Annotated in this window: 48 protein-coding genes and 1 pseudogene (1 of these 49 running past the window's edge); 10 read left to right on the top strand and 39 right to left on the bottom strand. The window is 41.6% G+C overall.

Annotated elements, in window-relative coordinates:
• The 5 genes from B2R65_RS06525 to prlC all read right to left on the bottom strand — a co-directional run.
• Nucleotides 1-597, bottom strand: partial view of a Mu transposase C-terminal domain-containing protein gene (locus B2R65_RS06525; protein WP_029772100.1) — the 5' portion only. It extends 1,245 nt beyond the left edge of the window; only the first 597 of its 1,842 coding nucleotides appear in the window; its start codon is at nucleotides 595-597; its stop codon lies off the left edge, out of view.
• Nucleotides 594-1,223 carry a TnsA endonuclease N-terminal domain-containing protein gene (locus tag B2R65_RS06520; RefSeq protein WP_029772101.1) on the bottom strand — a complete coding sequence of 210 codons (630 nt, stop codon included), beginning with the start codon at nucleotides 1,221-1,223 and terminating at the stop codon, nucleotides 594-596. The genes B2R65_RS06525 and B2R65_RS06520 overlap by 4 nt, the downstream gene beginning before the upstream one ends.
• Before the next feature lie 238 nt (nucleotides 1,224-1,461).
• Nucleotides 1,462-2,217: a class I SAM-dependent methyltransferase gene (locus B2R65_RS06515; RefSeq protein WP_286741719.1), complete on the bottom strand. Its 756-nt coding sequence runs from the start codon at nucleotides 2,215-2,217 to the stop codon at nucleotides 1,462-1,464.
• Nucleotides 2,218-2,267: 50 nt separating this feature from the next.
• On the bottom strand, nucleotides 2,268-3,449 hold the full coding sequence (locus tag B2R65_RS06510; RefSeq protein WP_286741718.1) for a response regulator: 1,182 nt from the start codon (nucleotides 3,447-3,449) through the stop codon (nucleotides 2,268-2,270).
• A 131-nt stretch (nucleotides 3,450-3,580) separates the two neighbouring features.
• A complete protein-coding gene (gene prlC, locus B2R65_RS06505) occupies nucleotides 3,581-5,632 on the bottom strand; it encodes an oligopeptidase A (RefSeq protein WP_286741717.1) in 2,052 nt (683 codons plus the stop codon).
• 226 nt (nucleotides 5,633-5,858) lie between these two features.
• On the opposite strand from prlC, the gene gorA reads away from it, so the two are divergent.
• The 3 genes from gorA (at nucleotide 5,859) to B2R65_RS06490 (ending at nucleotide 9,164) form a co-directional block, all read left to right on the top strand.
• A complete protein-coding gene (gene gorA / locus B2R65_RS06500) occupies nucleotides 5,859-7,220 on the top strand; it encodes a glutathione-disulfide reductase (protein ID WP_055254577.1) in 1,362 nt (453 codons plus the stop codon).
• A 313-nt stretch (nucleotides 7,221-7,533) separates the two neighbouring features.
• Complete coding sequence (locus tag B2R65_RS06495) at nucleotides 7,534-8,118, top strand: hypothetical protein (RefSeq protein WP_286741716.1); 585 nt, start codon at nucleotides 7,534-7,536, stop codon at nucleotides 8,116-8,118.
• Nucleotides 8,119-8,327: 209 nt separating this feature from the next.
• Entirely contained in the window at nucleotides 8,328-9,164 is an 837-nt protein-coding gene (locus B2R65_RS06490; RefSeq protein WP_055254579.1) for a mechanosensitive ion channel family protein, read from the top strand.
• 50 nt (nucleotides 9,165-9,214) lie between these two features.
• Here the strand turns inward: B2R65_RS06490 and tldD are convergent, their stop codons facing one another.
• From tldD to B2R65_RS06365, 25 genes are all read right to left on the bottom strand, one after another.
• A complete protein-coding gene (gene tldD, locus B2R65_RS06485) occupies nucleotides 9,215-10,654 on the bottom strand; it encodes a metalloprotease TldD (protein ID WP_286741715.1) in 1,440 nt (479 codons plus the stop codon).
• Nucleotides 10,651-11,478 (bottom strand): carbon-nitrogen hydrolase family protein, encoded by an 828-nt coding sequence (locus B2R65_RS06480; RefSeq protein ID WP_286741714.1) that lies wholly within the window; start codon nucleotides 11,476-11,478, stop codon nucleotides 10,651-10,653. Before B2R65_RS06480 ends, tldD begins: the two co-directional genes overlap by 4 nt.
• A complete protein-coding gene (locus B2R65_RS06475) occupies nucleotides 11,475-15,332 on the bottom strand; it encodes a YhdP family protein (RefSeq protein WP_286741713.1) in 3,858 nt (1,285 codons plus the stop codon). The genes B2R65_RS06480 and B2R65_RS06475 overlap by 4 nt, the downstream gene beginning before the upstream one ends.
• A complete protein-coding gene (gene rng / locus B2R65_RS06470; RefSeq protein ID WP_004585759.1) occupies nucleotides 15,332-16,804 on the bottom strand; it encodes a ribonuclease G in 1,473 nt (490 codons plus the stop codon). Before rng ends, B2R65_RS06475 begins: the two co-directional genes overlap by 1 nt.
• A 1-nt stretch (nucleotide 16,805) precedes the next feature.
• A complete protein-coding gene (locus tag B2R65_RS06465; protein ID WP_024032489.1) occupies nucleotides 16,806-17,375 on the bottom strand; it encodes a Maf family protein in 570 nt (189 codons plus the stop codon).
• Nucleotides 17,375-17,854, bottom strand: coding sequence for a rod shape-determining protein MreD (mreD, locus tag B2R65_RS06460; RefSeq protein ID WP_004585757.1), 480 nt, complete (start codon nucleotides 17,852-17,854; stop codon nucleotides 17,375-17,377). The genes B2R65_RS06465 and mreD overlap by 1 nt, the downstream gene beginning before the upstream one ends.
• A complete protein-coding gene (mreC, locus tag B2R65_RS06455; RefSeq protein ID WP_024032490.1) occupies nucleotides 17,847-18,689 on the bottom strand; it encodes a rod shape-determining protein MreC in 843 nt (280 codons plus the stop codon). The genes mreD and mreC overlap by 8 nt, the downstream gene beginning before the upstream one ends.
• Entirely contained in the window at nucleotides 18,689-19,732 is a 1,044-nt protein-coding gene (locus B2R65_RS06450) for a rod shape-determining protein (RefSeq protein ID WP_002958401.1), read from the bottom strand. The genes mreC and B2R65_RS06450 overlap by 1 nt, the downstream gene beginning before the upstream one ends.
• Before the next feature lie 136 nt (nucleotides 19,733-19,868).
• Nucleotides 19,869-21,908 carry an SUMF1/EgtB/PvdO family nonheme iron enzyme gene (locus B2R65_RS06445; protein ID WP_004585755.1) on the bottom strand — a complete coding sequence of 680 codons (2,040 nt, stop codon included), beginning with the start codon at nucleotides 21,906-21,908 and terminating at the stop codon, nucleotides 19,869-19,871.
• Between the two features lie 176 nt (nucleotides 21,909-22,084).
• The gene (locus B2R65_RS06440) at nucleotides 22,085-25,825 is read right to left on the bottom strand and encodes an H-type lectin domain-containing protein (RefSeq protein WP_286741712.1); all 3,741 of its coding nucleotides are present in this window, start codon (nucleotides 25,823-25,825) and stop codon (nucleotides 22,085-22,087) included.
• Entirely contained in the window at nucleotides 25,822-26,307 is a 486-nt protein-coding gene (locus tag B2R65_RS06435) for an agglutinin biogenesis protein MshP (protein WP_286741711.1), read from the bottom strand. Before B2R65_RS06435 ends, B2R65_RS06440 begins: the two co-directional genes overlap by 4 nt.
• Complete coding sequence (locus B2R65_RS06430) at nucleotides 26,297-27,136, bottom strand: PulJ/GspJ family protein (RefSeq protein WP_286741710.1); 840 nt, start codon at nucleotides 27,134-27,136, stop codon at nucleotides 26,297-26,299. The genes B2R65_RS06435 and B2R65_RS06430 overlap by 11 nt, the downstream gene beginning before the upstream one ends.
• A complete protein-coding gene (locus B2R65_RS06425) occupies nucleotides 27,136-27,678 on the bottom strand; it encodes a type IV pilus modification PilV family protein (protein ID WP_138577011.1) in 543 nt (180 codons plus the stop codon). The genes B2R65_RS06430 and B2R65_RS06425 overlap by 1 nt, the downstream gene beginning before the upstream one ends.
• The gene (locus B2R65_RS06420) at nucleotides 27,665-28,156 is read right to left on the bottom strand and encodes a type IV pilin protein (RefSeq protein WP_138577009.1); all 492 of its coding nucleotides are present in this window, start codon (nucleotides 28,154-28,156) and stop codon (nucleotides 27,665-27,667) included. Before B2R65_RS06420 ends, B2R65_RS06425 begins: the two co-directional genes overlap by 14 nt.
• Nucleotides 28,157-28,165: 9 nt before the next feature.
• Entirely contained in the window at nucleotides 28,166-28,711 is a 546-nt protein-coding gene (locus B2R65_RS06415) for a prepilin-type N-terminal cleavage/methylation domain-containing protein (protein ID WP_286741709.1), read from the bottom strand.
• Between the two features lie 22 nt (nucleotides 28,712-28,733).
• Nucleotides 28,734-29,318, bottom strand: coding sequence for an agglutinin biogenesis protein MshB (locus tag B2R65_RS06410; protein ID WP_286741708.1), 585 nt, complete (start codon nucleotides 29,316-29,318; stop codon nucleotides 28,734-28,736).
• Between the two features lie 5 nt (nucleotides 29,319-29,323).
• Nucleotides 29,324-30,541, bottom strand: coding sequence for a type II secretion system F family protein (locus B2R65_RS06405; RefSeq protein WP_248462171.1), 1,218 nt, complete (start codon nucleotides 30,539-30,541; stop codon nucleotides 29,324-29,326).
• A complete protein-coding gene (locus tag B2R65_RS06400; RefSeq protein ID WP_286741707.1) occupies nucleotides 30,528-32,255 on the bottom strand; it encodes a GspE/PulE family protein in 1,728 nt (575 codons plus the stop codon). The genes B2R65_RS06405 and B2R65_RS06400 overlap by 14 nt, the downstream gene beginning before the upstream one ends.
• Nucleotides 32,252-33,442, bottom strand: coding sequence for a tetratricopeptide repeat protein (locus B2R65_RS06395; RefSeq protein WP_286741706.1), 1,191 nt, complete (start codon nucleotides 33,440-33,442; stop codon nucleotides 32,252-32,254). Before B2R65_RS06395 ends, B2R65_RS06400 begins: the two co-directional genes overlap by 4 nt.
• The gene (locus B2R65_RS06390) at nucleotides 33,439-34,341 is read right to left on the bottom strand and encodes an ExeA family protein (RefSeq protein ID WP_286741705.1); all 903 of its coding nucleotides are present in this window, start codon (nucleotides 34,339-34,341) and stop codon (nucleotides 33,439-33,441) included. The genes B2R65_RS06395 and B2R65_RS06390 overlap by 4 nt, the downstream gene beginning before the upstream one ends.
• A gap of 2 nt (nucleotides 34,342-34,343) precedes the next feature.
• Nucleotides 34,344-36,002: a pilus (MSHA type) biogenesis protein MshL gene (mshL, locus tag B2R65_RS06385; RefSeq protein ID WP_286741704.1), complete on the bottom strand. Its 1,659-nt coding sequence runs from the start codon at nucleotides 36,000-36,002 to the stop codon at nucleotides 34,344-34,346.
• Entirely contained in the window at nucleotides 35,986-36,309 is a 324-nt protein-coding gene (locus B2R65_RS06380; protein WP_064386227.1) for a hypothetical protein, read from the bottom strand. The genes mshL and B2R65_RS06380 overlap by 17 nt, the downstream gene beginning before the upstream one ends.
• Nucleotides 36,287-36,967, bottom strand: coding sequence for an agglutinin biogenesis protein MshJ (locus B2R65_RS06375; protein ID WP_286741703.1), 681 nt, complete (start codon nucleotides 36,965-36,967; stop codon nucleotides 36,287-36,289). The genes B2R65_RS06380 and B2R65_RS06375 overlap by 23 nt, the downstream gene beginning before the upstream one ends.
• Nucleotides 36,964-37,509, bottom strand: a complete 546-nt coding sequence (locus B2R65_RS06370; RefSeq protein WP_286741702.1) for a PilN domain-containing protein — start codon at nucleotides 37,507-37,509, stop codon at nucleotides 36,964-36,966. The genes B2R65_RS06375 and B2R65_RS06370 overlap by 4 nt, the downstream gene beginning before the upstream one ends.
• A gap of 50 nt (nucleotides 37,510-37,559) precedes the next feature.
• Nucleotides 37,560-38,492, bottom strand: coding sequence for a hypothetical protein (locus B2R65_RS06365; RefSeq protein ID WP_054982911.1), 933 nt, complete (start codon nucleotides 38,490-38,492; stop codon nucleotides 37,560-37,562).
• 77 nt (nucleotides 38,493-38,569) lie between these two features.
• Between B2R65_RS06365 and B2R65_RS06360 the strand changes: the two genes are divergently transcribed.
• A complete protein-coding gene (locus B2R65_RS06360; RefSeq protein ID WP_286741701.1) occupies nucleotides 38,570-39,478 on the top strand; it encodes a 1-aminocyclopropane-1-carboxylate deaminase/D-cysteine desulfhydrase in 909 nt (302 codons plus the stop codon).
• Nucleotides 39,479-39,616: 138 nt separating this feature from the next.
• Here B2R65_RS06360 and B2R65_RS06355 read toward each other — a convergent pair whose 3' ends face one another.
• From B2R65_RS06355 to B2R65_RS06330, 6 genes are all read right to left on the bottom strand, one after another.
• A complete protein-coding gene (locus B2R65_RS06355) occupies nucleotides 39,617-41,290 on the bottom strand; it encodes an EAL domain-containing protein (protein WP_154944655.1) in 1,674 nt (557 codons plus the stop codon).
• Between the two features lie 145 nt (nucleotides 41,291-41,435).
• On the bottom strand, nucleotides 41,436-41,852 hold the full coding sequence (gene arsC, locus B2R65_RS06350) for an arsenate reductase (glutaredoxin) (RefSeq protein ID WP_054982914.1): 417 nt from the start codon (nucleotides 41,850-41,852) through the stop codon (nucleotides 41,436-41,438).
• A 9-nt stretch (nucleotides 41,853-41,861) separates the two neighbouring features.
• Nucleotides 41,862-42,878 (bottom strand): ACR3 family arsenite efflux transporter, encoded by a 1,017-nt coding sequence (arsB, locus tag B2R65_RS06345; RefSeq protein WP_286741700.1) that lies wholly within the window; start codon nucleotides 42,876-42,878, stop codon nucleotides 41,862-41,864.
• Between the two features lie 9 nt (nucleotides 42,879-42,887).
• Nucleotides 42,888-43,610 carry an arsenical resistance protein ArsH gene (arsH, locus tag B2R65_RS06340; protein WP_286741699.1) on the bottom strand — a complete coding sequence of 241 codons (723 nt, stop codon included), beginning with the start codon at nucleotides 43,608-43,610 and terminating at the stop codon, nucleotides 42,888-42,890.
• A 171-nt stretch (nucleotides 43,611-43,781) separates the two neighbouring features.
• On the bottom strand, nucleotides 43,782-46,508 hold the full coding sequence (locus tag B2R65_RS06335; protein WP_286741698.1) for a response regulator: 2,727 nt from the start codon (nucleotides 46,506-46,508) through the stop codon (nucleotides 43,782-43,784).
• A 170-nt stretch (nucleotides 46,509-46,678) separates the two neighbouring features.
• Complete coding sequence (locus tag B2R65_RS06330) at nucleotides 46,679-47,590, bottom strand: LysR family transcriptional regulator (protein WP_286741697.1); 912 nt, start codon at nucleotides 47,588-47,590, stop codon at nucleotides 46,679-46,681.
• Between the two features lie 138 nt (nucleotides 47,591-47,728).
• On the opposite strand from B2R65_RS06330, the gene B2R65_RS06325 reads away from it, so the two are divergent.
• The 4 genes from B2R65_RS06325 (at nucleotide 47,729) to B2R65_RS06310 (ending at nucleotide 51,129) form a co-directional block, all read left to right on the top strand.
• Complete coding sequence (locus B2R65_RS06325; RefSeq protein ID WP_286741696.1) at nucleotides 47,729-48,901, top strand: MFS transporter; 1,173 nt, start codon at nucleotides 47,729-47,731, stop codon at nucleotides 48,899-48,901.
• A 69-nt stretch (nucleotides 48,902-48,970) separates the two neighbouring features.
• The gene (locus tag B2R65_RS06320; RefSeq protein ID WP_286741695.1) at nucleotides 48,971-50,110 is read left to right on the top strand and encodes an MFS transporter; all 1,140 of its coding nucleotides are present in this window, start codon (nucleotides 48,971-48,973) and stop codon (nucleotides 50,108-50,110) included.
• Between the two features lie 11 nt (nucleotides 50,111-50,121).
• Entirely contained in the window at nucleotides 50,122-50,655 is a 534-nt protein-coding gene (locus B2R65_RS06315; protein WP_286741694.1) for a redoxin domain-containing protein, read from the top strand.
• Between the two features lie 63 nt (nucleotides 50,656-50,718).
• A complete protein-coding gene (locus tag B2R65_RS06310; protein ID WP_286741693.1) occupies nucleotides 50,719-51,129 on the top strand; it encodes a hypothetical protein in 411 nt (136 codons plus the stop codon).
• Between the two features lie 123 nt (nucleotides 51,130-51,252).
• Here the strand turns inward: B2R65_RS06310 and ssb are convergent, their stop codons facing one another.
• Nucleotides 51,253-51,957: a single-stranded DNA-binding protein gene (gene ssb, locus B2R65_RS06305; protein WP_024032519.1), complete on the bottom strand. Its 705-nt coding sequence runs from the start codon at nucleotides 51,955-51,957 to the stop codon at nucleotides 51,253-51,255.
• A gap of 20 nt (nucleotides 51,958-51,977) precedes the next feature.
• Nucleotides 51,978-53,345, bottom strand: a complete 1,368-nt coding sequence (locus B2R65_RS06300; protein WP_024032520.1) for an MFS transporter — start codon at nucleotides 53,343-53,345, stop codon at nucleotides 51,978-51,980.
• A 163-nt stretch (nucleotides 53,346-53,508) separates the two neighbouring features.
• Between B2R65_RS06300 and uvrA the strand changes: the two genes are divergently transcribed.
• Nucleotides 53,509-56,331, top strand: a complete 2,823-nt coding sequence (gene uvrA, locus B2R65_RS06295; protein ID WP_286741720.1) for an excinuclease ABC subunit UvrA — start codon at nucleotides 53,509-53,511, stop codon at nucleotides 56,329-56,331.
• Nucleotides 56,332-56,366: 35 nt separating this feature from the next.
• A complete protein-coding gene (locus B2R65_RS06290) occupies nucleotides 56,367-57,404 on the top strand; it encodes a hypothetical protein (RefSeq protein WP_029773080.1) in 1,038 nt (345 codons plus the stop codon).
• 101 nt (nucleotides 57,405-57,505) lie between these two features.
• On the opposite strand, the pseudogene B2R65_RS06285 reads toward B2R65_RS06290, so the two are convergent.
• A pseudogene (locus tag B2R65_RS06285) lies at nucleotides 57,506-57,671 on the bottom strand (tryptophan--tRNA ligase); the annotation flags it as partial.

Below are 57,671 nucleotides of genomic sequence, written 5' to 3'. Positions count from 1 at the left end.
TTGGTCTGCTTTAAATTTACCATGCCTTGCGACCGCGACCGCATATGGGGGTATTGCTTTGATTCTTTTATTAAACGCATTGTAGGATATTATTGGAATCTTGCCTTCGACAATACTCTCATTTTCAATAACAATAAGGTCTTTATAGTACTGATATGCAGTTGCTATAGTAGGTCTTTTAGCATCTAAAAATCGTTCTAATGCTTTATCAAAAAATTTATCATCCCCTTTTATACGGTTAGTTCTGTTTCCCATTTTGTGGTTTTTATCAGCAAGGGAGGCTATATCACCGTTGCTTTCGATATATTTTTTGCGCCAACGAGCAACAGTTCGCCAATTTGGCCGAACTACGTCACCTCCTTTAAAAAGCTCATCTAAAATAGGATCTAAATTTCGTTGGGTCCAGCCGCGTGAAAGTTTTTTATCTATAGTGCTAATTAGCTTATACCTTTGTAGTGCTTGGTTTTTAAAGGTATCTGAAAAGGTATCCAAATCACGCTGGATTAAGTTGGCATCATCTAATTTGACGTATTGTGTGGGCGTTTGTGGCTTTAATGGCACTAGTGATTCATCAAATTCATTAAAAAAGTCAGTCATGGTGTAGCCCATAATGTTGGATTATTAGTTAAATCATCACACCCTAGATCAGCCTTAACCAACCCTTTATGCATGAGCCCAAATAAAAAAGATCGTGTTTCACCAATTGGTATCCCAACCTGAGAGCTTATATCATTTAGCTTGATTACCCCTGATTTATGAATAAAACTGAGCAACTCTTTTTGAATGCCGCTGATACCATAAACACCTGAGTAGCGGTGTAATAACTTTAAGTTGTTTAATATTGGATTTACCCTAATTTGCCTATCAGTTACTAAAACAAGATCAATCCCCAATTTTAATGATGCAGCTCTTTTGGCAGCAAATTCAGCTCTAAATAGTGGAGAAGCAATTTTAGAATAGGGCTTATATTCGTGGTATTTTTGGGTTTTATCTGTATATGAAATCAGTGCATCTGGTGTGTAAGGTAAGCTTTTACCCATAAACTCATATTTAAAGCCTTCAGGCTGACTCCCAAAACTCTCTATCAAGTCGTTATATTCATGATGAAAACATGCATCAAACTCTAATGAGCTCTCACACATAACTACACTACTAACTTTAGTGCTCGCAAATTTAAATACATTTTTATTTGGAGATGGCTTTCTTAAGTTGCGTATATACATAAGTAAATTTTTATTATTTGAGTACACATACTATACAAATAAAAAGCCACTATGTCACACTATGGTTTAATTAATTCTTAAAGAATTGATTATAATGGAATTTATTTTTAGCATCATTTTTAATAAGGGGCTTTATGTCAGAGTATGACTTTAATTATGTCAAGGTATGGTTGTATTATGTCAAACTATGGTTGCAGCGACACTAGATCCTTAAAGCCGATCAACACGCTAAATACCGTTAAACCATGGCCGCTTTTACATACACATCAAAACGGTTCTTTTTTGTTTTAATTTGCATGCTGGGGGTTTGGTTGTTTAAAAATGGGGCGTAATCGGGGCGTTTAACTACCACACGCTTACTGGCAAGTGGGTAGGCGAATTCAAGTAAGTCATCGGCGTCGGTATCTGCGCCTACTAATGCCTTAAATACGCGCATTTCTTTTTTAACTAACGCTGATTTTTCTCGGTGTGGAAACATAGGATCTAAATACACTACATCGGGCATGCTCTCGCACTGCTCTAACAACGTGTGGCTTGAGCCAAAAACTAAGCTCATATTTTGCTGCATCCACGAACCAATCTCTGCATCTTCGTAAGCGCGTTTTAAGCCATCAAACAATAAAGCCGCTACCACAGGGTGGCGCTCATGCAGTATAACCTTACAACCAAGTGACGCTAGCACAAAGCCATCTCGGCCAAGCCCGGCGGTGGCATCAAGTACAACAGGGGTTGCGCCTTTATTTAACCCTACCGCTTTTGCGATTGATTGGCCTTTGCCGCCGCCAAACTTACGCCTGTGAGCAACTGCACCTGTTACAAAGTCTACGTTTATTGCGCCAAGTTTAGGCTCGTCGCTTTTTAAAAGGCTAAGGCCTTTATCGTCGTAATGCAGAGTAAAACCGCTACAACTTTGCGCCCATTGGGCTAAGTTAAAACGCGTTTCTAGCTCATTTAAATATGGGCGACACTCTTTAAAAGCACACTGAATAACCACTACACACTCCGACGAAAAATTTCAGCTGCAGTATAACAAGCGTTAAAGCACTAAAATAGCTCTATATCGCTTTGATGCGCAAGACTATGTGAGCTGGCCTCCTCTACTTTAGAGCGTAAGTTGCACAATAATTCGTTGCGGCTCTCGGTCACTTGTTTAAGCTGGTACTTTATAAACGCTAAATCACTATTTGCGGTTACTAGCAGCTGCATAGTTTCGTCTAATTGCGACATGTATAAAGTTAAATCAGCAGGATTGGCGTGTGCTTGCGTTTGCTTAATTGCACAGTTGAGTTCATGAAGCTGCTCTATAAACTGCCTTGTGTAGTCGTTTTGTACAACATTTTGGCTAGTAAGCTGCTTTACTATATCTTGCAAAGCAGTGCTAATTTGGGTGGCTTGTTCAAAGCTATTTTCGTTTCTTTCCATAGCAACGACCTTTTCGTTTGTCACTTCGAGTATGTGCGGGAATAAGTCTTTATAACGGCCGTATAAAGCACGATTATCAGCCGGCATATTTTTAATTAATAAAGATATTTTGGGGTAGTTAATAATGGTGCTGTTACCAATATCCACAAATCGACTGGCATTACGGTGCTGCTCTAAAAGCTCCTGCTCGAGCGGGCATACACCACTTTCTAAACTATAAAAATAGCTCCCCCCTTGATACCAAAACACAATAACCACGTCTAAATTAAACGGGCTAAAAAAGGCAAGCAAGTGCTCGCTTAATGACTGAAAGTTATGAGAGTGATAGCTTTGCCCCACAAACCTAACAATACGCCCCATATCCCCCGACTCCGCCAAGGCCATTGCGGCGGTATCTTGCGCTTTAGCTACATCAAATTTTAGCTTTTCACATTGCTGCCGGTACTCATAAAGCACTTTAATGCGTGCCATTAGCTCTTCGGTGTTGAAGGGTTTTATAATGTAGTCAGATGCGCCTACGCTGTAGCCTTTTACTCTATCGTTAAGCTCCACCTTAGAGGACAAAAACATAACGGGTATATCGTGTGTTGACTCATCTTCTTTTAGTGCTTGGCATACTTGGTAGCCGGATTTACCGGGCATTTCTATATCAAGTAAAATTATGTCGGGCGTGTGCTTTTTGGCTAGCTTAAGTCCTTGTTCGCCACCTTTAGCGTGAATAAGCTTACAAAAGCCCGCTAAAGCCTCTTCAATAATTCGATGAACATACAAATCGTCATCAATTGTTAGTACCAACTTTGCCATGCCCTAGTCCATTTTGCTGCGTATACACAAAGCATAGTACGGGAGGTTAAAATTACTAAAAACAATTGGCCAATATATTAAAAAACATAAAAAAAGCGCCATATAGGCGCTTTATAAGGTTAAGTAGTTGTTTATGCAGCTATACCACTGTGACGCAGTAGCGCATCAACATTTGGCTCGCGACCTCGGAACTTTTTAAATAACTCCATAGGTTCTTCACTGCCGCCTTTTTCTAAAATATTTTCTAAGAAGGCTTTACCTGTTTCGGCGTTAAAAATACCGTCTTCTTCAAATTTAGAAAATGCATCGGCAGAGAGTACTTCAGCCCATTTGTACGAGTAGTAACCGGCGCTGTAGCCACCTGCAAAAATATGACTAAAGCCATGTTGAAAACGATTAAACTCAGGCGGGTTAACCACCGACGTGCGGCTACGTACGTCGTTTAAAATCGCTTGAATTTGGCACTCTTGGTTTGCCTGATAGTCGTGGTGGATTCTAAAATCGAACAACGAAAACTCAATCTGACGCAGCATTTGCATGCCAGAATTATAGTTTTTAGCAGCCAGTAGCTTATCAAGTAGCTCTTTTGGTAATGACTCACCACTTTCAAAGTGGCCTGAAATAAAGCTCAGCGCTTCTTCATCGTAACACCAGTTTTCTAAAAATTGGCTTGGTAGCTCTACGGCATCCCATGCAACGCCGTTAATACCAGCAACAGGAGCAGCATCAACTTGGGTAAGCATGTGGTGTATACCATGGCCAAATTCGTGGAAAAGCGTGGTTACTTCGTCATGTGTAAATAGCGCCGGTTTGTCGCCTACCGCTTTATTAAAGTTACACACTAAGTATGCCACGGGTGTTTGCAATTCGCCGCTGGCGCGTACTTTACGCCCCATACAGTCATCCATCCACGCTCCGCCACGTTTGCGCTCGCGTGCATATAGATCAAGATAAAAACGACCGCGCAATGTGTTACTGCTATCAAAAATTTCAAAAAAGCGAACATCGCTGTGGTAGCTATCAAAGTCGCTTACTTCTTTTACCTTAATACCAAAAAGGCGGTTAACGGTTTCAAATAAACCGCTAAGTACTTTATCTGCAGGGAAATAAGGGCGCAGTACTTCATCTGAAATTGCGTATTTTTCTTGCTTGAGCTTTTCGCTGTAGTAACCAAAATCCCATGCTTGAAGCTCAGTAATACCATGGTGTTGCTCAGCATAGGCTTTTAGTTCTGCCACTTCTTGCTCTGCTTGAGGCTTAGACTTAGCGGCTAAATCTTCTAAAAAGGAGAAAACTTGCGCTGGCGACTCGGCCATTTTAGTTGCTAATGATTTTTCAGCGTAGTTATTAAACCCTAATAGCTGCGATAGCTCATGGCGTAGTGCAAGCTCTTCTTTCATAATGGCTGAGTTATCAAACTCACCCGCATTAGGGCCTTGATCTGAAGCGCGCGTACAAAATGCCGTGTAGGTTTCTTTGCGCAGTTCGCGGTCATCTGCATAGGTCATTACCGGTAAGTAAGACGGAAAATCAAGCGTAAATACCCAGCCGTCTAAACCTTTGCTTTTAGCTGTTTCGCTAGCAAGCGCTAATGCCGACTCTGGCAAGCCTGCCAATTGGCTTTCATCGGTAATGTGTTTATGCCATGCAAGCGTTGCATCCATTACGTTGTTACCAAATTTAGAGGCTAGTTCAGATAAACGCGTGCTAATTTCGCCGTAGCGCTTTTGATCTTCTGCTGATAATGCAATGCCTGAAAGTTTAAAATCACGTAGAGCGTTGGTGATGGTTTTTTGCTGCGCAGTGCTGAGTGTTTTAAATTCATCGCTGTTATAAAGTGCATTATACGCTTCGTACAAGCCTTGATGTTGCCCGACAAATGTTGAGTACTCAGATATAAGTGGTAAACATTGCTCGTAGGCTTCACGCAGCTCGTCGTTATTCATGACTGAATTAAGGTGCGATACCGGTGAAAACATACGCGAGAGTTTATCGTCGGCTTCTTCAAGGGGTAATACTAAATCGTTCCATGTAAACGAGCCTTTCGCTAACACGTCATCTATGGCTTTACGACATTGCTCTATACCGTGCTTTAGTGCCGGTACTACGTACTCTGGCTTTATTTTTGAAAACGGGGGTAAGCCTTCTAGGCCAATGAGTGGATTTGTTTGTGCTTCGCTCATGAATTTTCTCAATTTAATTGACTATGAATTTGAAGTTGGGGCAAAACGGTGAAATACAAGCCTCCATTAATGGGTCTAATATAGCTTAGGATGAAACTGATCGGCATAATAAACAATTTCGTTTGTTGTATTTATCAGCTTTTTAGCGCGCCGCGCTGGGTGACTTGCACTTAGCATATGCTATCATCGGCACATTATAGTTAAATATATTTTTTGAGGATAAAACATGGCTCAGCATTTTGATTACATTGCGATTGGTGGTGGTAGTGGCGGTATAGCCTCTGCTAACCGTGCGGCAATGCGTGGCGCTAAAGTAGCGCTTATCGAAGCAAAACACATGGGCGGCACCTGTGTTAATGTAGGCTGTGTGCCTAAAAAAGTAATGTGGCATGGCGCACAAGTTGCTGAAGCAATTAACTTATATGCACCTGATTACGGCTTTAACGTAGAAGTGAAAGACTTTAACTGGAGCAAACTCGTTGAGAGCCGCGAAGCGTACATTGGTCGCATTCATAAAGGATACGACAACGGTTTAGCGAACAATGGCGTAACCGTAATTAATGGTTTTGCTAAATTTGTTGATAGCAAAACCGTAGAAGTAAACGGCGAGCATTACACGGCTGATCATATTTTGATTGCAGTAGGTGGACGTCCGCATACTCCTAATATTCCAGGTGCTGAGTACGGTATAGACTCAAATGGCTTTTTTGAATTAACAGAGCAGCCAAAGCGAGTAGCGGTAATTGGCGCAGGCTACATTGCTGTAGAACTTGCCGGTGTACTGCATGGTTTAGGCACAGAAACTCATTTATTTGTACGTAGACACGCGCCGCTTCGTAATTTTGATACGCTACTGGTTGAAACCCTGGTAGAGATCATGAAAAAAGAAGGCCCAACACTGCATACCGAATGCTCGCCTAAAGAAATTGTTAAAGAAAGCGATGGTAGCTTAACCATTCATTTTGAAAATGGTTACAGCCAAAATGTTGACCAAGTAATTTGGGCTATTGGCCGCGAGCCAAGCACCGACGTAATTAACATTGCAGCAGCAGGGGTTGAACTAAATAGCTCTGGTTATGTAAAAGTAGATGAATATCAAAATACAAACGTACCTGGTATTTATGCTGTAGGCGATATTATTGAGCACGGTATAGAACTTACGCCTGTCGCTGTTAAAGCCGGCCGTACCCTATCAGAGCGTTTATTTAATAAAGACCTACCTGATGATTTAAAAATGGATTACAGCCTTGTACCTACTGTGGTATTTAGCCACCCACCTATTGGTACTATTGGTGAAACCGAGCAAGAAGCTATTGCTCGCCACGGCGAAGAAAACGTAAAAGTGTACAAGTCGGGCTTTGCCGCTATGTACACAGCCGTTACACAACACCGCCAACCGTGTGCAATGAAGCTTGTATGCGTAGGCCCTGAAGAAAAAGTAGTTGGCTTACACGGCATTGGTTTTGCCGTTGATGAAATGATTCAAGGCTTTGCGGTTGCTATGAAAATGGGCGCAACTAAAGCTGATTTTGATGCCGTTGTTGCTCTGCACCCTACAGGCTCAGAAGAGTTTGTGACGATGCGCTAGGCATATTCTGCTTATAACGTTAAAAGCCCTTACTATGTTTTAGTAAGGGCTTTTTTATGCTTAACGCATTTAACCCTAGACAGCACAACTAATTAACTCAACTTATTACAAAAAACACATCATAAATACATAAAATAAAAACATAACCCATTAATTTAACAGCAAAAAACTTAGGCCGATAAATATATAAAAAGTTTCTATAATGTTTTGGCTTTTAGCCATTTTTATAATTAAACTGCCGCGCATTGTTTTCTATTTGAGCTTTTATATGTTTTTACTGCGATCTTTTATTTACTTATTATGCTTAGCAGGTGTGGCTTTTTTAATTCAGCTTGAAGGTTTTGATTTACAGCAAAATGCACTTTACAGTGAAGAAACACTAACCGAACACATGCAAGATATTTTAACGTTTTTAAGTTGTATGCTGTTTTTCTACGCCTCACGTATTCACTCTGATCTTAAAATAGCCGCGCTGTTACTGGCTGCTTTGTCGGCTGCTATGTTTGTTAGAGAATTTGACACCTACCTAGATATGTATGTATTTGATGGCGCATGGCAAGCAATTGTATATACGCTGTTAGGGAGCGTACTACTTTACTTAAAAGCCCAACGAGGCTTTATTTACAGCTCGTTAAAAGCCTATTCGCAAACACCGAGCTATGGTATTTGCCTATCTGGCTTAGTGACCTTACTCGCTTTCTCGAGAATGATGGGCAAGGGCGAGTTTTGGCACTCAGTTATGGGAGAACAATACGTTCGGGTCGTTAAAAATATTATTGAGGAAGGCATAGAAACCCTAGGTTACACGCTTATTTTTATCGCTGCCATTGAGCTTGTATTGTTTTGCCAAAAACACGCTAAACACACGCAGGTCTCTATTACAGAGCAAACAGCCTAGCTGCTAAGTAATACCGGTTTAATTAAGTATTAGCCATTCTAGCGTACAAGATAAAGCGCTAACAGGGTTATAACGCTATTCAGCTATTGCTATAAATGGCTCATAACTTAATACAATTGGTATAAGTGATTTTATGTAGCTTAAATTTGCTAATTGGTTTGATTACTCAATATACTTAGCGTGCCTATTGCTACTCGTATTTGGAAGTTATGATTAAAGACATACTCATGCACCCTTTTTTAGTTTCTGTGCTCGTGCTTGCCATTGCATTTGTGCTTAAAGTACTGGTTGATAAACTAGCAAGAAACCGCGCAGAAAAAAAAGAAAAAGACATTCGTTACATCACTCATAACATTAAGCACTTTATTAATTTTGTTATGGTGTTGTCGCTGCTATTTGTGTGGTCGACCGAAATACAAAATTTTGCGCTGTCTATTGCTGCGTTTGCAGTGGCTATAGTGCTTGCAACTCGCGAGTTTATACAATGCGTTATTGGCTTTTTTTACCTAGTTACCACCCGCCCGTTTAGAGTAGGTGATTGGATACAAGTAGGTGACTATTTTGGCGAAGTAGCCGAAACAGACTGGGTAAAAACCACCATGCATGAAATAGACATGCACACTTATCAGTTTTCGCGCAAAACAATTTATATACCAAATAATAAGCTGATCACCAGCTCAATTAAAAACCTTAATTATGTAAAGCGCTTTGTTACTCATCATTTTACTATTGTACGCAGAGAGAGCTTTAACCCTTATGTTATTCATGACGAGTTAGTCAATCAGGCAAAGCTGTACTGCGAAGAGTTTCACGATGTAGCAACACGTTATAATTCGATGATAGAGCGTAAACTCGATGCAAAAATTTCAGGTCCGGCACCGGTTATTCACTTTGGTACTACGGAGCTTGGTGAGTTTAAAGCAAGCTTTACGCTATTTTGCCCAACCAACAAAGCACTTGAAATAGAGCATAAATTAACTGAGTGTTTTATGGCTTTGTGGTACGAACAGGCGAAGAAGAACAAAGAAGAGCAAAGCGAGGCGTAAACCTCGCATTGGTAACCTATAGAGCGCGAATTGCTTCGCGCTTTATTGTTTTATGCGGTGCCACCTACTGTAAGTTGGTCTATTTTAAGGCTTGGTTGACCTACCCCTACAGGAACGCTTTGGCCATCTTTACCGCAGACACCTACGCCTTTATCAAGGGCTAAATCGTTGCCTACCATAGAAATATGCTGCATCACCTCTGGGCCATTGCCAATCAGTGTTGCACCTTTAATTGGCTGGGTAATTTTACCGTTTTCAATTAAATACGCCTCTGATGCGCTAAATACAAACTTACCTGAAGTAATATCTACTTGGCCGCCACCAAAGTTTGGTGCAAATACCCCTTTTTTAACTGAGCTTATAATATCGGCTTGGCTATGCTCGCCCCCTAACATGTAGGTGTTGGTCATACGCGGCATAGGTAAATGCGCATACGACTCACGACGTGCATTACCCGTTGGGTTTACACCCATTAAACGCGCATTGAGCTTATCTTGCATGTAACCTTTTAAAATACCGTTTTCGATAAGTACGTTATAAGCTGCAGGTGTGCCTTCATCGTCAACGTTAAGTGAACCGCGACGATCGGCCATGGTGCCATCATCAACTACTGTACACAGCTCAGACGCTACTTTTTGCCCCACTTTACCGCTAAATGCCGAAGCTCCTTTACGGTTAAAGTCGCCTTCAAGGCCATGGCCTACCGCTTCGTGTAAAAGCACGCCAGGCCAGCCATTGCCTAACACAACTTCCATTGTGCCAGCTGGTGCATCAATTGCCTCTAAGTTTACTTTAGCTTGGCGTACAGCTTCTTCGGCAAAGCCCATCCAACGTGGCTTGCCTTCAACTAGTTCTTTAAAGTAACCATAATCTAAGCGTGCGCCGCCCCCTGCACCACCGCGTTCACGGCGGCCATTTTTTTCAAGTAAAACGGAGCAGTTTAAACGAATAAGCGGGCGTATATCGGTAGCAAACGTGCCATCGCTGGCAGCAATTAAGACCTCTTCGTATACAGCCGACATTGAACTAATTACTTGTTCAGCATCAGGGGCGAGTTCGCGTATGTAGTTTTCAAGCTCACGCAATAAACTCACTTTATCGCTGTCACTCATGCTTGAAATTGGCTGATGCGGGGCAAATTGCTCTTTTGCTTTCACATCGCTAAATACTTTAATGGTTTTATCTTCGCCTGCATCGGCAATGCTACGAGCTGCCGTTGCGGCTTTGTTTAACGCTTCAAGGTTAATGGCATCAGAGTAAGAAAACCCTGTTTTTTCACCACTAACGGCACGAACACCTACTCCGCGCTCAACATTGTAAGAGCCTTCTTTTACTAAGCCGTCTTCAAGCACCCATGACTCATGATGGCTTGATTGAAAGTATAAATCGGCGTAATCCACTTTATGCTGATGAATATGCCCAAGCGTTTTTTCGAGTTCTTCTCGATTTAGCTGGCTGTCGTGTAATAAATGCTGTTCAACCGAATTCATAATAAATGCTCTCTAAATCGTTGATGAGATTGCACGGGCATATCTCTTCTAATTTTATTTAACTGGTTTAGGTCGGCGTAACCGCTTATAAACCCTACCCCACTTTCAAGCGTTGCTATTTGCTCGCCCCACGGTGAAATAATAATACTGTGTCCGTATGTTTGGCGGCCATTTTGATGCGTTCCATACTGCGCCGCTGCAATAACGTAACATTGCGTTTCTATTGCGCGTGCTTTTAATAAGGGCTGCCAATGTGCCTGCCCAGTAGGGACTGTAAAAGCACTGGGCACTAAAATTATTTCAGCCCCTTGGCGCGTAAGTGCGCTAAATAATCCGCTAAAGCGCAAATCATAACATATTGTTAAGCCAATTTTACCAAACGGTGTAGCAACAACCACCACATCATCGCCAGCCTGAGTAAAGTCTGACTCTCGATAGCTGGCGGTTTTATCGGCCACATCAACATCAAATAAATGCATTTTATTGTACGTGGCTACGCATTCACCTTGGCTATTAAATAAGTGCGAGGCCGCAAAGTATTTATTATTTTTGTGTGGCTCAGGGATGGTGCCCGCATTTAGCCAAATATTATGCTTTTTACACAATGCACTTAATTGCTGTTTATAGTGTGTAATACGTTTAGCAACCGCTAGCGTATCATGGCCACTTTTACTAAATACTAAAAACGCCTCGGGTAAACACACAAGCATAGGCCTGGCTGCGGGGAGTTTATTTAACGCCTCGCCAAGGGTTGCCATGTTGTCGTCGGGGTTGGTGCCTGAGCACATTTGCAAAGCAATTATATTGGCGTTTAGCATACTCATTGTGTTGCTGTTACCGCGGCATCTTTAAGTGTGAGTGTGCTGGCCGCTTGCGGCTGATTTTGCGCAGCTTGCGGTAAGGTAACTTCCTTACTTTTACGCTCAAGCTCTTGTACCACAGGGTCATTCATTTTGCCGGTTACTTTAAAGTTAATTTCGGAGATCACCCTTGCTGAGTGAATAACCTTATCAAGCGCTAAAGCGGCAAGCCCTGTGACGGGATTAACCATCCAAGCCACAATAACCGGAATACTAGATGTTACTTGTGGTGCCACTGCTAAATCGTAATCTATTTCAAGGGTGTTTAAATTAGCATAGCCGTTAATCGTTAAATCGGCTGGCACGCCATCCATTTTGGTATCTTTTGTGTAGGCTATACCTTTATCTAGCTGCATAGAGCCTTTTAAGCTGTTGTAAAAAAAGCCTTTTGAAAATACATCTCTAAAATCGAGTTTTAATTTACGCACTAGCGAGTCAAGGCTAAGTAACGAAAACACACGTGCCCCACCATCACTTATTTCAGCAATGTGGCCTTCGCCTAAATCCCACTTAACTTCACCGCCCAAACTTGGTATATCAAAGTCATACGGGGCGCCTTGCCAAGCAAGGTTGTAGTTAATATCGGCTTTTGAGTCTTTTATTGCGGTGGTGATATCAAATTCATCAAATAGCGCGCCTATATCGTCACTTTTAAGTTCACCATTAAATTGCGTAAAGCCACCTTGCCATTGCCCTTTGGTACGTAAAATATGGTCGCCCTTATCAACCACAAGCTCAGAAATAGTGAGCTTGTCGCCTTCACCGACCAGCGAAGCGCTCACTTTATCAAGCTGATAACTTGCCACTTTACAATCTGCACATTCAAATTCAATGGCAGGTACTGTGTTAAGCCACGCTAGGTTTTGCTCTGGCAGTACATCGGTGATCTCAAGATCTTCTTCTACTTTAGGTGCAAAGTTAAGTCTTAAGTAATCGCTACTTATACGTATCGGCTGGCTTGGCTGAGAGCTGGAAATAAACACGTCAGCACGCAGCTCTTTGGCATTAATTTTTAAATATAAGTCGTTTTGCTGGGGCGCTAAGCGCATTTCAAAATCGTTAAAAATAATGTCGCTAGCATTAACCTTGTCAATATGCGCAACCACTTCATTTAATGGCGGCATAATACCCTCAGACTGCTGGTTTGGCTTAGCTTGAGCGGCTTTAATTATTTGGTCTATTAATTCAAACCATGCTTCTAGTTGCGTTTGTTCAAGGTTAATATTAACGCTTAAATCTTTTTGATTTAGCCCTAAATCTTGCTCACCAAGTACAATATGCATATTACTAAATTGCGGCTGACCGTTTTCTAAAATCGCATTAAAATATAGCTGCTGATTAGCATTAGCCGTAATAAGATTTGAAATATCATCGCCTTGCACTATGCCCGTAAACGGCCAAACCTGTTCACTTGTTTTGCCATAGGGCGCTGGTAGCATGCTCGTTAACCCTCGCAGCTCTGAGCTTACCTGAGCGCGGTAATTAAAGCCTTGCTCGGTAAAATTAAGTGTAAGGCCTACATCAACTTCACTTTGCCCACTCAGGTACCCTTTCAGTACACCTTGCGCCTGGGTTGTTAGTGTATCTGCATTTAGTAACGCCGTTATATCAATATTAGCGGTGTACTGCTGTGCTTCGCTTGCACTATTATAGTTAATGCTAAGCGGCATACCCAACCATGTAGCGCTGGCGTTTTGCATGCTAATTGTATCGTTTTCAAAGTTGAGCTCGCCGCTTAGTTTTTCAAGCGTAATGCCTGGGGCCGCAATATAAACAGGCAAATCGTTTAGTTTTACTTTGCCGCTTACACTGGCTCCACCTTTAAATTTAGAGCCAATTAAAAGAGTTACGCTTGCATCGGCTTGACCTTTACCTTGCACCACTTCAAAAATATTGGCCAGTGGGTTTGCAATGGGCGTGGCTGCAAAAAAGTCATGCAGTTTTTCCATTTGCGCGCGTTTATCTATTTGTACAATGAGTTCATCAGCGTGCATTAAATCGGCAATACTCACTTGCACGCTATCGCCTACTTCTAAATTAACTAGCTGGCCTTGCTGGCTATAAATATCCATTCGCTCGTTGGCAAAGTGCAACTGCACATTGGCGTTAGTTACTGCCGGCCAATTGGGGTCAAACGCGTATGTTGCATTATCTATTTGCGCGAGTACATCAAATTGGCCGCTGCCATCGGTGAAAGGAAAACCTGAAAGCGGGCCCGCAAATAATACTTGCGCCTTAGCCACTTCGCCCCCTTTTATTGCGCCATTTAAGTAGCTTACAAGTTGAGGGCTCATTGCCTTTAACGGAAAGTAGTGCCCAGCTACTGTGGCATCCTCTGCATAGGCTTCTGCGTATAGATCTAAGCGAGGATCGTCGCTAAGGCTTACATTTAGCTCAGCCGCTAAGGTAACTTCGTTATTATCAAACCAAATATTATTACTGCTTACATTCCAGTAATTATCTGTTTTTGCTAAATCCAGATCGATATTAATTTGGTTGTAATCAATATTTTTACTGAAGCTGTCGCCGGTTATTAAAGTCCCATTTTCGCCAAATAGCTGCACTCGCCCGCGCTGCTGATTTATAAGCCCCGAGACTCTAAGCGCCTGCGCTGCAGGAATACCAGACACTTCTTGCCAGCCAATATTATTAGCTGAAAACCATAACTGCCATTGCTCATCTGGATTAAGTTCTAGGTAGGCTTGATCGATAAAACCACTTGGTTTGCGGTTTAAAAGTGGCTGTAATGCTTCAAAATTAGTTAACGACGCCAAGTTACTCAGTAAAGAAAGATCAACCTGCTGCAGCCACACTTTATTTTGCTTACCTAAGTTTGCCTCAAATTCTAGACTTGGCCAGGTTGTGTCGTTATTACTAAATGTTAGGCCCGTGCTTTTTAAGTGCCAAGCGTTTGCCTCAGGAAATAAATGAAATCCTCCTTCGCTTAAGCTTACTTGTTTAGCTTGTTGGTTGTTTTGCCAGTGCACAAAGCTAGGTAACCACTGCATTTTTACATCGCTGATAAAACCATTTTCGAGCTTAAGCCAAGACTTTAAGTTTATGTCTGTGTAAAGCTGTTGTTTTTCAGTATTAATATATTGCGCCAACCAATTAGACACATCTACGCTATTTGCTTGTACGTAAATGTCACCCGCAATTTGCTCTATAGTTTTGCCACTAAGTGCGATACGAGCGTCAAAGCTACCCACACTAATGCCGGGCAAGGCGAGGCTGCCGCTTCCTAAATGCTGTTCATCTTGGTTTTGCCATACTATGTTTTCGAGTAATAGTTTGCGCTCTCTACCGTCTTCTAAAATAAAATTAATACTCGAATTTTCAATAGCAAAATGCCCTGTCTCTCCTAAAAACAGCTCTTCAATTAGCTCTTTTTGTTCAAACGAGACATCATCGTTATTGGTGTTATTAAATAAATTTTGAATATTTACACTGGTATGAAAGCCATTAATAACAAAGTAATTAGACTTTAACTGAAAGGCTTTAATGCTCTCCCATAGGTTAAGCTCTAAGCTTGTTTTGGCAATAGTAAGCGATATAGGCGCAGTTTCGTTATCCTTAAAAGAGAGCTCTTCTAATACCAAGGCAGGGCCGGCGCCATGCCAACTGGCAGAGATTGCGCCTATAGAAAGACTAATGGCAAATTTATCGTGCAGGTAGGTTTCTATATCGCCTTTGTAGTCGTTTGCATAAGGTAGGGTGTACTTTAAAATAGAAACAATCACGGCCAGTAATACTAAAATTATGGCGCAGGTTTGCCATAACTTTCTAAAACAAAAAAAACAGACCGCTTTCGTTTTCATTACATCATTACCACATCAAACTGCTCTTGGCTGTATAGGCTCTCTGTTTGAATATTGACCTGCTTACCAATAAATAGTTCAAGTTCGGCAAGGTTATGATACTCATCATTGAGTAAGGCTTCACTTACTGCGGGCGCCGCATACACCATGAATTTATCGGCATCGTAAGCACGATTAACGCGCACTATTTCACGCAGTATTTCATAACATACGGTTTCGACTGTTTTTTGTGAGCCACGTCCAGAGCAAGCCGGACATACATCACACAAAATATGCTCAAGGCTTTCGCGGGTGCGCTTACGGGTCATTTCTACTAAGCCTAATGCGCTTAAGCCATTTATGTTGGCTTTTGCACGGTCTTTAGATAGTGCTGACTCTAGAGAATGTAATACTCTGCGTTTATGATCTTCGCTGATCATATCGATAAAATCGATAATAATAATACCGCCTAAGTTACGCAGGCGTAGCTGCCTAGCAATGGCTGATGTGGCTTCCACATTGGTATTAAAAATGGTTTCTTCTAAATTACGATGCCCTACAAATGCACCTGTATTCACATCAACTGTGGTCATCGCTTCGGTTTGGTCAATAATTAAATAGCCGCCCGACTTAAGCGTGACTTTACGATGCAGTGCTTTTTGAATTTCGGTTTCAACGTCAAATAAGTCAAAAATTGGGCGCTCACCTGGGTAGTACTCAAGTGCTTGCGAAAGCAAAGGCACAAACTCTTCAGTAAACAGCTTTAGCTCTTGATAGGTTAGCTTAGAGTCAACCCTAATACGCTCCATATCTTCACCTACGTAGTCGCGCAGGGTTCTAAATGCAAGCGTTAAGTCTTCGTGTAATATACTGGCTTTATTGGTTTTTTTACGACGTGATACAATTTTTTGCCACAGTTTTCGTAAAAATTCAGCATCGTGTCTTAGCTCCGCTTCACTGGCGCCCTCTGCTGCTGTACGAACAATAAAACTGCCATTATCGTCGCCGTATTCTGCCACTATTTTTTTAAGTCGCGCACGCTCTTCTTCGGTTTCAATACGCTGACTAACACCTACATGCGTAGCGTCTGGCATAAACACTAAATAGCGAGAAGGAATAGTGATATCGGTAGTAAGCCTTGCTCCTTTAGTGCCTAGTGGGTCTTTAACCACTTGCACCATAATGTATTGGCCTTGGCGTACTAGCTCACGTATGTCTTGTACTTTTTTGATCGGCTCGTCGTCTACGCCCTCAACTATTGAGGCGCTATTGACTATGTCTGATGCATGCAAAAAAGCGGCTTTTTCTAGGCCTATATCAACAAAAGCAGCTTGCATGCCTGGCAGTACGCGGCTTATTTTTCCTAAGTAAATATTGCCTACGATACCTAGGTTGCCTATGCGCTCTAGTTGAATTTCTTGTAATACACCGTTTTCGATTAGGGCAACACGGCTTTCACTTGGCGTGACATTTATTAGTAATTCTGTACTCATGTTACCTTCTTAGGAATGCTTGTAATAATTGTTCGGTCTCGTATAAAGGTAAGCCTACAACAGCAAAATAGCTACCCGCAATGTGTGTAACAAAGCGACCACCTAAACCTTGAATGCCATAACCACCGGCTTTATCTTGTGGCTCGTTTGACTCCCAATAGCTATTTATTTCTTCATCGCTGAGGGTTTTAAAGGTCACATCGGTACTCACTACACAACTTAGTACATCTGTTTGTGTAGCAAAAGCAACGGCAGTAAGTACTTGATGTGTATTACCAGATAAACGTTTAAGTGTTGTTATGAAATCGTTTTTATCGCGTGGTTTACCCAACGATTCGTTATCAATAACAACCACAGTATCACTACCAAGCACTGGGCGGTCTGTGTAACCAAGCGCTACGCCTGTTTGCGCTTTTAAGCGAGCTAAGCGCTCAACCAATGCATGAGGCTGCTCGTTTGCAAGTGGGGTTTCGTCTGCATCTACACTAAATTGTTCAAACTCAATGCCTAACTGACTCAACAACTCTTTACGTCGCGGGGAGGCTGATGCCAAATATACTGCGGTTGTCATTACCTGATCCTAAAATGTCTACGGTATTTGCGAAGAAGTAAAAAGACCCAAAACCAGCTGACCATACCGGTCGCTACTGGCCACAGGTATTGTGGATTAAAATAAACACCTAATAAAAAGTGATTTAACCAAAATTGCATTAAGTGGTACAAGGTTAAAAATAAGCCCACTAATAAGCTTTGCTGCCAAAGCGAAAAGTTACGTATTTTTTGAAAGTTACTTGCGGTCACAAATATACAAATAGAATACGTGAGTGAGTTTACTCCTAATGGCGAGCCTAAGGCTAAGTCCATGAGTAGACCGACAACCCACGCGGTACCAATATTTAATCTATGCGGCACTGCCAGTGACCAGTACATTAATACCAGTAATACCCAATCAGGTCTGAAGGGCTCAAACGAAAAAGGCAGTGGCATTAATGCCATAATTAAAGCAAAAAAGATGCTTAGGGCAATTAACAATGAATAACGATTAATCATCGCTGATTTGCTCCTGTTGATTGCGCCATAAAATAACCAACAAACGAATACGGTCTAGCTGTGCAATAGGCTCTGCAAATACTTGAGCAAATGGGCGCCCTTCATCGCGGTTTATTTCGGTGACAACGGCCACCGGGTAACCTTCAGGAAACGTACCGCCAAGCCCCGAGGTCACGAGTACATCGCCAATGCGCACATCAAGGCTATGAGGTACATGCGAAAGCTTAACAACGTTAATTTTACCTATGCCTTCAACTACCGTGCGTACGTCGTTTCGTAGTATGCGTACCGGCGTAGCATGAGTTGTGTCGGTCATTAGTAGCACGCGCGACGTGGTAGAGCCTACTTTTGTTAATTGGCCAACAACCCCCATTTCATCAATTACCGCTTGGCCTTCGCTCAGGCCGTCGGTGGTACCGCGGTTAATAACCACTTGATGACTATATGGGTTTGAATGTACAGAAAGTACTTGGGCTATTTTTTTACGATTAGATTGCTTAGCCGATGAGCCAAGTAAAGCGCGTAGCTTTTGGTTTTCGCGGGCTAAAAATTGGTATTGCTGCAATTGCTCGCTTTGTAGCATTTGCTTTTTTTTCAGCGCTTCGTTTTCACTCAGTAACTGATCGCGGGTATGCAGGCTTTTAGCACCTAAGCTAAATATTTCGTAAGGTAGGTTGGCAACGTAAATTAATGGGCTGACAAGTGTATTGAGGCTTGTACGTACAACCGTGCCGCCTTGTGTAAACTTATCGCCCGCAATGAGCACTATGCTCAAAAGCACTGCGACAAAAAGTCGCAGTTGCAAAGAGATGGTTTGTCCAAACAGTAATTTCATTAATCGTAACTAAAAACGTCACCACCATGAACATCAATCATTTCAAGTGCTTTACCGCCGCCACGTGCTACACACGTAAGTGGATCATCGGCAACAACCACAGGAATGCCTGTCTCTTCCATTAATAAACGATCTAAATCTTTTAACAGTGCACCACCGCCAGTCAGAACCATACCGTGAGCTGAAATATCTGATGCAAGCTCAGGTGGAGACTGCTCAAGTGCAACCATTACCGCACTTACAATACCCATTAGCGGCTCTTGGAGTGCTTCTAAAATTTCGTGCGAGTTAAGTGTAAATGAGCGAGGAACACCTTCGGCTAGGTTACGACCGCGTACTTCAATTTCAATTGGTTCGTCAGTTTTAAAAGCAGAGCCAATTTGATGTTTAATATTTTCAGCCGTTGCTTCACCAATTAGACTACCAAAGTTACGGCGTACATAATTAATAATGGCTTCATCAAATTTATCGCCACCAATACGCACAGACGATGAGTAAACAACACCGTTTAGTGAAATAATAGCAACTTCGGTAGTACCACCACCAATATCAACAACCATAGAACCGGTTGCTTCTGATACTGGTAGCCCAGCACCAATTGCTGCGGCCATTGGCTCTTCAATTAGGTACACTTCGCGCGCGCCGGCACCCATTGCTGATTCGCGGATTGCACGCTTTTCTACTTGGGTTGCACCACACGGTACACAAATAAGTACACGCGGGCTTGGGCGCATAAAGTTATTATTGTGCACTTGTTTTATAAAGTGTTGTAACATTTTTTCGGTTACATAAAAGTCGGCTATTACGCCATCTTTCATTGGGCGAATCGCTTTAATATTACCCGGTGTACGCCCTAGCATTTGTTTTGCTTCTGTACCCACAGAAGCAACACTTTTAGGTCCACCAGCGCGTTCTTGACGAATAGCTACAACTGAAGGTTCGTTAAGTACAATACCTTCTTCTTTTACATAGATAAGGGTATTGGCTGTACCCAAGTCGATCGATAGATCGTTTGAAAAAATACCACGGAGTTTTTTAAACATGAGGCTGGATGACCTTTGAAATACGTTCTTATGTTAGCTGCACTCACTTTAACATGCCTAATTAGATGAGCAATATAAAGCGCAACTACCTTTGTTAATTTGTGAAAAAAGGAAGCTAGGCTTCCTTGGTTAAATGCTATCGTTCGCGGACTAAGCGAAAGCCAATGTAGTTAGATCTAAAATCTGGCGCTAAAATTAATCGTGTTGAAGCACGTGCAAGGCTTGGTGCAAAGTTCCACGCCCCGCCTCTTACTGCAACATCAGATTCGCCCGACTCTTTAGCTGTCCATTCCCACACATTGCCTACGGTATCGTATAATCCAAATGCGTTAGGAGAAAAAGAACCCACCGGTGCTGCACGTTTGTTTGACCATTCGCTACCACACCAACCACAGTTAGCTAAATTTTTACCTATTTCGTTACCCCAAGGGTATTCTGTTTCTGTACCTGCGCGAGCGGCGTATTCCCATTCAACTTCATTAGGTAAACGGTACTGCTGCCCGGTTTCGCCAGAGAGCCATTCGGCGTACGCTTTCGCGTCGTTAAATGTTAAACACACAGCAGGAAAATCGCTGCTTTGCTCAAAACCTGGGTTACGCCAGTTTAAATTAGCTTCCCATACGGGCTCGCCATTTAAATAATAAGCACACCCTTTGCTTTGCTCTGCTTGTGTTTTATACCCAGTACTTGCTACAAACGCTTCATAGGCACCTACGGTAACCTCTTTGGTTTGCATAGCAAATGAGCTGGCTATCACTTTTTCAATAACCGGGCGTTCATTTGCTAAACCATTGCCGTTAATATCGCCCATCTTAAATTTACCGGCGGGCACAACTACAACATTATTTTGTACATCAGCAGAGCGATTAGTGCTTGCTGTACGACTTACAGGTTTTGGTTGCTCGCGAGTGTAAGCCGGTGCAGCAATCGACTCAGACTTTTTTACTAAGTTAGCATGAATAGTCTGTGCTTTAGTTAAATCAACTCTTACTTTGTAAGGCTTATAACCTAATTTACGTATTTCTACGTTATGCACACCACGCGGTAAACGCGTAACTAAACGCGTAGAGCCAAAGCTCACCCCATCAATAAACACTTCATCATCGTAAACATTTGAACGTAAAGTCAGCTCAACTTGCTGATTTTTCTCTTTATTTATAATTGATGGATAGTTTTTTTTTGTAGGTGCAGCTTTCACTGAGTAATCGCGCACTGGCTGATTGTTCATTCGCGATACAGACACAGTGTCGGTATTATCCGCGGCGTTGCTGAATGTTAACTGACTATCAGAGTAGGTTGTACCGTAACCAGGCTGATAGGCTGTCGCGAGTGGCGAGCCATATTCAGAACAATAACGGTTATCTACGTTTAATAAGTTACATAGGCGGCTGCTGTTTACTTCGCCGCGCATGGTTACGCTTAAGTTAACGTTGTAATTGCCTTGTCCGCTAAATGCACTGTTAACTACATGGCTACTTAAAATTTGTACTTGTGCGCCTGCCATGTTGCGTTTTGGTTCAACAATTCGCTCTTCTGTTAAATTAGCAAATATTTGATCAACAAAGCGCTTAGTGGCTTTTTGTAAACCCATTTGCTGGCCGCGTTGCTCACAGGCTGCGAGCGTTTCGGTACGCTTACAGTTAATTGTGTGGTTTACTTCTAGTGTACCTTCGCGGGTAAACTCATTACGTAAACGCTCTACTCGGGCTGTAGTTAATTGCTCTTTTAAGCTTTCTAAGGTGTTTAAAAGCGTATGTTTTGCAACACGAATTTGCTCTATATCTTTACGATGAGATGCAATTGCCGCCAACTGCATTGAGATGTCGTCTTTATTTTGCTTATGATCAACCACGGCTTTTTGATAGCGCGATTGGGCAGCACTAATATCAAGCGTAGGATCGTCAATTAAGCGGCGATACATTTCGTTCATCGCATCAAGTGCTTGGTTTTTCTCTTTATCAAGCTCTGTAGAGCGAGAACGAAGTAGTTCAAGTTGGTTTTGTAACTGACTTTCTTCTTTTAAGTGTTTTTCAAGTATTTGTGTCGAGTTATCGTATTCTGTTTGTTTAATACTAATCTCTGATTCAATTCCGGTTACTGTTGCTGTGTCTTGTGCAAATGCACTACTAGCTAACAAACTAGCGGAAATTAACAGAGATAAAGGAGCAATTCGCATATATTCCAGTCCCAAAAAGCGGCAATTATTTGGTCGTTATTATTGTTTATTAGAGTGTACTCACTTTTGAAAGCTGAACATTTTTCAACCATCAAAAATCATTACACCCAATGCCTTATGCTATGTACTTGAAGCACAAAACACAAGCTTTGTTCAATTATTATCTTAGTTTACAACTATTCTCTTGTTTCACGCCAGTAAATAACCCGATCATTTCCTCTAAAGCGACCAAATTGCAAAATAGCATGGGGATCTTGCTGTGAATTATCACCAAGCCAATCCCACTTTAACCAATTTTCTGTTTCGTATTCTAATGTAAATGTACCACTGCCATTTGGTGTTGCATAAATAGCATTGTTTGTAGGGTAGCTGCCTGCTTCTAATGAACCCGCTGCACCTGCACCATACTCATAGCTTAATATTGGCGTTGATGGCGATATTTGGGATAACTGCGGATGCTCAAATACACTGCAGTTATCTTCGGTATTTAATACAAAGCCTGTTCCATTAAAGTACTGAGCCTGCATAGGCACACGTAATGAGTCTAAATCTGAGCCGGCATTGTTGCCTAGCACTAAGCGTCCAAAGCGAAAGTCTATTGGCACATCGTTTAAACGCACACTATTGCAATCAGTGCTGCAGCTCGCTTGCGTACTCGGCTCATCGTTAGCATCAATTAACATAGCGCCTTCTGTGTTAGTGACGGTGGCCATAAGATTAACCATAGTAAATGGGCCGTCGGGATTATTTATAGCCAAGCGCGTTAACATGGCAGTGCTGTCGCTCATTTGCCATTGTCCATCGGCTAGGGTGTTCCAACTATTGCTGCTTATATTGGCTAACCTGCTGGTTAGCGTGGTTGCTGGTACATAATTACCAGCTTGATTGTTTTCGGCATTTATTTGTACTTGGGCTTTTTCAAAGCCTTGTTTGTAATTAGCCATTAGCTGGTTGTTATGATTAAGCGCTTGCACCGTAAAACCAAGCTCAAAGGGCTGATCTAAATAGGTTAAATTACTACCTAACTGTGTACATTGCGCAGCAGCTTGAACACCTAATACTTGATAGTGCGATGGAGCAAATCGCCCTACGTTGTTTAGCTGCCCTTTTACATCGCCCACACCAAAATAATCGCCATCTTGTAAACCCGCAAATACGTTTATAATACCCACTTGGTCATAAGCGTACTGCGATATGGATTCACTTAAGCTTCCTGTATCAGTAAAGGCAAGGGTACTTAGCGCTTCAATTTGCCCCTCATTACCAGAGCTGGGTAATACTAAGCTATGTGTTACTAAAGGAGACTCGCTAATGAAGTGTTTGGCAATGGGATTACTATGAATAGCGCTATAGTTATCAGGTATCCCATCGTTGTTATTGTCTTGCCCTGCGCGCCACTGTACTGCATTCATTTTTAAATCAAATGACTCACCCGTTAATCTAAATAAACTATCGTTTGCTGTTTGGGCATAGCCGTCACTTGCAACTTGCATCGCTAATCCAAAGGGCTTAACTACATATTCGTTAGAACTGCCGGTTAAGCTTACTGATAAATTAGTTACTGGGTCTAATACAATTGTTGCCCGTGCATTTAAACTTAATTTAGCGGCATCGGGGTAGTTAATAGCAATAGGGGCTTTTGAGTCTTGATCAAAGGTGAGCGAAAAAGTTTGATATGCTTGCTGCACGCTATACGTATTCGCATTATTACTAAGTTGTATTGGATCTGAACACGTAGCGCCGGCACTGCAGCTATAAGCTAAATCTAAATCAACTTGACCACCTGCAGGGAATACGGCTTCGCATACGCCTGTTGTAGTATTTGTTTTAACCGCTTGAATGGATAGCTCGGCGGCATTAAAACCCTCGCTAGAGGGTTTACCAGATAATTGAGTGGGGATACTCGCTGTATTGGCTGTGTCGTTATTAAAAATAAACCCTGCATCAGAAAAAACCACTTTGCACCCGCCCAGCCCTACGTTACTACCATTAATATAACAACGCAGCGGTGCAGATGGGTCGGCGGTATTATAGCCAAGTGTGACGGTCCCTGTGGTACGCTTTGCAAGCGCTACGGTGGCAGAGCCTGTAAAGGTAATATTTTCACCGCTTACCCAGCTTTGTTGGCCACTGTTATCTGGAGACATGTCAAGTGCGGAGGGCTCATCATACAGTAAATCACATGCATCGTTTGCACAGGCGGTTAATGTCATTTCTTTTGCTTGACAGGTTAAGCCTTGGTTATCACTTAATGATATGCGGTAGTGATCAAGCAAAACCGGCGTAAAAATACCGCAAAATCCAGGAATGCTCTCTGGCACTGTTAACGCATCAAACGTAGAACTGCCCTCGGTTATTACTTGTGTTGCAGCGGTTATAGAGCCCTGGTATGTGACATTTTGAGCAATTCTTACCTCCCCTGTTGCGACAATGTATGCAGCAATATTTGCATCGGCCGCAATGGCAACATCCCCATCGACATATATAGCTAAATACGCCCCTTCCTCAACCGCAATATTCGTTTTGCCTATGTTCAAAAATGCGCTAGAAATTAGCGACGATGTATCTTTTAAAAAGATACGGGTGGGCGCTGTTACCTTGTACTCATCTTCCAATAAGTTAAGTGCTAGTTCGTCATAAAAATAATCACCAGCTAACGATACAGGCACATCACCGGTAGAGCTTCCATCGTTTGTGACCGTGGGTACTTGCGCAGCTTGATTTGGCTCAAGGGAGTTATACCCAGTGGCCACACAGCCTTGGCCATTACACAAAGGCGGGTTGGTGAGTGCCGTTGATATTAAATTAGTGGTGGTAATAAATTGTGCATTGCTATCGGTTATTTCCACACCTTGAACAAGCTGCACTTGTCCATCATTGTAGGTAGAAATAGCGCCAGGAAATAAAGTATCGCAATCTAAAATATCGCCATTAAATACAAACGTACTGGTCATAGCTAATATAGAGGCTTCTTCTTTTACGTGGTTACGCTCCCTGTCGCCATCACGGTCTTCATCAACCACCAGCCCTAACCGATCCGCTCTTAAATTACAGCTGCGCAGCCACCCACCGTCTTCTTCAAGTCGGGAATTTTTACTTGCCACCACCAGCGGTGCTTCACTAAAGTTATTGTTAAAATTAAAGTAGTTACATCCATCATTCCAACCATCAACTTCGAATCCTGTAAAAAAGGTCTCCCAGGACACTTCTACCCCATTGTCATCGGTAAAGGTGCGATTACTGCCAGGCTCTACAGCCATGTAGGCCACCGTTTCAGTTTGAATAACACCTAATGCGGTTTCTGAGGCCTCTAACGCTATATTTACCCCGCTTGTAGATAAGGAATCACTTTGCACTGCAATGGTTAAAAAAGGCACAAGCGCTTGAGACGGCGGGTTACTATCTAAACTATTTAGTGTTTGTAACGAATGAAAAAAGTTAGGCCTTACCGCAAACGGTTTATTAAAAGTCAGTGATTTGTAACCTTTAGGTGTGATAGGTGCAAACCCCGACTTATCACCGTATTGTAGCTCAAGGCGTAAGTCGGTGTTCCCCACTTCCATAATGGTCCCATCAGGAAATTCATGCACTCCATATTCTACCGCTAAATAGTGCGCGCCCATGGTTATATGCTCGCCATCTTCTCCTGATGGCTCAAGTGGCAATGCTTCAAACCCTGTGGTTGTTACATTGCGTATTCTCACTATAGCGGGGTTACCGCCTTGATTAGTGGACAACATAAATACCGCAGGAGGGGTTATGTATTGCTGCTGAAAATTTATTTTTGTCCATATGGGTGAAGTGTACGTGTCTTGTAGCTCTATAAATCGCCCTTCAATTTTAGGCGGTACAGCCATAGCGCATCGGCTTAGTAGCAAACTTAATAAACATAAAATACAGAGGGTATATTTGCTCATGGTAATGTTTTAGCCTCCACACTTAGAGTACGTTGAGTTTGCCAATATTCCTTTTGACATGCTGCACCGGCAGCACAATCATTGGCGGCGCACGTTGCAGAGCTTTGTAAGTAGTAAATATTAACAGTGCCAGAGCGGGTGCTGCTATCGGGTAAGGCTATGTATTCACTACAGCTCAGTTCAACTTCACAATTGGCTAGATAGAGGGTGCTAAAATTCCTACTGGTGGTTACTGCACTGCATGTTTGCGCAGTGCTACTTAGTGCAAAAATTTCGCTTAAGCCGGTTTCTAATCCGCTTTGGGCTGCCATGTAAGCGCGCGCGCCGTAATACTCAATGGTATTTTGCTGCGCCGCACCCGATAACACTTTAGAAAGCGCCAGCCCTAGTGCCAGCAAAGTGACAATGATCACCAACGTAATTATGAGCAAATTACCTTGCTGCTTTTTAGCAAAACTGATGTTTTTTATATTAGGGAACATTAGGCACATGCACCTCATGGCTAATACTTATTTGTTCGGTGTCGTTAAACCCCATTTGCGCAAACACATTAACAACCGCGCTGCGCTGTAGCGAAATTTCACTTAACGTAAAAAAGGCTCTGCTCGTTAAGTCGTTGGCAATATAATTACTCATTAAATCGCGTTTAATGCCCGAGCTAACCTGTAAGCTGGCGGCGTTTAATTGGCTTGTAGTAAAGCCGTAGTTGCTATAGCGGTACAGTGAATTACCTTCTACACAAAAGCTAACGGGCTGATCTAATAAATAAAGGCGCTTACTCGGTGACTCTTGAGCAAATGCTTTGCTAAATTGCCATGTATCTAGCTCACTTGTAACGGCGCTGTAGCCGCTAACTTGTAAACGCTTGTTTTGACTTTCATCGTATATATCGCTGCTATTTAATGGATAAATACTTGCCCAATCGTTTATTTGTGGCTCAGTTAAATTATTAAGCGCAAAATTCACGGCGGTAACCTCAAAAGGGGCACTAGTGGGTAAGTAATCGGTATAGTGAGTAGCAGATAAAAACGGCGTAAATTCTAAACATTGCTGCGTGCTACACGCTCCATTGCTGGCGTTATCGCAATTTAAGCGCAGTGAGTTAGGGGTTGCGTGGCGAAGCTCTTTACTTAATCGGGTTAAAACAAAGCGACTTTGCGCTACCGCTTCTTGGCGTTTCACACCTTGGCTGTAAATATTAAATCCGGCGCTAATAAACGAAAATGACGCCACGGCTAAAATGCCAATAATTACCATCACAAGTAATAGCTCAACTAAGGTAAAGCCACGCTTTTGCTTTGCTCTATTCATTAGTAATTACCTTTATATGCACTAAAGCCGTAGACTTGTCCCAAGGGTGAGGTTACTTCAATGGTAATTCGTTTAAAGGCAACGCCATCGTTATTGGTTGCCTCGTTTAGGTCGCTGTCGTATTGCACGTTTACAGCCAGTGAAAAGTCGCTGTATTGCGCTAATGTATTCCCTAAACTATCACTAATAGGCTGCCCTGTGAGCGCAATGTAATCATCAACATCGTTAAAACTAGTCCGTGCTTCACCGCTATCAGCACCAAGCTCAGAATGAGTACTACAAGGCTGGGCACCTAAGCTTGTTTCGGAGCAGCGCCTAAATGGTGGCGTACGCTCGCTATGTTCATCAAATGATTTAGCTAATATTTCGTTCATTAATGCTTGCCCAAGCTCTGAGGCCCTGAGTGCGACAATAGGCTCGGCACTTTGCTTTGCTTGAGGTGCTATAAGCGCTGTAATGATACTTAGCGCAATAGCAAACATTACAATGCCAATAATCAGCTCAATCAAGGTAAAACCTGATTGTATTTTAGGGGCAGGCATAAATAAGCCCTTCACCGCTAATGCACACCGCGGCTAGACCTAGGTCAATTTTACATTGTACTGTGCAGTTTTGATCTGCTCGCCCAAATGGGTCAAAGTTAATTTGCGTAAACACATTAGCATTGCTATCTAAGGCATTAAATCGTACGTCGCTGCGCTCGGTATTGATAGCAACAACTAAATGCTCGCTATTATTGGTACTTGGGCCGCCAGTACAGGTTTCTGGCTCTGGCCCCGCAACCAAGGTAGGTGAAATATACAGTTTATGGCAGCTGCTTGTTGCAGTATTTTGCATCGCGCGTAATTGTACTGTGCGCAGGGCGTTTAATACCCTATCTCTGTATGAGTATGCTTGCTCTGTTGAACTTCCTAGCAACTTGGGCACTGCCGTTACCGACAGTATGCCCAAAATAACTAAAGTAATAATTAATTCAACCAGTGTGAAGCCACGCAATCGTTGATTACTACTGCTATTCATTTATGTAAATTAACACCCACTCGTGATAAGCGTAACAGTAGGAGGCGTCACAACTGTTTGTATTGGCGTTGTAGTCGTTGTTGTTGCTGATGCTTGTGTATATTCAATACGGCAATCATCAGTTTGCACATAACTATTAGGGAAAATTAATACCTGATCGCCCGTAGTACCTGTAGCAGCAACTTCTACAAGGTTAAAATCTGCAGAGTCATCAGATGCAAATTCAACATCTAAAAAAGCTTCAAAAGCTGCTTCTGTCGCTGCAGGGTAGCCATAAACTATAGGTACGTTTGCACCACTATCTACAGAAACCGAATCAGCATCTTTTTTATGGGTACTTGCAATAATAGATTTACCATTTACGATATTCATACCACTGCGAATTGAGCCTTGTAAACCTTCGAGTGTAGAAGCGTTAGCATCACCTTGAAGGTTTAAAAAACGAGGGGCAGCGGTCACCGCTAAAATACCTAAAATTACAATTACAATTATTAGTTCAACAAGCGTAAAACCTGCTTGCTTATTCATTGGTTGTTTTAATGACTGCGTTTTCATAAGTAAGCCTCTTTATAATTACTTAGTTTTTAAAAATTTGCACTTTGCCTGTTGTTGGAAAGTACGAAAACCCTACTTTTTTAGCCATAACTGCGCCATCGGTAGGTAGGTTATTGGTGTTTAAATTATGAGTTAAATAATAAATACACTGGTTGTTTTTAGTGTTATGACGCACTAAATAACTCACCTTGGTTATTATAGAAACCTCGGTACTTAATGTGCTTGTTGGCGCATTTTGTAAAATTACCCTTAATACTTTTTGGCATTGCAGTGCAGTCATTGCGCTGGCCCGCGTATCAGTATTAGTCGTTTTATCACCCGTTGGTGTGCCTCTGTGTCCATCGACACCAACAATGACACCTCCGTAATTAATATGTGTTGTATTATTAACGCCCTTTGGACGCCCCGATAATTCCCACTGACCTTTGACCATCAACACCGCAGAGGCAAATTCACCAGCCACCACATCCACACTCGCATTGTGTGCCTGATTTTTAATGCCTATGTATTGAGGTATAGCAAAAGCCATAATAACTGCCAGTAAAACAACTACTAAAACGAGCTCAAATAACGAAAAACCTGTTGCACGAACACGACCGTTAGTCACAATGGCTACCCTTTAATAGCCGACATCATGTTCCACATTGGCATAAAAATACCGAGTGCTAAAATAAGCACCATAATGGCAACAAACACCGTCAAAATGGGCTCTATTTTTGCGGTTAAACTGCGTAAATCGTAATCGACTTCTCGTTCGTAAAAATCAGCTGCTTCTTGTAGTAACTCATCTACGCGACCAGTTTCTTCACCCACTGCCACCATTTGCAGTACCAACTGTGAAAATAGCTCGCTACTTCGTGAAGCCCGCAACAAACTGTCGCCTTTTTCGATATCTTGACGCATGGTGATAATGGCTTTTTCCATGTAGCTGTTATCAACTGCATGGGCCGTTAACGACAGCCCTGTCGTCATAGGGACGCCCGAGCGCAGCACCATGGCTAAACTTTGGCTATAACGGCCAAGTAAGGTGCGTTTTAAAATATCGCCTACAAATGGAATTTTGAGTTTGTGGTGATCCCACTTAAAGCGCCCAGCCGACGTATTTAAATACCGACGCCATGCAACGACTCCACCCACTAATATTAGCGCTAGCAGCCACCAATAATTGACAAAAAAGTTACTGGTGCCAATGAGGATCTGGGTCATTAAAGGCAGCTCTGCATCAAACTTTTCGAACATGCTGGCAAAGGTTGGGATCACAAAAATATTTAATATGATCATCGCAACTAAAAGCGCCAAAATAACAAAAGTGGGGTAACGCATAGCGGCTTTTATGCGCTTACGAGTCTCTTGCTCTTTTTCAAAGTAAATAGCCAGCTGATAAAACGCATCTTCTAATCGTCCCGACCCTTCTCCGACTTTAACCATAGAGATAGTTAAGCGGCTAAACACCTTGTTGTGTATAGCTAACGCACTAGATAGTTCACGGCCTTGTTCGAGCTGGCGTGTTACCTCAAGCAATACACTTTTAAACTCTTTATTTTGCGTGGTATCAGCAAGCCCTATCATTGCCCTAATAATGGGGATCCCGGCTTTAAGTAAAGAATACATTTGCCGTGAAAACATGATCATGTCATCAAGGGTTATTTTTTCGCTAAATAAGTTATCGAATAACTTTATATTGTTTTTTGTTTCAACTAACGAAATTGAAATAGGTATGTACTGGCGCTTTAATAAGCTATCGGCCACACCGGCCTCATTATTTGCCTCAACACGCCCTTTAACCAGCGCACCTTTTGCGTCTTTGGCTTTGTAACTATAAAGCTGCATCGTCATCACCTACCACTTCAGGTACATATTCAGCCACTTTAAATACCTCATCTAACGAGGTAATGCCTTGCTTTGCATACGTTAAAGCCATATAAGAAAGCGGTGCAAAATTAGCGCTATTTTTAGCCGCTTCACCAAAACGCTGCGTGTCGTTAATACGCAGGGCATCCATCATAGCGTCGTTCATTTCTAACAGCTCAAAAATCCCCACCCTGCCTTTGTAGCCGCTATGGCTACATGCTGTGCAGCCTTGGCCTCGCCAAAACTGTGTGCTGCTAATATCTTCGCCTAAATAGGTAAGCCAGCTTTGTTCTTGTTTATCTGGGTGATACGGTGTTTTACATTCATTGCAAATACGCCTAACTAAGCGCTGAGCAATAATAGCGCGTAGTGAGCTTGCAACTAGATAAGCGGGTGCTCCCATATCAATTAAGCGCATTGCGCTTGATATGGCATCGTTGGTATGTAACGTAGAAAGTACTAAATGCCCTGTTAATGCAGCCCTTAGGCCTATATCAACGGTTTCTTGGTCACGCATTTCGCCAACCATAATAATATCGGGGTCTTGGCGTAACGTGGTTCTTAATACACTGGCAAAACTTAAGCCTATTTTGTTGTTTATTTGCACCTGGTTTACCCGTCCAATGCGGTATTCAACCGGATCTTCTACGGTAATAATTTTACTTTCTTGTTGATTAAGCTCACTTAAAGCGCCATACAAGGTGGTCGTTTTTCCTGAACCGGTAGGCCCAGTCACTAACACCATGCCATGAGGGCGTTTTATAATGCTGCGCAGGCGTTTTAAAATATGCACCGGCATGCCCGTTTCATCTAACGATAAAAGCCCTGCAGATTGGTCGAGCAACCGCATCACAACTGACTCGCCATATTGCACTGGCATTGTCGATAAACGTACATCAATGCTGTGCGCGTGCACTTTTATATTAAAACGGCCGTCTTGCGGTAAACGCTTCTCCGATATATCTAACCCCGACATAAGCTTTAGCCTAAGTACTAAAGCAGAGGCTATTTTTACTTGGTTTAATGTGTGCTCTTGCAATACACCATCAACTCGTTGGCGAATGCGTAATAGCCTTTCATCGGGTTCTATGTGGATATCTGAGGCACGTACTTGTACTGCATCTTCAAATATAGATTGCAGTAGTTTTACTACGGTGGCGTCAGAGGTTTCATCTGCTAAGGAATTAAGATCAAACTCTTCTACGTCTTCGTATTCTTCGTGTAGCTTTTCAGCAAAGTTAGTAATATCTTCTGTTCGGCGGTACACATTATCAAACGCTGCCATAAGCTGGCTTTCTTGCACAACAGCAAGCTCAATTCGCTTAGGGGCTAGCATTGGCGCTAACTGATCCAATGCTCTCAAATCAGCGGGGTCACTCATTCCGACTAATACAGAATCACCGTTATCTTCTATTACTAATGCTCGGTAGCGCCTGGCATAAACCTCTGAAAGTAATTTAGATACATCTGAAGATATTTTGCGCTGCGAAATATCTAAAAACGGTATTTGTAATTGTTGAGCTAAAAAGCGCAATAATTGCGGCTCACTTATAAACTCAAGCGCAATTAATGTAGCCCCTAACTTTCGCCCTGACGCAGCTTGCACATTGAGTGCTTCGCTTAGCTGTGCTTCGGTGATCATTTGCTCATGAACGAGTAAGTCCCCTAAGCGCATTTTTAAACTGGGTCTCATACAGCCTCCTTCAATGCGACTAAGCGCTGTAGTGCATGTTGCGTCATTGCGGCATTTAAACCGCCTAAATCTAGGGCAACTTTATAAAGGTGCTTTGCATCAGCAAATTCCCCCAACGCATCTTTTGAAGTAGCTAACGCCAGCCACCACTTAGCCTGCTGAGGCTGAAGCTGTGTAAGCTGTGTAAAACTCGCAAGCGCTATTTGATGTTGCTGCGCATTTTGTGCTGCAGTACCTTTTAATACCCAAAACTCCAAGTTTGCTTGCGGCTCAAGTTCGGCTATAAGCAGTTTAAGCACGCCTTCGTACTCTTGTTGCATAATTAAAATTTTACTGAGCATTACACGCCACTGCACAACCTCAGGGTTTATTTTTATGCCAGCAACTAATAACTGCTGAGCCATAAGTGCATTTTGTTGCTGAAAATACGTTGCCGCGAGTAAATTACGCGCTTCTATATGCTCAGGTTGTGTTTGTAAAATAGCGGTTAAATCGTTAATCGCATCATCATATAAAGCAAATTCCAACGCTTGTTTAGCACGCTTTAATTGCTGTGCTATGCGCTGGGCTTTGCTTTGTTTAACACTGGCAGTTTTTACTAATTTATTTTCAGTGGGCGGCTGCTCAGCCTGTGTAATGCTTTTTACTGGTGCACTGCTTTTTGCTTCAACTGGGGCATTTATTTCTGTGCTAGTGGCTACTTTAGCGCTTGCTTCTGTGGGGCTTGCTTTTTTGCTCAGTAGCGCGGCTTTGTCTGCAGCGTGTTGCTGTATTACTTCGTCTTTTGGCTGATCAGGCAATACGTTATTGCTTTGTGCCTGCGCCTGCTCTTTTGGCGTATCTGCATTAATTTGAGCTGCTTTAGCGCCAGTGTTTTCTTCGCTTAATTGTTTTAAGGGCTTAATTACGGGGGTAATTTTAGCTTGGGCAATTTCAATCGGCTGGCTGTTATTATTAACCGCATATGCTTTTTCAGCCGTGTCGCTACTCGCTTGTGGTGCCTGTGCAAAAGGTAAATAAAGGTAGGCTGTAAAAATTAGTACAATCGCTAATAAAACACTCAGCACTTTAAATAATACATCGTGGTAGTCGCGTACAGGGGGAATATCGACCCCGCCACTTTGCTGATTACGCTGTGCAGTTTGGCGCTGGTCGATATTTTTTAGCATGTTATTAATAACACTCATAACCATTGCCTCCATACCCACATAACTGCAATAACAAAAACACTAATAGCTAATAAGCTGTAAGCCCAGTAATGGTTAGCGTGGTGCTTTTTGCAATCTTCGGTGTCTGCAATGGCAAGATGTATATGGCGCGGTGTTACTTTATTAAGGCCTTCACCGTATGCCTGCAGTAAAACTTTATGGCATAAAATATTGACCAAACGGGGAATTCCTCGACTCGCACGCGCTATTTTTAATCCTAAACGATTCGTAAATAGGGGTGGCTGATTAAAGCCTGCTACCTGTAAACGGTGATTAATATAATAAATAACTTCACCGGCGGTCATTGCACGCAATGAGTAGGAAAAGCTGATCCGCTGGCGTAGTTGCCTCACTTTACTATTGGCAAGTTTTTCATCTAATTCAGGTTGGCCAAATAGCACCACCTGAATAAGCTTTTCGGTTTCGGTTTCTAGGTTTGTAAATAACCGAAGCGCTTCAAGTGTATCCCAACTCAGGCACTGCGCTTCATCTATTAGTAGTACAACCCGTTCGTTATCTTCTTGCAGCTCTAGTAAGTAATGGTTTATTTGCTGGCTTAACGATTGTTGATCTAGGCTTTTATCTACCTCCATGCCAAGTTCTACAGCAATAGCCCAACGTAATTCTTCAGGGCTTAAATAAGAATTAGGTAAATAAGCCACAAAGTAGTCTTCTTCAATTTGATTTAAAAGTTTTCTGCATAGTAAGGTTTTGCCTGTCCCTACTTCTCCTGTTACTTTTATAAATCCCTCCCCCATTTCTAGCGCGGTGGTAAGTACTTGCATCGCTTCGTGGTGCGGCTCAAGTGCACAAAAAAACTCGGTGTTTGGGGTTAAGGTGAAAGGCATTTCACTTAAATTAAAAAAGCTCAAATACATAGTTAGTTCTCATACCATGTATTTAACAGCGCGCGGCTGTGAGCTTGTTGCTTTTTCCACGTGTCGGGCATCACCACCGTTGGCTTGATTAAAATAACGAGCTCTTTTTTCTCTTGGCGCTTACTAATACTTTTAAACAAGTTACCTAATATTGGCACATCGCCCAAAATGGGTGTTTTCGATTCTTCATCTTCCGTGGTGGTTTGCATTAACCCACCAATTACGACTATTTCACCACTTTGAGCGCGGATCACCGTATCAGATTCACGAATATTGCTTTGCGCAAGCGGCAACTCAAAACGCTGATCATCTAAAGTAATCACCTTGAGCTGCTCTTCTGTTTCGGTTACCGATGGGTGAACGTGCAAAATAACTGAGCCATATTTATCGATTTGTGGTGTGACATCTAAGGCAATTCCCGAAAAAAACGGAGTTAAATCTATTTCTGGAGACGTAGTCGTTGAAGTACCCGTTACCGTTGTGCTCGAAACGTTAGTAACAAAGTACTCATCTTGCCCCACTTTAATCACGGCTTTTTGATTGTTTGTTGCAGTTACACGCGGGTTAGAAAGCATTTGCAGGTCGCCCTGCGTTTCAAGCAAACTAATTACGCCACTAAAGTCGCCTTTTTCAATCGTTAACGAGGAGACCCCTCCTAAAGTAGCTGAAATAGAATTACCTATGCTGCCTGCTGTAGTTGCAAACGACACCCCACCTTCTAACCCTCTAGAAATTCGCTCCCAGTTAACCCCTTGTTGGTATTCATCTTTTAAGGTTATTTCGACAATTTTAGCCTCAAGAATAACTTGTCGCTGAAGGTTTTCTTGGCTTTGACGTAAAAAGTCTTTTAACTGGTTTATTTCACTGGGTAATGCATTAACCGTAACCAAGCTTGCCTGTGGGCTGGCAACCACATAACGGCCATCGTTTGAACCAATAAGCGATTTAAGAGCAAGCTCAAGTTCCTTCCAAAAGTCGTTTTGGTTAATTGTTTGGATGCGAGAGCCATTTAGCTCGGTATTTTGATTATCGCTGCCAAACTGATTATTTTGGCTCGAATTATTACTACTGTTTGAGCTTGAATTTGAACTTGAGTTGTTTTGTGAAAGCTGGCTCACTCCACCAGCAACAACACTTACCGTTGATTGCCCATGGCGCTGCATCATTAAATAATTAACCGGTATAGTTTCTGTGCGCATGACCGCTGGTAACACCTGCACAATACGACCTTCTTGGACAATATCTAACGGGTACATGCGTTTAATAACAGCTATAACTTCTTCAAACGTTACGTTTTTTAAATTTAAAGAAATAACTCCGCTCACTTGTGGGTGTACTGCCACGCTGTATGGAGTATCAGCAGTTAATCCATTAAAAAATGAGCTTATTTCTACCTCTTTTGCGGCTACATCAAAACGCTTTACAGCTAACTCATTTATTAAACTTTGCTCGCTATTAAGTGACGAAAGTAAGCTTTGTGTAAGCGCGCTACTCACCTCTACCGGGGCAACACTTTTAGCATTATTGCTTACAGGAGCAAGCTCTTGTGCTATGTGTGGCTGAATCTCTTTTCCGGGCTTAAAACTATGGCACGCCGTTAAAAAAGGCGGTATTAAAATAAGCGCAAGCCATGGCTTTGTTATATTATTTTTTAATTTCATAGTCGTATAATTCTAATTTTATTTGCTTATCATCATTCGCTAACAACACTGAATTGGCGTTTATTGTTAGCACCCGAAATTCACCTATTACATCTCCTGGCTTATACACCTGCTTAGAAATAATCGCTTTGTATTGCTTTTCGGTTTTAATAATTGACTGTAACGACAGCGCTGTATTGCTAACTGCAGCGCCTTTTAGTATTGGTGCATTGCTTGGCTGAGTAGGATCGCGCAGTATTTCAGCTGAACTAACAGAGAAAAAACACACGCAACACACACACAAACTATAAAGCGATAAATTTTTCATTGGCACTCACCGTTGCTATTTGTAATGTTAACTCTGCATTAGGGTATGTTTGCACCTGATAGTTAAACTGCTGTATTAACAACTTTTGTTGGCTAGCTTTAAGGCCTTCTAAATACTGCTGTAAGCTAAAATAACGCCCCTGCAAAGTAACCACCATTTGGTGTTCGAAAAACAAGGTTTGCGTATCGTGCTCACCGAGTTTTTCTACATCAATTGCTTTTGCTGGGTTTACCCTAAAGCCAACCACTTGCACATCGGGGGTATTTACTAATAAATCTTTTAATACAGCAGGTACTTTGTTTGCTGAAATAAAGCCTTGGCTAAACGTGCTTAACTTATTATTTATATCTTCTAGCTCGCGCTGGGTTTGCCCTACCTGATTTCTGAGTACTTTAGTGTAGTCATGCTTTAATGCCTGGGTAAGCATAGAGAGCTGTGCTTCATTTTGATTGAGTTTTTGCCACAATGTATTTTGTTCCACGCGTAAACTATTTACTGCATCTTGCTGTGGAAACACCACAAACCATAAACCTAAATAAACAATAAGAAATAAGCCAACAAACAGCACAGAATACTTTTCCCGCTGCTGTAATGCCGCAAATTGTGCTTGGTATTTAACGAATAATGGCCAGCCTTTATTTTCATTTTGCTCATTCATTGTGCTACCTCACTTGAACTAAGTTCTGTAGCCACATTAAACTCGCTCACGCCATCACTGCTCGACAGCTCCAGCACTGAAAACTCCTTCCCTTTAAAAAAGCTCGATTGCTTGAGATTAGCAAGCCAAATAGGTAAAAATTTGGCTTGCTGAGTACGCCCTTTGAGCATTACTTTTTGGCCTTCAAATTTTATCTGATCAAGCCAAATTTGCGGTTCGTGGTACGCTGCCAAATCGCGCATTACATCGGCATAATCCGTTTTCGTGTGCATGGATGTGTTTTCTAAATAATCAAACACCTGCTGTTTATGCAAAATTTCTTGTTGCAGTACTTTTAGCTCATCTATCAAATGCGATTTATTTTGTTTATCAGCTAATCGCTGCTTTACCGCGTTTAATTGCTGTTGCGTTTGCTTTAGATAAGCTTGGCTTTGTGTAAGTAATTGCTGGCTATTGTGCTCTTCGTATAAATAAAACAACCAAGTTAATGCAACCACTAGCAATGTACCTAGCCACAGCAACAGCATTCCTTTAAAAGGCACGGGGTCCCGCCTAACCCTAATGGCTTTTTGGTAAAAATTAATCCGTGTTTTCATAGCACTGAATCCGGATCGGTTAATTGGTACGCTGCGCCTAATGCGTAATAAAAGCTTGGTTCGAGATCCTGTGCTAAATCTATATTAGGTTTAAAATCAACAACCTTTACTTGCAAAAATTCTGCAAGACCTGCCCTTAACGTCAAAGACGATAAATCATCGCAATGCAGCTGAATGCTTCTAATAGGAGGCTGTTTTAGTTGGCTTTCAAAAAAATCCATTGATCGTTGGATCTCAAGCCCTAAGGCTTCAACTAAACCGTGTGTGCGCTCTTTATCTGAAATGCCTAAAAACCCGTTTAAACGCCTAGCTAATAAAAGCTGACCATCACGAATAATTAAAATACGCGGCTCATGCCCTGCATGTTGCACTATAAGCATGTGCGCGCTTTTATCTTCGCCAAACAAGGTCACTAAAATCATTTCTTCCGAGGTCATTGCTCTGAGCACAGGCTTTATTTTTGAAAAGCTATCAATAAAAGGCAGTAACTGTAGTTTATTAGTAATAAACACATTCATTTTACTGCTTTGCATAGGCTGAATAATGGGGTAATCGATAAAGTCGGCAACAATGTTCTCTGGTGGAATATCAACTAAGTCTTTTGTTGTCCATGGTAGGGATTGAATGATCTCTTCGTCACTCAGCATGGGTTTATCCATTTGCACTATTTGATAAAAATAATGAGGAACCACTAAATTTACAGGGCACACCTCAGCGCAAACTTCATTTGTGCAAGTTGCAATAGCGACTGTATAATCCGTTTGGTCCTCTACATTCACACTGTGTGAGTTATGTACGTACCACTGCCCTTGATTTTTTTTTAAACACACCGCGTTTACTGTATCTGCATAAGTAGCAATACCAATCGCTGTGCTTGAGTCTAAACTGCGATTTAACCAAGATAACAACGAAAACAGCTTTTTTTTCATATAGCTACTATTGTTAATAAGAGATTAATTAAGTGTCGTACAAGATTGTTAGTTTGCAAGTTTAAACGCGAGAAATAATGCTTAACTTATTTAATATTGAAAAAGAAAGTCCAATACAACAAATAGATAGCGACTGTCTAAAAAAGAGAAACATACGGTTAAGTATAAAAAGAGATGACTTACTTCACCCGCTAATAAGTGGTAATAAATGGCGTAAGCTAAAATATAATTTACAGCAAATGCAAGCCCTTAATAAAACACAACTACTCACCTTTGGGGGGGCTTTTTCTAATCATGTTCACGCCTGTGCAGGGGCGGGTAAACTATTTAATATAAAAACCCACGCCATAATTAGAGGGCCACACTTAGATACTCAAAACCCCACCCTGCAATTTGCTAAACAGTGTGCAATGGATTTACATGCGGTTACTCGTATTGAATATAAGCAGCGCCATGACCCTGATTATTTAGCCCAGTTGCAAGCACGCTTTACACAAGCCTATATAATCCCAGAAGGTGGAAGTAATACATACGCCCTGCCTGGGTGTGCTGAGCTTGCTAAAAGCTTACCAAAGCATGATTACTTAGTATGTCCCACAGGAAGTGGAGGAACACTTGCAGGCTTAATTGAAGGTAGCTATGAGGCCACACAGCTGTTAGGAATTGCGGTATTAAAACAAGCCGAGTACTTGAACAAAGAAATTACAGCACTCAGTAAAAAAGCAGCTCAGCAATCCAATTGGCAGCTACTTACTGAGTTTCATGATGGCGGTTATGGCAAATTTAGTAATGACTTATGGCAGTTTTGCCAACGCATGCAGCAGCAACATAACTTACCTCTTGAGCCTATATACAGCGGTAAAATGATGTATGCACTATGGCAACTTATCGAGCAAGATTACTTTGCTGCTGGTAGTCATATAATGGCGATTCATACAGGCGGTTTACAGGGGCTCAATGGGCTAAAATACTGTGGCCTGATCTAGGGCTATTAACCTCTGGGCATTAAAACATGCTTACTTAAGGCCAGTTTAACCACGGTGCAATGTGTAACCTAGTGAGCTCTACAACCGCTGCTAGAGTGGCCCTTTTGGCTGTACTTAGCTTAAAAGGATTAACTGCCCTTAGTAAAACGTGGCATGTGTGTATTCCTGCAAGGGCTCAGAAAAGTAAAAACCTTGTGCGGCAACTACGCCTAGTTTAGCCAACATAAGTAGCTCTTTTTGGGTTTCTACACCCACCGCGTACACAGGTATATTGAGCAATTTGCTTTGCGCCACAATGTTTTTAACTTGTTTTTGCTGTTGTGTTTTTTCATCCACATTATGAACAAGCGGATACCCTAGTTTTATACCGCTAACTAATTTTTGAGAAGCAATTTGGTTAATGTGCTCCACATTCTGTACATTATCAATCACCAGCAAACTTTGTAGGGCTGTAAGTTTTTCAAAGGCACCTGCTAGTTGCGCTTGGTACTTAATAAAGTCTGCTTCGCTAATTTCAAACTGTAACTTTCGCTTTGTCGTAAAATCTTTCATATTGGTGACAAACCAGTTCCAAAACTGCTCGTTAAACCAATTACTTATATGCAAATTAACGCTTACCGTTAGAGCACTGGGCTCAGCTAAAATAAGCTTTTTAACTTGAAGTAGCACCGCTTTATCTAACTCAAATGCTTGGTGATTGTTAAAGTCTTGATTAATAAAGTAACGCGCAGCTAATAAACCGTGCGGTTGCTGCCTAATTCTTATTAGCACTTCATGTTGTACAATATCGCCGCTGGTGATCATAAATAACGGTTGAAAGAATAAGATAAATTTATTCTTTTTAATATTTTCAATAACCTGCTTACTTGAAATTAAGTTCCCTTGCTCGTGCTGTAACGCGAGCCTATGCCAGTGTTGAATTAAGCTTTTTTCTGAAAATACTAAGGCCGATTTAGCGAGTTTAAAAATAACGGGTTGCTCAGCCGCATATCGATAATCGCACAAACCAACCTTTATGTTTTTACGTGTTACTGTGCTTCGATAACGCTTACAAATTTGATAAACGCATTCGTGTAGGCTTTCACTGTATGTATCTAGCTTGGCTACAGGGATATTATTTAAAGTAATAGCAAGGTTGTTAGCATCAAATACATTAACTGATACTGCAGGAAGCTCTTTAAAATATTTTGCTATCAATACCTTAAAGCTTGCTTGGGTATCGGTATTTTCATCAAACACACAATCACATTTCACTATGGCAAATAAGCTATGACGCGCTGCACTAACACCGTACATAGACTTTACTTCGCAGTTTAATGTGGTTATTTGCGTAGAAAGTTTTTTTGCTGCTTTAGTTTTGCTGTAAGGCAATGGCATGTTCGCTGCCGGTTTTTTTACTAATACTTTCCACCATCTAACCCACCAGCTAGTGGCACCTAATATAATGATATTTAATAATAAAAATAAGTAGGCTTGCTCCACCCAGGCAGGCCAGTGGTATAAACTTATGCTGAGCGTTTTATAGCTAAATACATCGTGCTGTATATCAACTAAGTATTTGAAGTGTTCAGCATTTGAGTGTGCAGCCAGCATAAAGCCCTTACTTTGCACCAATGCCTGCACTATTTCTTTATCGGCATTGGCATTAATTTGCAGCTCAAAAATTTGCTGTGTTAACTGCTGACCATTTTTATGAATTTTTTTATGGAGCGTATCATTTAAAAGCACATTAAAAATAATTACCACCAGCGTGAAACTGGTTAAGTAAATTATTTTTTTTTGCTCAGCAATTTTTATTAAGGCTTTATGCATAGTGCTCTCTGTGGCAACGCGACTATTTAAAGTGTTGTTCAAAATAGTCATTAGCACAAGCAGGCAAAGCAACTTTAAATGTTTATAATTTTGCTAAACAAAAAAACCCCGTGTAAACGGGGTTTTGGCAAATAGTTTATTACTTTTAGGGTTGCTCGCCCTGCGCGTTTAATATCATTTCGCCGTCTTCTTTGTATAGCTCGCCTTTAGGCCATTGCGCTAATAGCGTTAAAACTTGCTCACTAGGGCGACATAGCTTAACCCCTTTTTCGGTGCACACTATAGGTCTATTAACCAGTATAGGGTGCTCAAGCATGGCCTCTAAAATAGCTTCGTCTGTTACATTTTCATTTAACAAGCCTAGTTCTTCAGCAGGCGATTTACTCACTCTCAACGCTGTTTTTGGTGTTAAGTTTGCTGCGGCAAATAACGCTAACAATTGAGGTTTTGTCCAGCCCTCTTTAAGGTATTCAATAACCGTGGGGTTATAGCCAGCGGCTTTAATAATCTGCAATACATTGCGCGAAGTACCACAATCAGGGTTATGATGAATAACGACCATGACACTCTCCTAGTTAAACCAATGACGCGTTTTATTAGCAAAATAAACTAAGCTAAGCATAACGGGTACTTCAACAAGAACGCCCACAACGGTGGCAAGCGCAGCACCAGAGTGTAAACCAAATAATGAAATGGCTACGGCAACAGCGAGTTCAAAAAAGTTAGAAGTTGCAATCATGCAAGCTGGAGCTGCAATATTATGAGCTAGGCCCATTTTTTTTGCGGCTATATAGGCTATTGCAAAAATACCGTACGTTTGAATAAGCAGCGGAATAACAATCAATACAATGGCTTCTGGATTATCTATTAATGTTTGAGACTGAAAACCAAATAAAAGTGCCACCGTTGCCAGTAAGCCAATTATAGAATACGGTTTCATTACCTTTAAAAAGTGATTTAACCGTGTGTGATCTTCACCTTTATCTAACTTTTTGCGGGTAATAGCGCCTGCTATTAATGGAATAAGTACATACAAAACCACCGAGAGTAATAACGTGTCCCACGGTACCGTTATGTCTGTTACCCCTAGTAATAAACCTGCGATGGGCGCAAAGGCAAAAATCATAATAATATCGTTGATAGATACCTGCACTAACGTGTAATTAGCATCGCCTTTTGTTAATTGACTCCACACAAACACCATTGCAGTACATGGTGCTACTCCTAATAAAATCATACCGGCTATGTATTCTGTTGCCGTTTGTGGGTCAACAAAGTCTGCAAAAATGCCTTTAAAAAATAACCACCCTAGTAAGGCCATGGTAAAGGGCTTTATGAGCCAGTTGATAACGACTGTCAGTACTAAGCCTTTAGGCTTTTTGCCTACATCTTTAATAGAAGAGAAGTCAATTTGCACCATCATTGGGTAAATCATAAACCAAATGAGTACAGCGATAACAATATTTACATGTGCATATTCTAAGCTTGCAACAACACTAAATACATCGGGTACGGTGTAACCGGCGACAATCCCTACCGCGATTGCCAGCGCAACCCACACCGATAAAAAGCGTTCAAATAACCCCACAGTAACCTCCTAAATGTCTTTTTGATTTACGCGTTTACTGAGCTGCTCTGCTGTTTCTACTCGCTCAGAGTATCTATCAACAAAGTAATCTTTTTGGTCGCGCATTAATAAGGTAAATTTTACGAGCTCTTCCATTACATCCACAATTCGATTGTAAAAAGCGGAAGGCTTCATTCGGCCATTCTCTTCAAATTCTAAAAACGCTTTAGGCACCGATGACTGATTAGGTATTGTTACCATGCGCATCCAGCGCCCTAATACGCGTAACTGATTAACCACATTAAATGACTGCGAACCACCACAAACCTGCAGCACAGCCAGCGTTTTACCTTGTGTAGGCCTTACGCCACCCAGGTTTAATGGAACCCAATCAATCAGGTTTTTAAATACACTCGTCATAGCACCGTGCCGCTCCGGCGAGCACCATACTTGCCCTTCAGACCAGAGCATTAAATCACGTAGCTCTTGCACCTTAGGGTGCGTCTCATCTTCACTATCTGTTATGGGTAAACCTTCAGGGTTAAATATTTTAACCTCAGCACCAAAGTGGGTTAGCAAGCGTGCACTTTCTTCTATAACTAACTTGCTATATGAGCGAGCTCTTAGCGATCCGTATAGCAATAAGATTTTAGGTTTATGAGATGAAAACGTTAGCGTGAAATCCTTAACGGTAGGAGGAGTGCTTTGTGAAAGTTCTAAATTAGGTAGCTCGTGTTCAATTGATTTACTCATAATCCTTAACCTTGTAGTTCTATAGCGAACTAAATATATATGAAAAAACGAATATATGAAATTTCACATATTAAAAGGTGTGAGTCAAACCCTATTTATATAAATTTTGCGTTTGGTTTTTTAACGTTGCAGGCGTTAAAGCCTGCTATTAAAGGTAGGTAATTGATAAGTTTATTTATTTAAGCAGCTAATTATTGTATCGCGTAATGTTTTAGCTTTTATTGGTTTAGCGACATGTGCATTCATACCAATAGATAGGTAGTGAGTAATATCATCTTTCATTACGTTTGCAGTTAACGCAATGATAGGCATAGAGGCAAGCGCAGTATTGCTATCACTGCGTATTACTTTAGTCGCTTCTACACCGTCCATAATGGGCATATGAATATCCATTAAAATAATATCAAACGTTTCTAATTTTACGGTTTGTATGCATTCTAAGCCATTTTCTACTACGTGCACTTGCGCCCCACTGGCGGCTAATATATCGGATACAATTAACCTGTTTATGGCGTTATCTTCCACAACGAGTATTTTTACCCCTTGCAGTGGCTTTTCGGTGGCAGGTTTATGGGTATTACTTGTAGAAGGGCTAACCACTTTGCTTTTCATCGCTTCAAATAACACGCTGGTAAGCACAGGCTTATGCAAAATAGTTTTAATGTTTATTTTTTTAGCTATGTCGTAAATTGCGTCGTTTTTGCTTGCTGTAAGTACAATAATATTGTTGCAAAGCTGTGGGTTTACTTTGTAAATGCGGGTAAAAAACGTTTCACTGCTCATGGTCGGCATTTCACAATCAACAATAATAATTTTATAAGTGTTTATATTTTCTTTAATTATCTCTATTGCATCACTTGCCTGCGTGCAAGGCGTACAACACAGTCCCATTGCACTAAGCTGACTTTTAATTAAGCTTAAATCATCTTCGTTATCATCTATTAGTAATACATCAAATGGTTCAGCAAATGATAACTGTGGGCTGTCTTCTATTAATGCTTGGGTGTTTACTTCAACGTTTATGGTAGCAATAAACTCACTGCCTTCACCTTGCGTACTGCTTACAGAAATATCGCCACCCATTGCTTGGCATAAACGTTTACTAATGGCTAAGCCTAACCCAGTTCCCCCGTATTTTCGGGTTGTAGAGCTGTCGGCCTGAGTAAATGATTCAAACAAGTTAGGTAAGCTTTTTGCATCAATACCAATGCCAGTGTCTTTAACACTAAAGCGTAAAACAGTACTTTTGGTGTCATGGGGGGCTTCTTCTGCGTCTATTTGCACCGAAACAGCTCCATTAGAGGTAAACTTAATCGCGTTAGAGCACAAGTTAATTAATACTTGGTTTATACGCACCACATCGCCAACTAAGTTATGTTTCACGTTATCGCTAATATTAATCTCAAACGCAATACCTTTACTCCGCGCCCTATTTTCAAATGTGGTCGTTATATAATCGACAACCGCGTTTAACGAAAATGCAAAGGCCTCGAGTTTGATATTTCCTGACTCGATTTTTGAAAAATCTAAAATGTCATTAATAACCACAAGCAATTGATCTGACGAGTACTTTATTTTTTCTAAATACTGTTTATCTTCTTCAGGTAAGTTTTTGCCCAATAAAATATTTGTCAGCCCTATAATGCCACTCATTGGGGTTCTGATCTCATGACTCATATTGGCTAAAAATTCAGATTTTGACGAGGTAAGTTGCTCTGCTTCTTCTTTAGCTTGTAATAGCTCTTTAGTGCGTTGCTCTACACGCGATTCAAGTCGTAGCTTTTCTTCGTCAAGCGCGTTTACAAGCTGAATGCGGCGGCGGTTTAACCGTAATACAAACACTAAAAAAGCGCTCAATACAAAAATAGTAATGGCAGCGCTGTAAATTAACACTTTATTTTGTTCAAAGTAACTCGGCTTGTAATAAGCAATAATCGATTTTTCTGGCAGGCTTTGCGGGGCAACATTATATTTTTTTAGCTGTCGCCAATCGTATTTATGAACACTTAAATTTTCATCGCTTATAGTAGGTAACACGTTATTTTCACTGTAAGAAATAATAGCTTCACCCACGCGTTTACCTATTTTCTCACCTGATAAAACATAACCACCTACTACACCTGAGCCCAATAATACTTCCCAGTAGCTAAAAATGGGGGCGTTACTGTGCTGAGCGAGTAAGCTGACGAGCTGATACGGGCTAATCGACTTATTTTCGTAATTTCTAAATATAGGGGTAAATAAAATAATGGCGTCTGAAGGCGCATTTTTTACTTTTGTCATCAGTTCAGCAGCCGGAAGATCAAACCATTGCTCAACTTCTAAATACGAAAAATCTTGGCTGATAAAATTAAACAGCCCTGTATAAAAGTTTCTACCTATTTCATTTTTAGTATCTAAGATGACTATGAGCTTTTTAGGTTTCATTAAATTAACCGCGCTGGCGGTTGCTTGCTTGTAGTCTAACTTAGCCTGCATTGAGGCATTATTAGTGTTTGCCGGTAGCCTAAACTGCTCGCCAGGCTCAATATAAATTTTTGGCGTGCTAGTAAAAAAATCATTCAATTGCGATATTAACGTGGCTGCTGAAGGTGATAGCGTGACAATAATATCTATGTGCTTATTTTTATATTTTTGCTTAAGGTAGTCGCTCATTAATTGCTTTTGAGTGGCCTCATCAAAGCGCCCTACATCAATGTTTTCAACAAAAAGCTCATAGTCAAAAGTCCGTGTTGATAGCTCGCTATTTAAGCCCTCTTCAACACTTTTATGCCAAGGCATATGTTGGTTGGTAGAATTTATAAATAAGACATTGGTAATTTTAGAATCCGGTTGAGCGCTTACCGGCAAACTGGCAAATTGAAAAACAAGAAATAAAAATAAAATAATGGCTTTCATGTTTCTCATAGTTGCTTGAAGTAATTAGTACCACTAGAGTAGATGTTAATTAGTTACATATCAATTAAATGAGATGTAAATTACAAAGGTGTTTTTGCGTTTTTGCGCATTTACGACTCGCTAATTATTGCGGCGCATAAGTTAGCTAAAAGCGCTTTTATAAAGCCAACTCAATTACGCATGCTAAGCTGAATTTCTGCTTGGGCATTAAGTGCCATTTCTACAAACGCTTGCGTGGTAGCGCTGTTGTTAATTTGCTTGTATTGCAGCTGCAAATAAATTTGTGTGTCGACCTTTTCTAACTCTATAAAATGGCAACCCTCGCTATATAATTTACTTACACAATAAGGCGCTATAGCTAACCCTAAACCAGCGGCAACCTCTGTTACTAAGGTTTGCATATGCCTTGGTTGACTAATAATGTTAGGTGAAAAGCCAGCGCGCTTGCAACGAGTAATAATTTCATCAAACAACCCTAAGGCTTCGTCGCGATTAAAAAGAATAAACGGCTCATTTTTAAGAGTTTTCAAATCAATAGTTTGTGCCGATGCAAAGGGATGATTTTTGTTGACCACCGCTACGAGGCGGTCAACGTACATAGTTTCACTTATAAACTCATCGGCTATGGTCCTTGGTAACGGCCGAGAAAACGCAACATCTACCCGTTCGTTTTTAAGGGCCTCTATTTGCTCGGTCGCGGTCATTTCTAGCAAGGTAACGTGAACATTAGGAAACTGCGACTTATACGTTCGGATTAATTTGGCTAAAAATGTTAAACACGCAGAGCTTAAATACGCAATACTCAGCGAGCCTAACTGCCCGCTATCGACCAGTTTAACCTTATTTTTAGCCCGCTCTGTAAGCGCTAAAATTGCAGTGGCATCTTTAACTAACTGCTCTCCCGCTTGCGTGATCGACACCTCCCGAGAGTTACGGGTAAACAAGCTAACACCTAGCTGCTCTTCTAACGAAGAAATATGGCGACTTATAGCGGGTTGAACTGTATGTAGCTCTTGAGCCGCTTCTGAAAAGCTCAAGTGCTTAGCCACTGCAATAAAACTTTTTAATATTTTTATATCCATGTGCGACTCAAATTTGCTCTGTGTGAGAGGTATAGCAACAACTATACGTTATTTGTATAGATTCCATCAAATTTAAACATTTCTAATATCGATAATCTCTCTCTATCATTCGCCTACCTTTTAATGTTGGAGAGCAAAATGTCCCAGGTAACGCAGAGTGCCTCGTTAAGTCGCTTTATTTTATTGTTGATGACAACCGCCATTGCAGCAACCGCTGCAAACCTATATTACAGCCAGCCAATTTTACCCCTGATTGGTAACGAGTTTAATTTAACGGATTCACAACTTGGTAGCATTCCCGCATTTACTCAATTTGGTTACGCTTTTGCCCTATTGTTTATTTCGCCGCTGGGGGATTCTATTGCGCGTCGTCGCTTAATAAGCATTTTATCGGGCTTACTGGTTATTGCATGTAGCTTTGCCGTATTTACACCTAACTTACCGCTGTTATTAATGTCGGTATTTTTAATAGGGGTAAGTGCCAACATTACCCAGCAATTAATCCCTTTTGCGGCATCACTTGTATCTGCTGAAAATAAAGGGACTACATTGGGCACCTTAATGATGGGTCTAACCATTGGTATTTTACTTTCACGCACGTTAAGCGGTTTTGTAGGAGAGCACTTTGGTTGGCGTGGCGTATTTGTTATGTCTGCAATATTAGCTGCGCTATTTGGTGTACTACTTAGGCTCTTTTTACCCCTAAATAAACCACAAACTAGCTTACGTTACTGGCCGCTACTTAAAAGTACAGTGGCGTTATTTAAACAGCACAAACCACTACAAGTGTTTACTTTAACTGGCGCGCTTTGGTTTGCTGCTTTTAATGTACTTTGGGCTACTTTAGCTATTTATGTCAGTGATGCACCTTTTAACTACAGCGCCCAAGAGGCCGGATTATTTGGCATCATCGCATTAGCTGGCGTAATAGGGGCTAAGTCTTCGGGTAAGTGGGTCAATGCGTTGGGCTCTAAAAAATTAGTCATGATAGTACTCACACTTGCCGCAATTGGTTTTGCTATTACAGGCGTTTTTTTAGGAAACCTAATAGCCCTAATTATCGGTATTATTTTAATCGACTTCGCTATTTTTAGCGCACAAGTAGCCAATCAAGTCCGCGTATTTAGCATAGACCCAAGCGCACAAAGCCGTATCAATGGTGTTTACATGCTCGGCTACTACTTAGGTGGCGCATTTGGCTCAATTATTAGTGTGAAAGCCTTTGCTTTGTACCAGTGGCCTGGCGTAGTCGTCCTTAGTGTAGTGTTAATTACCATCAGCGCTGCTTTTAACTCTCTCGCAAAAAAATAACCGCCATTAACTCCTTGCAACTAAGGGGGACTTACGCTTAGTTGCCCTATTTAAAAACAGAGAATACTTATGAATAAACTCAATAACGCAGGAAGCTACACTTTGCTGTGTATAGCCTGCTTAACAATCATGGTGGGTGCATTGGTTGCACCTGGTTTAATCAGTATATCAACAGCCCTAAATGTTGCTGACAGTGCGGTATTTTTAGTGACCTTACCGGCTTTAGGGGCTGTTATATTTGCGCCTATTGCAGGTAAATTAATTGATAAATATGGCGCTTACCGTTCATTAATTATTGGCTTATTTTTATACGGCTTTTTCGGTGCAAGCGTGTATTGGTTACAAGGGCCGCTGTTGGTTTTTGCTAACCGTATTTTACTTGGCGGTGTTACCTCAATTGTTATGGCCGGATGTACCGTTTTAATATCACAGTGGTACTTTGGTAAAGCGCGCCTAGGCATGCTTGCTAAGCAAGGCATGGCAATAGAGCTAGGTGGCGTTATATTTCTATTTATAGGTGGCTTACTTGCTGTGCAGCATTGGGCTTTACCATTATCGTTGTACCTTATTTCTTGGGTATTTTTAGCCATGTTGCTACTTTTTGTGCCGCGTAATCACCCTCAAGCACAAGAGGCACAAGCAACACAAGAGCACGTAATATCAAATAAAGGCTTATCTCTTAAGCATGTGTATTCGCTGGCTGTGCTTGCAATGGTCACGTTTTTTAGCGCAATTGTTTTACTACCCAGCACAATGCATGCGCAAAATTATAATGAAGAACAAGTAGGTTTTTTACTCTCTTTCATCTCGTTAGTGGCTGTTGTTGGGGCACATTTTATGCCTCAGTTAACTAAAAAAATGGGCGAGCAAAAAGTACTTGCGCTGGCATTTATAGGCTATGGGGCATCATTTGCTTTCTTTTTACAAACGGGTACAGCGTTATTGGTAATAGGCGCTGTGTTTAGCGGTATTGGCTTTGGTTTTAGCATCCCACTATTAAACCATATGACCGTAGAGCGTAGCGCAGCCTCTGTTCGCGGTCGTAACCTCTCTTATTTCACAATGGCTGTTTTTTCTGGGCAATTTCTAACATCGTTTGTTGAATATATCCCAGGAGGCACACGCAATATTTTTATTAGCTGTATCAGCTTATGTGCACTCACTGCGCTGTACTTATTTGTTAAAAAAAATCATTCACAATCAGTATAAAAGAGGTTTTTATGTCAGAGTCATTTAAATTAATAGCCGGTAATTCATTTCCAACAGTTACTGCACACTTGCTCGATGGTACAACCGCAGATCTAAGTAAGCCGCACGGTGGCGCCGAGTGGCAAATGCTCGTGGTATACAGAGGTAAGCACTGCCCGCTTTGTATGCGTTACTTAAATTTACTAGAAGCGCAATTACCCGCATTAAAGGCACTTGGCGTGAGCGTTTGTGCCGTTTCTGCAGATAACCGCGCACAGCTAACACAAAGTATGGACACGCTCTCGGTTAGCTTTCCTATAGCTTATGGTTTAACACAGCAGCAAATGAAACAACTTGGGCTGTATATTTCCTCACCTCGCTCTGAGCAAGAAACCGATCACAACTTTGCAGAGCCCGCTATGTTTGTCGTAAATGAGCAAGGGATATTGCAAGCTGTAAATATTTCTAATGCTCCGTATTTACGCCCTGAATTAGACGTGGTTGTAAGAGGCTTAAAGTTTATTAAAGAGCAAAATAACTACCCTATTCGCGGCACTGTTGTGTAACCATTTAAATTGCAGCCTTGGCATTTATTACCTTACGGCTGCTTTATTAAGGCATAAGCTTTCATGAAGAATTTATTTAGTAACCTTTTAAATTTAGCCAGCGCGCTTTTTATGTTTAAGTTTGCCCTGCCAAAATTATTAGCTGCGCAAGTAAGCGTTAAAACCTTTAGCTACTTTGCGCAGATACTGCCCGTTAACGCTAAAATTTATATGTATAGCGTTGGTTTACTGGAGTTGGTAGTGGGTTTAATGATGCTTGCTCTTTTGTTTATTAAAAATGAAAAGCAAAAAGCACTGTTTACCTATGTTGCATATGTTTTATTGGCGGGTACGTTAATTGGGGCGCTGTTACATGAATATTTTGTTCGCCCCGAGCCAATTGCTCAGTTAGTGACTTACTCAGGCTGTTTTTTAGTTATATGTGCCATTCAATTTTTAGCCTATAAAAAGGCGCTAATAGCGCGTTTTGAGTGACTTTAAAGTGTTAAACGGTAGGTGTAGAAACAGCACCTTTTGTACTAAAACGTGTAGTTACAAAAAAGCCGCTTAATAGCGGCTTTTAAGTAAATTTTTCAACATTTGTTTTTTTGTCTTTGGTTAGAACGGAATGTCGTCATCAAAATCTATTGTTGGTTCCATAGGATTTGATGCACCGCCCTGAGGGGCGTTTTGCGGCTTAGGTGCAAAACCACCTTGCTGCTGTGGCGCATTACTTTGCCCAGGAGCAAAGCCACTGTTGTTTGATTGTTGGTATTGGTTATTTTGCTGTGGAGCAGGTGCTGCAGCTGGGCGTTGTGCTGGTGCAGCTTGTTGCTGTGGCGCATAACCACCTTGCTGGCTGTTTTGAGCTTGGTTGTTTTGACCATAGCCACCGCCTTGTTGATTATTTTGGTAACCGCCACCTTGTTGGCCGCCTTGATTACCTTGATAACCACCACCTTGCTGATCGCCACCGCGTGCGCCTAGCATTTGCATTTGACCCGTAAAGCCATCAACAACGATTTCTGTTGTGTATTTTTCTTGGCCTTGTTGGTCGGTCCATTTACGTGTTTGAAGTTTACCTTCAACGTAAATCTGCGAGCCTTTACGGCAGTACTCACCAACAATTTCAGCTAGCTTGCCAAAAAACACTACACGGTGCCATTCAGTTTTATCAACCATTTGGCCAGTGTTTTTGTCTTTATAGCTGTCTGACGTTGCTAAGGTAATATTTGCTACACCATTGCCATTAGGCATGTAACGAACTTCAGGATCTTGTCCTAAATTACCAACCAAAATTACTTTGTTCACACCGCGTGCCATGGAACCATCTCCTATAAACGTTAGATTAAACCAGCTACTTTACGTGCTTGGTCTAGGTCAAATTCTTTATCATTAATCTTTAAATAGCTGCGGCTTTCGTCGCGTACTACTGTTGCTTCTATTACGCCAGGTAAAGCAACTAGCTGAGAAGCAAGTGCTTGGGCTTGCTCTTCAGAACTTAAATTGGTCATTAAACTAATAACTTTACTTTTCGGTGGGACTTGCATTTTCCACGCAATAATAAGCCATATTAACCCAACAAGTGCCGCGGCCGCAAACACAGCTTGCGTACTTGTAGTTTGGGCAACATACCCCCCTAAAATACCACCTAAAAAAGCCCCCAAAAACTGGCTAGACGAATACCCACCCATAGCCGAACCTTTTTGGCTAGCGGGCGCAATACGCGATACAAGCGCAGGCATAGTGGCTTCTAAAAAATTAAATGCTACAAAATAAAGCAACATACAAATGGCAATGCCAACCACGCTATTCACCCAAATAGACATAGCAAACATACTAATAGAAAGCAGTGCTACTGAGCCAATAAACGCCTGTTTTTCTTTTTCTTTTTTAATGGCAATAATCATAATAGGGACCATTAAAATAAACGCTAACAGCAATACCGGAATATATAAATACCAATGGTGGTTTGCCACTAAGCCATCTTTTATTAGTTGGCTGGGCAGTACCACAAAAATAGTGGTTAGCGTTAAATGTAGCAGTAATACGCCTGCATTTAAGCGCGATAATTGCGGATGCTTAATAAGCTTTTTAATATCACTAAAGCTTGCCAAGGTATCGCCTTTGGGCGCTTTATTAACGGCATTGGGAACTAAAAATAAAATAATACCAATACCAAACACGGCAAGGATTGCTGTTAACCAAAATACTCCCGCTACACCCCACGACGCGGCAACAATAGGCCCAAGTAACATAGCAAAAGCAAAGCTCATGCCTATGCTCATACCAATCACTGCCATTACTTTAGGGCGTTGTTCGTCGCGGCTTAGGTCGCTGGCAAAAGCAAGCAACGCACTGGCTATAGCGCCCATACCTTGCAATGCACGGCCCACTGTAACCATTTGAATAGATTCAGCAAGGGCTGCAATAACAGAGCCCAACGCAAACACAACTAAGCCACCAACAATGACTTTTTTACGGCCTATTTTATCTGACAAACGCCCCATAGGAATTTGCAGTACCGCTTGCGTTAAGCCATACGCGCCAATAGCAAATCCTATCCACATAGGCGAAAAACCATCAAGCGATTGGCCATAAATAGCCAATACAGGCATCAGCATAAACAAGCCGAGCATTCTAAATGCAAACACACTCGCCAGCGATACAGCGGCGCGCTTTTCTCGTGAATTAAGTGAAGATGCGGTCATTATCTGCGTATTCTTACGATATGAAAAATTTAGGCTGGGATTCTACCACAAGCTTGGCAATAATTAATCGCCTATAAGTAAGGATTTTTTCGTTGATCATTGATTAATAATGTTTCGTATTATGCGATACTGGACAAATAATTTTGGTAATAAACGAGATAGCATGGAAAACATTGAAGTCCGAGGCGCCCGTACGCACAATTTAAAAGACATCAGCCTAACCATCCCACGTGATAAATTAATTGTTATCACAGGCCTATCTGGTTCGGGAAAGTCATCACTGGCATTTGATACTTTATATGCAGAAGGACAGCGTCGTTATGTTGAGTCACTTTCTGCCTACGCAAGGCAATTTTTATCGTTAATGGAAAAGCCTGACGTTGATCATATTGAAGGCCTCTCTCCCGCCATTTCTATTGAGCAAAAATCTACATCGCACAATCCTCGCTCAACAGTGGGTACCATTACCGAAATATACGATTACTTGCGTTTAATGTTTGCCCGCGTGGGCGAACCACGCTGCCCAACCCACGACTTACCGCTTGCAGCTCAAACAATTAGCCAAATGGTTGATACCGTTTTAGCACAGCCAGAGGGCACTAAGCTGATGCTTTTAGCGCCAGTGGTTAAAGATCGTAAAGGTGAGCACGTTAAATTACTTGAGCAACTTGCAAGCCAAGGCTACATTCGCGCTCGTATAGACGGCGAAGTATGCGACTTATCAGATCCACCAACGCTTGAGCTTCATAAAAAACACACTATTGAAGTGGTGGTTGACCGCTTTAAAGTAAAAGATGGCCAACAGCAGCGTTTAGCAGAGTCGTTCGAAACCGCACTAGAGATGTCTGGCGGTGTGGCAAATGTAGCCTACATGGACGACAGTACGATAGAAGAAATGCTGTTCTCGGCAAATTTTGCCTGCCCTACCTGTGGCTATGCAATGACCGAATTAGAGCCGCGTTTATTTTCGTTTAATAACCCTGCCGGCGCGTGTCAAAGCTGTGATGGTTTAGGCGTACGCCAATATTTTGATCCTAACCGCGTAGTACATAACCCTGAGCTAAGCTTGGCCGGTGGTGCTATAAAAGGGTGGGATAAACGCAGCTTTTATTATTTTCAAATGCTACAGGCGGTCGCCGAGCACTATAACTTTGATTTAGATGTGCCATTTGAAAAGCTGGCTAAAGAATCGCAAAAAATTATTTTAGAAGGCTCAGGGCAAACAAAAATAGCCTTTAACTACCGTAACGACAGAGGCGATTTAATAACACGCAACCACGAGTTTGAAGGCGTGTTAAACAACATGAACCGTCGCTATCGCGAAACTGAGTCTAACTCGGTGCGTGAAGAGCTCGCTAAATATCAAACTAGCCAAGCGTGTCCTAGTTGTCATGGCTCGCGTTTACGCCAAGAAGCACGTCACGTATTTATAGGTCAAACAAACCTACCTGCTATTACGACTATGAGTATTGGCGAAGCGATGGACTTTTTTGAAGGGCTATCACTAACAGGCCAAAAAGCCCAAATAGCTGAAAAAATCCTGAAAGAAATTCGCGACCGCTTATCGTTTTTAATTAATGTAGGGCTTAATTACTTATCGCTTGAGCGCAGTGCCGATACCCTCTCAGGTGGTGAAGCCCAGCGTATTCGTTTAGCCAGCCAAATAGGTGCAGGCCTTGTAGGCGTAATGTACGTACTGGATGAACCATCAATTGGTTTACACCAGCGCGATAACGACCGTTTATTACAAACATTGGTGCATTTACGCGACTTAGGTAACACCGTGATTGTAGTTGAGCATGATGAAGATGCGATTCGCGCAGCCGATCACATTATTGATATTGGCCCAGGCGCGGGAGTGCACGGCGGACACATTATTGCACAAGGTACACGTGACGATATTTTAGCCACTAAAGACTCAGTAACTGGCCAGTTTTTATCAGGCGTGCGCAAAATAGAAGTGCCACAAGAGCGTAACCCAACCAGCGAAAAATGGCTTGAGCTATTTGGCGCAACAGGGAATAACCTAAAAAATGTAGATTTAAAAATTCCATTTGGCTTATTAACCTGCATTACAGGGGTATCGGGCTCAGGTAAATCAACGCTCATTAACGATACACTCTTTAAGCTTGCGCATACTGAGCTTAACGGCGCGACCACAGCAGAAGCCGCGCCTTACAAGTCAATTAGTGGCCTTGATCATTTTGACAAAGTTATTGATATTGACCAAAGCCCAATTGGTCGTACACCGCGCTCAAACCCTGCAACCTACACAGGTATTTTTACCGGTATTCGTGAGTTATTTGCAGGGACACAAGAAGCCCGCTCTCGCGGCTATAAAGTAGGTCGCTTTAGCTTTAACGTGAAAGGCGGGCGCTGTGAAGCCTGCCAAGGGGATGGCGTAATTAAAGTAGAAATGCACTTTTTACCTGATGTATATGTACCGTGTGATGTATGTAAGGGCGCGCGCTATAACCGCGAAACCTTAGAAGTACAATACAAAGGTAAAAACATTCACCAAGTGCTCGAAATGACCGTTGAAGACGCGCACGACTATTTTGATAAAATACCTGCAATAGCCCGCAAGCTTAAAACGCTTATGGATGTTGGTTTATCGTATATTCGTTTGGGGCAAGCCGCTACCACACTCTCTGGTGGTGAAGCACAACGTGTAAAACTGGCTCGTGAGCTTTCTAAACGCGATACAGGTAAAACACTGTATATACTTGATGAGCCAACAACCGGCCTTCACTTTGCCGATATTGAACAACTACTTGTGGTATTACATCGCCTGCGCGATCATGGTAATACCATTGTGGTAATTGAGCATAACTTAGATGTGGTTAAAACCGCAGACTGGGTGGTTGATTTAGGCCCTGAAGGGGGCGCTGGGGGCGGTGAAATACTCATTGCAGGCACGCCTGAAGAAGTAGCCGAATGTGAACGCTCGCATACTGGGCATTACCTAAAGCCCCTATTAAACTAACTGGGGTTTATTACCTCATACGATAAGGAAAGTCGGTGTTAAGGCGTTATAAAATTATAAAATGGCGAGCCAGTAGGCTATTTAAACAGCTGCAAAAAAAATTGCAGCCTCTTAAAGCTGATATTGATAAGCATATTAAACCCATATGGTTTAGCCTTAGCACCGCGCAAAAGCTTTACTTAGCAGCGCTTATATCTGTGATTTTCTTTAAATCCTGGTCACTTTGTGCGCTTTTAACAATGACTGCCTTGGTAATTGAATTTTGGCCAAAGTTTAATAAACTATGGCACTCTTTAGCAGGCAAAGCTTTAATTTTGGTTTTTTATGCAACCATTGCTAATTTTGTTTTGGCAAATGCAAGCAGTATTGTTAACGATGTAACTCACGTATCAGCTGCAAACATGAGCTACACACACAATTTTGCAACTTTGATATATTTACCCATTTGGGCATTAGGAATTACACTCTGTACATTACTAATATTTCAATTTATTTTACCCTTTTATATCATAATGCTGTTACTTATAAAGCCATTTGGATCGCAAAGCATTAAATATATAAGTCAAAGCTACTCTCCCTTACTTACCGCATCTATTAGATTAATATTAGCCTTCATAACTTTAAGTACCCTCTATCCTTTATTGGACGATAGGGATGAAGCAACATTTCTATCAGATATAGAAAACGGTTTCTATTTTGGAAGAGAGCTGGCTAGTGACTCTCCTGAAGTGAAGGGGCATGCTATGGTCAACCTAAATGAAAGGCTGGCTAAACAGGAAACAAAAACTCAACCCAGCTCGCAAAAAGCAGAAGAAATAAATGAATTCGCCGAATCTGCAAGTTCATTTGTTGCTACTGAAGGTTATTTTGGGCGTAGTAAACACCTTATAGCGATGTTTGCATTTAATTACGAAGCGGATGAATACTCAAGGTGTAAAAAAGCCAAAAATAGCAAAGTGGTAGAGTTGAACGATTACGAAATAGTAGAGATTACGCCAAATGAAACTATGCCTTATGGCTATTCTTTTATTGTAAAAGCCTGCGAATCGCCTGCGTTTAAGTCCACTAGCTAATAAATTATAGCTTTTTTAAGTGATGAATGAAGTATTAGAAGTTATAAAAAAATGCCGCTAAATTTAGCGGCATTTTTATTTGCTTATACTAATAAAGCAATTTATGTACGAGGAATAAACCCTAGTGCATCGTAAACCGATTTAAGTGTTTTTTCTGCACGTACACTGGCCTTTTCTGCGCCTGATTTCATGATGCTATCAAGTAGGTTTTGATCTTCTCTGATCTCTTTAAAACGTGCTTGGATTGGCTCAATCATGCTAACAACT

Source organism: Pseudoalteromonas sp. UBA2102, assembly GCF_002331165.1.
GTDB lineage: Bacteria > Pseudomonadota > Gammaproteobacteria > Enterobacterales > Alteromonadaceae > Pseudoalteromonas > Pseudoalteromonas atlantica.
Note: the sequence above shows the minus strand (reverse complement) of the source record. Positions and strands in the feature narration are given on the sequence as shown.

Coding starts and splice junctions, on each gene's coding strand:
- B2R65_RS06520 (WP_029772101.1), bottom strand. CDS start 1,223: ATGTATATACGCAACTTAAGAAAGCCATCTCCAAATAAAAATGTATTT.
- B2R65_RS06510 (WP_286741718.1), bottom strand. CDS start 3,449: ATGGCAAAGTTGGTACTAACAATTGATGACGATTTGTATGTTCATCGA.
- prlC (WP_286741717.1), bottom strand. CDS start 5,632: ATGAGCGAAGCACAAACAAATCCACTCATTGGCCTAGAAGGCTTACCC.
- gorA (WP_055254577.1), top strand. CDS start 5,859: ATGGCTCAGCATTTTGATTACATTGCGATTGGTGGTGGTAGTGGCGGT.
- B2R65_RS06490 (WP_055254579.1), top strand. CDS start 8,328: ATGATTAAAGACATACTCATGCACCCTTTTTTAGTTTCTGTGCTCGTG.
- tldD (WP_286741715.1), bottom strand. CDS start 10,654: ATGAATTCGGTTGAACAGCATTTATTACACGACAGCCAGCTAAATCGA.
- B2R65_RS06480 (WP_286741714.1), bottom strand. CDS start 11,478: ATGAGTATGCTAAACGCCAATATAATTGCTTTGCAAATGTGCTCAGGC.
- B2R65_RS06475 (WP_286741713.1), bottom strand. CDS start 15,332: ATGAAAACGAAAGCGGTCTGTTTTTTTTGTTTTAGAAAGTTATGGCAA.
- rng (WP_004585759.1), bottom strand. CDS start 16,804: ATGAGTACAGAATTACTAATAAATGTCACGCCAAGTGAAAGCCGTGTT.
- B2R65_RS06465 (WP_024032489.1), bottom strand. CDS start 17,375: ATGACAACCGCAGTATATTTGGCATCAGCCTCCCCGCGACGTAAAGAG.
- mreD (WP_004585757.1), bottom strand. CDS start 17,854: ATGATTAATCGTTATTCATTGTTAATTGCCCTAAGCATCTTTTTTGCT.
- mreC (WP_024032490.1), bottom strand. CDS start 18,689: ATGAAATTACTGTTTGGACAAACCATCTCTTTGCAACTGCGACTTTTT.
- B2R65_RS06450 (WP_002958401.1), bottom strand. CDS start 19,732: ATGTTTAAAAAACTCCGTGGTATTTTTTCAAACGATCTATCGATCGAC.
- B2R65_RS06445 (WP_004585755.1), bottom strand. CDS start 21,908: ATGCGAATTGCTCCTTTATCTCTGTTAATTTCCGCTAGTTTGTTAGCT.
- B2R65_RS06440 (WP_286741712.1), bottom strand. CDS start 25,825: ATGAGCAAATATACCCTCTGTATTTTATGTTTATTAAGTTTGCTACTA.
- B2R65_RS06435 (WP_286741711.1), bottom strand. CDS start 26,307: ATGTTCCCTAATATAAAAAACATCAGTTTTGCTAAAAAGCAGCAAGGT.
- B2R65_RS06430 (WP_286741710.1), bottom strand. CDS start 27,136: ATGAATAGAGCAAAGCAAAAGCGTGGCTTTACCTTAGTTGAGCTATTA.
- B2R65_RS06425 (WP_138577011.1), bottom strand. CDS start 27,678: ATGCCTGCCCCTAAAATACAATCAGGTTTTACCTTGATTGAGCTGATT.
- B2R65_RS06420 (WP_138577009.1), bottom strand. CDS start 28,156: ATGAATAGCAGTAGTAATCAACGATTGCGTGGCTTCACACTGGTTGAA.
- B2R65_RS06415 (WP_286741709.1), bottom strand. CDS start 28,711: ATGAAAACGCAGTCATTAAAACAACCAATGAATAAGCAAGCAGGTTTT.
- B2R65_RS06405 (WP_248462171.1), bottom strand. CDS start 30,541: ATGCAGCTTTATAGTTACAAAGCCAAAGACGCAAAAGGTGCGCTGGTT.
- B2R65_RS06400 (WP_286741707.1), bottom strand. CDS start 32,255: ATGAGACCCAGTTTAAAAATGCGCTTAGGGGACTTACTCGTTCATGAG.
- B2R65_RS06395 (WP_286741706.1), bottom strand. CDS start 33,442: ATGAGTGTTATTAATAACATGCTAAAAAATATCGACCAGCGCCAAACT.
- B2R65_RS06390 (WP_286741705.1), bottom strand. CDS start 34,341: ATGTATTTGAGCTTTTTTAATTTAAGTGAAATGCCTTTCACCTTAACC.
- mshL (WP_286741704.1), bottom strand. CDS start 36,002: ATGAAATTAAAAAATAATATAACAAAGCCATGGCTTGCGCTTATTTTA.
- B2R65_RS06380 (WP_064386227.1), bottom strand. CDS start 36,309: ATGAAAAATTTATCGCTTTATAGTTTGTGTGTGTGTTGCGTGTGTTTT.
- B2R65_RS06375 (WP_286741703.1), bottom strand. CDS start 36,967: ATGAATGAGCAAAATGAAAATAAAGGCTGGCCATTATTCGTTAAATAC.
- B2R65_RS06365 (WP_054982911.1), bottom strand. CDS start 38,492: ATGAAAAAAAAGCTGTTTTCGTTGTTATCTTGGTTAAATCGCAGTTTA.
- B2R65_RS06360 (WP_286741701.1), top strand. CDS start 38,570: ATGCTTAACTTATTTAATATTGAAAAAGAAAGTCCAATACAACAAATA.
- B2R65_RS06355 (WP_154944655.1), bottom strand. CDS start 41,290: ATGCATAAAGCCTTAATAAAAATTGCTGAGCAAAAAAAAATAATTTAC.
- arsC (WP_054982914.1), bottom strand. CDS start 41,852: ATGGTCGTTATTCATCATAACCCTGATTGTGGTACTTCGCGCAATGTA.
- arsH (WP_286741699.1), bottom strand. CDS start 43,610: ATGAGTAAATCAATTGAACACGAGCTACCTAATTTAGAACTTTCACAA.
- B2R65_RS06335 (WP_286741698.1), bottom strand. CDS start 46,508: ATGAAAGCCATTATTTTATTTTTATTTCTTGTTTTTCAATTTGCCAGT.
- B2R65_RS06330 (WP_286741697.1), bottom strand. CDS start 47,590: ATGGATATAAAAATATTAAAAAGTTTTATTGCAGTGGCTAAGCACTTG.
- B2R65_RS06325 (WP_286741696.1), top strand. CDS start 47,729: ATGTCCCAGGTAACGCAGAGTGCCTCGTTAAGTCGCTTTATTTTATTG.
- B2R65_RS06320 (WP_286741695.1), top strand. CDS start 48,971: ATGAATAAACTCAATAACGCAGGAAGCTACACTTTGCTGTGTATAGCC.
- B2R65_RS06315 (WP_286741694.1), top strand. CDS start 50,122: ATGTCAGAGTCATTTAAATTAATAGCCGGTAATTCATTTCCAACAGTT.
- B2R65_RS06310 (WP_286741693.1), top strand. CDS start 50,719: ATGAAGAATTTATTTAGTAACCTTTTAAATTTAGCCAGCGCGCTTTTT.
- ssb (WP_024032519.1), bottom strand. CDS start 51,957: ATGGCACGCGGTGTGAACAAAGTAATTTTGGTTGGTAATTTAGGACAA.
- B2R65_RS06300 (WP_024032520.1), bottom strand. CDS start 53,345: ATGACCGCATCTTCACTTAATTCACGAGAAAAGCGCGCCGCTGTATCG.
- uvrA (WP_286741720.1), top strand. CDS start 53,509: ATGGAAAACATTGAAGTCCGAGGCGCCCGTACGCACAATTTAAAAGAC.